Here is a 57,671-nt window from a genome sequence, read left to right on the forward strand (position 1 = left end):
AGAAAGCTTGTTGCAAGATACTTTACCTGTGGGCAAAACTTTAAATGCCACGTTTAAAACGGGACTGCAAGAACAGCAATATTTACGTGACATACTGCAGCAGTTTGCAGATGAGGCAACCGCAACAACGCAACAGCTTTGGAAAATGAATCCGCATTTGCATATCCGTATTCAAGTGCCTGAACAGCCGACAAAGCTTTGGTGTAGCGTGGTGGCAGCGAGTGCCAGACCAAAAAAATATGCCGAAGTATGGTTGGAATATCTGTTCTGGGTGGCTTATCAGAACACAGAACAGCAAGATTTAGAGCGGATTGTGGTGTGTAAAGATGCGGTGATTCATTTTGCCAATATCCATGCACAGCAAGCACACGAGTATTTAGCCCAGTGGTTTGAGTTCTGGAAACACGCACAGCAATATCCTGTGTTATTGCCTGCGGCTTTGGTTTTAAAAATGAAAGATAAAAAAGAATTTGAAATTCAGTGGGATGAAGCTCAGTCCGATCAAGTTTTGAATATGGAAAGCTTCGTAAAACATTGGCATGACGGTGCTAGGAGGAGCTTTATTGATGAAAGTGAGAAAAATCACCCAGACTGGTCATTTATTTTTCAAGACAGTGAAACTGAACCGTTGTTGATTGAGGCATTTCAGCAATATAGCCATCGACTGTATCAGCCCATCATTGAAAATTATGAATCTGCGAAAAATCTTCAAAAACAAGGGGAATCTGCGTGAACTCATCTAGCCCATTCCCAATTTGTTATGACCCAATTCAAGAGATGCAATTTAAAGGCTTGCATTGGATTGAAGCATCGGCAGGTACAGGAAAAACCTATACTTTATCTAGTTTGATGGTGCGGATTTTCCTGAAAGATTATTTGCCTAATCAAGTGATTGCGACCACATTTACCCGTGCCGCCGCAGCCGAGCTAAAAAGTCGTATTCGTGCACGCTTGCTTGAAACCCAACAATATATCGACCAGTGTTTAAATCAGTCTTTAGATCAACGCGCCCTTGTAGAGAAAATTGCACAACTACAAGATCCTTTACTCAAAAATGTTCTGCAGGAATATCGCTTAAAACTGGACTATGCCAGTTCACGTTTGAACTTGGTGATTGCACAACTCGATGAATTATTTGTCGGAACGCTGGATAGCTTTAGCCAAAAATTATTGCGTGAATTTTCCTTTGAAAGCGGCAAAATTGAGCGCGCCAATATTACCGACCAAGCATCGGTCTATACTGAACAATTGGTGCATGATGTGCTGCGTGAATGGATTCAAGCACAGCCTCAGCATGTTGTGGACTATATGCTGTTATGTGGGCGGTTGAAATCTGCAGCAGACTATGAGGGGTTGGTCAATACCAGTTTGAATTTTGCATCGGCAGAGATTCAGGGCATAGATCAGGCACAATTGGAGGTACAAGATTTAGCAGAGGCGTTGCAGAATTTAGCCAGTATCACCATGACGCAAATTGAAGAATTAAAAGAATATTATGATGGTGAATATAGTTTTAATTTTTCCCATTATGTCGCGGGGAGTGACAAGAAGGGGTTGCAGCCACTATTTACAGAAGCCTTGCCAAAACTGATTGAAAAAATTAAGCATAATCCTTTAGAACATTATTTTAATTCACATCTTGCCGCATTGTTTAATGCGGTCTTTGCACTATATTTGAATCAAGACGGTAAGCTCAGAAAATCTATTTTTAACAAAGCGAAAGCGCCATGTACGCAAGAGGTGCAAGATGCTTTTTTTGATCATCCTGTAATCCGAAAAATTAAAGCAGTTGTGGATGCCAAACTTAATTTTGAGCGTCAAATTGAATTGGTGGATACCAATTTAAAATTCTATTTGGTACAACACGTCAAGCAGCGTTTACCGCAACTTTTACAGCAAAAAGGGGAAACCACTTTTGCCCAACAAATTCGCAGCTTAGCCGAAGCGTTGCAGGGCGAACGTGGGCAGCGTTTTGCGCAGTTTGTGCATACGCGTTATCCACTGATTTTGGTGGATGAGTTTCAGGATACTAACCAAGATCAAGACGACATGCTGGCGCAAATTTGGCGTAATCCGAAGTGGTATGCGCGCGGTTGCATGATTATGGTGGGCGATCCTAAGCAGGCGATTTATGGTTTTCGCGGTGGCGATATGCTGACCTATAACAATGCCCGTGATGACGTGCTGAAAAAGCAAGGTCGCATTTATTCACTCAGACAAAATCATCGTTCAGTGAAAGAGTTGGTCTGTGTGGTGGACGAGCTATTTCAACGCCAACCCGCTTTTGGTGAGAAAGTGATTTATGAACCTGTCATTGCAGGTTCACGTCCTCATCCTGCTTTAATGGATCGGCAACAGGTCAATCCTGCACCGCTGCGTTGGGTAACGGTGGAACATGATCAGGATGAGTCCATTCAAATTGCACGAAAAATTCGCGAGTTATTAAATCAAGGCATTGCAGGCGATTTATATTTTGATCATTCTGAAGGCAAAGTTGCTTTGCAAGCTGATGATATTGCCATTTTATCGACCAGTCATCAAAAGCTTGATCAAGCCCAATATGAGCTTGAGCGAATTGGAGTTCAGGTCAATAGAAGTAGCCAGCGCAGTGTTTTTACAGGCTTTTTGGCCAAAGATGTGGCAGCAATTTTAACTGCAATTTTACATCCTTATGATGAAGCCAAGGTCAAGCGCGCCTTACTGACACGTTTATTGGGTTATAACCTGCAACAGTTGATTGAACTTGAGCAACAAGGTTTAGGTCAGTTTATTTATGACTTCGACTGCATTCGTGAAATGTGGGTCAATAAAGACTTTTTAACCGCATGGAATTACTGCCTAAACTTATTTAAAGTTTGGGAAAATTTGGTGGCGAAACGCAGTTTTGACAATGAACGGCATGTGGTGAATTTACGTCATTTGACTGAATTGCTGAGTCGTCAAAGTGAACGCCATCAAGGGGCTTACATGCTGTATTACTGGTATTTACAGCAAGTTGAATCACCTGCCAAACGCGATTGGGAAATTGAGAGGAAACTTTCTAATTCGGCAGGGGTGAAACTGATGACCATTCACCAGTCCAAAGGCTTAGAGTTTAAAGTGGTCTTTTTGATGTCGGCAGATCAGCCGCCCAAATCTGACAAGTCTGCTTTGGTGTTTGCAACGCAGGAAGCGCAAGGCATTGAGCAACGTGTCATTGCTATTAAACATAAAGACATAGATGCCACAGCAACGCAGCAGCACAGTGAGCGCCGTTTGGCAGAGTTGAATCGGCTTTGGTATGTGGCACTCACCCGTGCCAGTTATCGGGTCTATGCGATGCTAAAACAGCCTACGCCTGCAAAAGAAGGTAAAAAAGAGGCTGCACCAAAATCTGCTGGTTTAAATGTCTGGCGTTTACAAGCGCCAAGTTCAGCAGAAATTGCAGCAGCATGGAGCTGTGATGAAGCACCTCTGACACAATTGGCGGCAGCATTACAACTTGAACAAGTGCAAGAAATTAAGATTGAAGCTGCAGATTTTCCGCAGCGTCGCTTTTATCCACGAACCAAAACCAGTTTTAGTGGCTTGGCACAACATTTACCTGCCGCCATGCGTAGCGATACTTTGGCATTGGCAAGCGAGGAGCAGGCTGCTGCTGCCGACGAAATCAATCAGGAACCTGTCGAAACGGAACAGGAAATCGTACAGGTGGCTCAACCGATTGCATGGATCAAAGCTAATTTTCAGCGTGGTACTCAAGCGGGGAGTTTTTTACATAAACTCTTTGAATATATCGACTTTCAAGCCAGTCATGATGACATTTTAGAAGAAGTCAAACGCCGTTTTCATAACGACAAAGAGTTTAATTCAGATGTGTTATTGGTAGATTTGATTGCAAAACTCGACACTGCCAAAGGCAGCGCGACTGTGCAGGAAGCAGATATTTTTGCGCACATGACCGAGTGGCTGAAGGATGTGTTGAATACTCCTTTGCACGATACTTTCCAGCTTTCCGCCTTATCTACTGCACATTATTTATCAGAGTTTCCATTCTATTTGGCGTTGGCAGATCAGCGCTTATTTATTCAAGCGATTCAGCAATTGTTTGAAGATGTGGGTCATCCTATTCAAGATTTAAATGAAGCCGCTACTGCACGTTATCTGACAGGCTCAATTGACTTGGTTTATTTTGATGGACAGCGTTATCACATTGCCGATTATAAGAGTAATTATTTGGGCGGCGATCAGCGCGATTATGAGAAAACCAATCTTGAACACAACATGACCCAATCGAGTTATTGGTTACAAGCGGCCTTGTACTTGGTGGCGTTGCACCGTTATTTAGGCAGTCGTTTGCAAGATTATGATATTCGGCAACATTTAGGTGGAGCCAGTTATTTGTATTTGCGTGGTATGCAGGGGCAAGCAGGGCAAGGGGTTTGTTACTGGCAGCCAGATGCGGAATTTATTCTGCAATTAGATCAAATATTGGGTTACTTTGAACTTAAAAAATAACGCTAAGTCAGCTCATCGACTTAATAAAACAATTGCTTATCCTGTGGATAACTTTGAGGATAACTGTGTGGAAAACAAGCATATTCACTTAAATTCAGCTCAAACGCCAATGCAGGCGTGGATGGATTATCTGTGTCAGCCGCCATTTAGCAATGTCACTTTTGATGCTTCAGCGCAAATTTTGATGCAACAGGTACTCGATGCTATTCAGCAAGGGGATAGCTGTATTCCTGCAACCGCAGAACAAGTGGCGGCATTGCAACATTTGCACATGAACTTGCAGCGTAGCGCTTTAAATCCTGATCCACAAATTGCACCGTTTGTATTTGATGGGCAGCGTTTGTATTTGTATCGCTACTGGAAACTGGAACATCAGGTTGCTAGCGATATTTTACGGATTCAGGCGCAGCCGCCTTTGTCCTTTGAATTACAAGCCGAACAGCTTAATTTATTGCAAGATCCACAGCAGCAACAAGCGTTACAGACTGCGGCAACTCAAAGTTTAAGTATTATCACTGGTGGGCCAGGTACAGGAAAAACCTATACTTTGGCGCATATTGTTGCGGTGCTTAATCAAGCTTTACCCAATATTCGGATTGCGATGGCTGCACCAACAGGCAAAGCGGCACAGCGGATGGATGAAGCTTTGCAAAATGCCTTGAATAGTCAAGCTTTACAAATGTTTAATGTCGATGCTTTACGTCAATTACGACCCGTGACTTTGCATCGTTTATTGGGCTTAGGCAATACAGGCAAGCCACGTTTTCACGCTAAACAACCTTTACCTTATGACGTGATTGTGGTCGATGAAGCGTCGATGCTGGATTTAAGCCTGTCACAGATGTTATTGGCTGCCATTCCTGCGCAGGCACGTTTAATTCTGTTGGGCGATGCCAATCAATTGGCTTCAGTCGATGTCGGTACAGTATTGGCCGATTTACAGCAAGTGCCTGAACTCGCAAATAACCGTGTCAATTTAGTGACCACACGTCGTTTTGCTGAAGGTGCAAAAATTGGCGCAATGGCGAAGTTTATTCAGCAAGAACATTCTCCTGCACAGGTTTTGGCTGAGTTTGAACAGCAAGTCGTGGCAGCAGGTGAATTAAAGCCAATTCAATTTAAGCAAGTCGAAATAGATGCCCTACAACTGCAATATTTACCTCAGCAAAATGGGCAAATTTCAGCGGAAAATTTAGCGCATTATTATGATCAGCTGATGTATGGTTATCAGGCTTATGTAGCGGTATTAAAAGCACATACTTTGGGCTTGGAACAATCAAGTACAGCATTTCAAGCGCATGTTGAGAATGTGGTGAATGTATTTGATGATTACCGTATTTTAACCGCAATTCGTCATGGTCATTTGGGTTTACAACAACTGAATTTGCAGATTGAAAAACGCTTGTTGCAACAGTTAAAACAAACCAAACATGGCGATTGGTATGCAGGACGCCCCGTCATGATGACCTATAACGATTATCAACTGGGGTTGTCGAATGGTGATATTGGCATCTGTTTTATGCGAGAGCAGAATGATCAGCGCCAGTTTGAAGTATATTTTCCAAGTTTAAATAAGTGGGTGCCTGCAACACGCTTACCTAAAAATATTGAAACCGCATTTGTACTTACTATTCATAAATCGCAAGGTTCTGAATTTACTCATACAGCTGTGGTGTTGGATGCTGCGGCAAAAAACTTGCTGAGTAAGGAGCTGATCTACACTGCCATTACCCGTGCTAAAAAAGTCGTAAGTTTGTTGGTTGATGCGCAAGCTTTGCAGCAAGCTTTGATGATTCGTACCCGTCGCAGCAGTGGTTTATTAGCCAGAATTAATGACGCTTTGGATTGTTAAGTAAAACTGAATAAGAGATGGTTTTGTACGAAATGGCTTACATTGATTCGAGAAATTTGCGCATAGAGATTTCAAGATCTTTTTGAGAAGATGACTTCACATAAAAAGCTCAATAGGGATAGTTGAGCATAATCGCAGAATAATAACGATAAATGTCGAATGACAGCGAACTGACAGGACGTGAGTGAGAAGAGGAAACTTACAGCCGCTAAGCCTTGTAGTTTTGGGAGAGACTACAGGGCTTTTTTATGCCTGTAAGTTTGGGTGATTTGCAAAATGCTGACAATGCTTACCTGTTGTAAGAAAAAGCTTACAAACAGATACGAGAAATACGACTTCTTTCACTTTAGTATTGTGGCAAAATCTACCACACAAGGACGTGAAAGCAAGAACAGGAATGTTCAGAGAATAAGACGCGAAAACGCGCAAATAACCACAATAAACAAGACAATAAGAATAATAAGACAAGAAACTACAGCGCAAAAAACAGCCCGAGCTATGCTCGGGCTGTTTTATTTTAACGGCAAAATATTCCAGTGGATGAAAAGCAGTTGGCAAAATATTACATATTATCAATCATATACAATTGTATATTTATTTTCCTTAGACACTTTATACCTAACATGATGTGTATACCCTTAGCATAAATCATACTTTTATTGGTACATCTCAAAATTAAAAGTGCTTGTTTGTCGTTCTGTTTTGCAATCGGCACGTTTTTGCCTTAAAATAATGCCCTTGCTGTAGTGATGCACGGCAGTCAATTGAGCAATCAATTGATCGGTATCAAATCTTTTTATTAAGCATCTCGGAGAAATCGAATGGCTTTAACAAACGCAGATCGCGCAGAGATCATTGCTAAATTTGCTCGTGCTGAAAACGACACTGGTTCACCAGAAGTTCAAGTAGCACTTTTAACTGCTCAAATCAATGACTTACAAGGTCACTTCAAAGAGCACAAACACGACCACCATAGCCGTCGCGGTCTAATCCGTATGGTTAACCAACGTCGTAAGTTACTTGACTACCTTAAAGGCAAAGATGTGACTCGTTACAGCGCATTGATTGCTGCTTTAGGTTTACGTCGTTAATTCGATTTAAGCTTTTATTTTCGGACTATTGCATGTTGAATGCTGTATTACTGAAAACTAAAGTATATCTAGCCTTGGCTAGATCAGTGGAAGGGGCGAATGATTCGCTCCTTCTTTGTGTTTAAAAATCGTGTTTCATTCGAGTGAGGTCGGCTTCTAAGCTTTGTCATTTACCTAAACAATTGTATTGTGAATGCCAAACCTTAGGGGTCTCCACGAGAATAATTGTTCACAAGAACTAGGAAAAAATAAAACATGTCGATGTTTAATATTATTCGTAAAGAATTCCAATTTGGTCAGCACCAAGTTGTACTTGAAACTGGTCGTGTAGCGCGTCAAGCCAACACGGTGATGATTACTATGGGCGGCGTGACTGTATTGGTTGCAGTGGTTGCTCAACCAACAGCAAAAGCGGGGCAAGATTTCTTCCCACTGACTGTTAACTATCAAGAAAAACAATATGCTGCAGGTCGTATCCCAGGTGGTTATGGTAAGCGTGAAGGCCGTGCTTCTGAAGCAGAAACTTTAATTTCACGTTTAATTGACCGTCCAATTCGTCCGTTGTTCCCAGAAGGTTACTACAACGAAATTCAAGTCACTGCGACTGTTGTATCTTCTGACAAAACAATGGAAGCTGACATTGCTGCAATGTTAGGTACCTCTGCTGCACTTGCAATTGCAGGTACACCGTTCCGTGGCCCAATTGGTGCGGCGCGTGTGGGTTTAATTAACGGCGAATATGTACTGAACCCGAACTTTGAACAAATGGCGCAATCTGACCTTGACCTTGTGGTTGCAGGTACAGAATCTGCTGTATTGATGGTTGAATCTGAAGCGAAAGAACTTTCAGAAGACCAAATGTTAGGCGCAGTGCTTTACGGTCATGACGAAATGCAAATCGCGATTCAAGCGATCAAAGAATTTGCTGCAGCTGCTGGTGCAACTGAGTCAACTTGGACTGCTCCTGAGAAAAACGAAGACCTTCGTGCAAAATTAAAAGAAGCGTTTGAAGCAAAAATTTCTGAAGCTTATACCATTGCCATCAAACAAGACCGTTATGCGGCATTAGATGCACTTCAAGCAGAAGCCGTTGCGCAATTCGTTCCTGAAAATGACGAAACTGGCATTGCAGATGACTTGAACGAACTCTTTGAAGATCTTAAATACCGTACCGTACGTGACAACATCTTGTCTGGTAAACCACGTATTGATGGTCGTGACACCAAAACCGTTCGTGCGCTTGACGTACAGGTTGGCGTTCTAGACCGTGCGCACGGTTCTGCATTGTTTACCCGTGGTGAAACTCAGGCTTTGGTTACCACCACTTTAGGTAATACACGTGATGCCTTAATGGTTGATACCTTATCGGGTACTAAAACTGACAACTTCATGTTGCACTACAACTTCCCTGCATACTCTGTAGGTGAAACAGGTCGTGAGTCTGGCCCTAAACGTCGTGAAATTGGCCATGGTCGTTTGGCACGTCGTGGTGTGCAAGCTGTTCTTCCTGCAGCAGATCGCTTCCCGTATGTAATTCGTATCGTATCTGACATTACTGAATCAAACGGTTCATCTTCTATGGCGTCTGTTTGTGGTGCATCGTTATCACTTATGGATGCAGGTGTTCCATTGAAAGCACCAGTTGCGGGTATCGCAATGGGCTTAGTGAAAGAAGGCGAGCGTTTCGCGGTACTTTCTGACATTTTGGGTGATGAAGACCACCTTGGCGACATGGACTTTAAAGTTGCAGGTTCTGCCAACGGTATTACTGCACTGCAAATGGACATCAAGATTGAAGGCATCACCGAAGAAATTATGGAAGTTGCATTAAACCAAGCTTATGCGGGTCGTATGCATATCTTAAATGCAATGAACCAAGTGATTTCACGTGCGCGTCCAGAAATTTCAATGCATGCGCCAACTTTCCAAGTGATTAACATCAACCCAGACAAAATTCGTGATGTAATTGGTAAAGGTGGTGCTACCATCCGCCAAATTACTGAAGAAACTAAAGCGGCAATTGATATTGAAGACAACGGTACAGTGCGCGTATTTGGTGAAACCAAAGCTGCTGCACAAGCTGCTGTTGCAAAAATTCAGGCTTTAACTGCTGAAATCGAGCCGGGTACAATTTACACAGGTAAAGTAATCCGTATTGTTGAATTCGGTGCGTTCGTAAATATCCTTCCGGGTACTGACGGTTTACTTCACATTTCTCAAATTTCAAATGAGCGTATTGCCAACGTTGCAGACGTGTTGAAAGAAGGTCAGGAAGTGAAAGTACAGGTTGCTGATGTAGACAACCGTGGTCGTATCAAATTAACTATGAAAGATATCGAACAAGCGTAATGCTGTGTTGATGATCTGAAATGGTCAAAAAACCCGTATTCAATCTGAATGCGGGTTTTTTTATGCTAAAAATTTTGTTGCATCGTACAAACCATCTTTGTTGTATGAAAAGCGGCATAAATTACAGCATGTATTTGAAAAGAAGCCTGATCCATGCTTAAACTGAGTACATCTTAAAATCTCAAAAAACCGTACAAGAAAACTGAAATAGAGTGCCCGTTCTATGCAAAGTTATTATTTTTATCTGCATACCAATCATAAAACCAATATTTATGTGCAAAAACAGCCAATTGAAGGGCTTGAGCCTGAATTTATCTGGATTGATTGCACCCGTGATGATGTGCTTAACCGTGCAGAACAGTGGCAACAAGAGATTTTTCAGTACAGTCAATTATCGCTCAATGAATATCATGTGCGCGATATTTTAAATATAGAGCATCCATGTGCGTTTGATACTTTAGATGATTATGACTTATTGATTTTCCGTAAACTGATCACACCCGAAGACCGTATTGCAACAGGGCAACAAGTCGGGGAGAAACATGAACGGATTTTTGGACTGGCCACTACGCCGATGAGCTTTATTATGACACCGCAGATTTTGATTAGTGTGCGGGAACAGGGCAATAAAGTCATGGAAAGCTATTTGTCACGTGTGGAAGCAGCGGTACAACGCCCGATTGAAGAACAGAATAAAGCACGCAAACTGGCAGCAACACCATTAGATTTAACGTTGCGTTTACTGAATTTGGTAGCGGATGATTACTTGGATATTCGCATGCCGCTAACCCGCCGTGTGGAATATTGGCAACAAGAGTTGTTGCAGGGACATCGTCGTTTTACCCGTTGGCATCAATTGCTGCAAGAAAATATGGCGTTTCAGCAAGTTGAAAATTTATGTGAAGAGCAAATAGAAGCCTTGCAGGAATTGCGTGATGAAATTGTCGATAACTACCCACATTTACGTGGCAAAAAACGTAGTGAACGGCAGGATATTATTTTGGTACGTTTGGATGATTTGACCAGTCACATTGAACGAATTCAAAAGCATACCATTCGCTTACGCTCTGCAGTGCAAACCGCAATTGATCTGCATTTTTCTGCTATTGCCAACCAGACCAATGAAAACATGCGGATTTTAGCCATCATTACCGCAGTTTTTGCACCTTTGACTTTATTTACAGGGGTGTATGGTATGAACTTTGAGTTTATGCCGGGGCTGAAACACGCACAGGCCTTTTGGATCATGCTTGGGGTAATGGTGATGACTACTTTGTTGTTGCTGTATTATTTTTATCGTAGGCACCTTGTCGGTCTGGGTGAAAAAAGTGTGATTGATATGTTGGCACAGCAACATAATGACCAACCCATGAATTTATTTTGGTTTTTAGACTATGAACCCATTAAGCAAACCGTGAAAGGCACCATTAAAGAAGTTGAAAAACTGACTAAACTTAAATGATCTAGAAGATAAACTTACGGATGTGGTGATGGATTGAGTCCTGCATCCAATGCGGATTCACAAGATAATGTATTGATTTAAAAGTTGTCCACAGACCTCAAAAGTTATCCATAGGACTGATAAGCTTATCCACAGATTGAACCAGATAGGCAGACACTTAGCTCAAGATGGCAGTTTTTTGAATGCTGTTTTCAGACTTGAATACGCCATCTTGTTTTGCTTTTTGTCTTTTCTTGCTGTGTCCTGCATTTGATCGTATGAGGATTTGCAGTTCAGACTTGTATGTATTTTTAAGCCAATTGATCATTTTGTGCATTACGCAGCAAGTGATACATTTCATCTTTTAGTCTTAATTTTTTGCGTTTCAGCGCTTCAATGTCATCATTAATTTGATGCACAGGATCAAGCTCTAACTGGCTGATTTCACGGTCTAGCTGTTCGTGATCTTCAAAAATTTTTGAAAAATGTGGATTGCTGTCGCGTAATCCCTGAATTAAATCACGAAACTCAGGAAACATATTTTTAATCTTCTTGTTGCAGTCTTTAGTTTTCATTGTGTAGATCATTCTCATCAAAAAAATTTACGGGCATAGAAAGAAAAACGCTCTAGCAAGGTGATGAATCACACAACTAGAGCGTGAGGATTAACTATGTTGAAAATTCAGATGTTTAACTTCTTTACGTAATTTTTGCACTTCATCAATCAGGTCAAGCATCATGGCGACAGCTGAAAAACTGGCATCAAAATCACGTTGCAGCCGATAGGCTTGGCGTGCACGGTTGATATCTTCACCAAAAAATTGGTGGATACGTTCGGCAGGGCGGGAAGGCAGGATGTCATATTCTAAAAGTTGTAAGACCCATTCAGGGCTTTGCCCACACGCTTCGGCAAATTTTTTTAAATCTAACTGGGTAAATTCTTCAATAATTTCTGTGTGCTGTCCGTCTGAAGTGATTTCACGATATAAAATAGTGGTCATGGCATACTCCTTCTGATCGAATTCAAACGAGTTGGCTCGCCTGAAATGAGGGATTGCTTTACATCAATAATTGGTGGATATCCAATAAGTGATTCTCTTTAATTTAGCCTGTGTACGCTGTAATAGAATCTTTTATTTGTATTCCTTTGGTGAAATTCAGCCAACCCTTTGCTGTGCTCACGCCTGTTATATTGATGTGTCAATTTGGCTTGTGCGTATAGATGTCTTATAGATATTAGTCTATTTTTTATTCAATGCCATCCTTTATTTCAATATTTTGGATTGAACGGTCGTATGGTGTTTAAAAGGATTGTTTCAAAATTTGGTAATAAAAAGGGTTCTTAAAAAGAACCCTGTAAATCAATGTTTTAGTTTTTGGAATTAGTATTTTACCCAAGTCACGCTGCGACCAATCACTGAAACACCTACATAGCCACGTAAGGTGAGGCGCTTACCGTTAGCGCTTAAACGAGCTTTGCCTTTATAAACTTTACCGCCAATTGGGTCTAAAACATGACCTTGGTTAAATTCACGTGGGTTTTTAGCATCTTGTTTAAAGCCCCAAATAAATGGCAAGCCAATAAAAGGTTTATTCTTTAAGTTACCTGGACAATTGCTACAAATCACCATTTTTTCTGCACCCGGAATATTACGGGTTTCCACGATAATGCCTTCATACGTGCCATCTGGCTTTTTGCGAATTTCGACATCGGCACGCGAATAACCAGTGCGGTCATCAATGGTTTTCCATTTACCGACCAGTAGATCGCTTTCTGCAAAGCCAACACTTGAGAGGGTTGTTAAAACTAAACCCACAAAAATCCCTCTGAAATTTATTTTCATGAACAGCATCCCCAAAATTGTTATTTAAAAAAATAGAGTAAAAATTCTATTTCGGGTTTTATAGCAAGAATGTAATAAACAAGCAAATTGAGCAGTGTGAGATGTCAGGCAGGAAAAGATATAAGTGTTATGGAGTTGGTAATTTAAATCTAATCATTCCGATAAAAGTGTGCAGAACACAGCTTTTATCGCATTGGTGAGGAATAATATCAGTATTTCACCCACGTCATTTTGCGGCTGGCATTGGTGGCAAGGTCTACATTATAAAGGGTTAAATGTTTGCCATTGCTGCTTAAACGTGCACGAGTTTTATATTGTTTACCTGTGCGCGGGTCTAAATAGTCACCTTCATAAAATTCAATTTGATTGCTTGGCGTAGCTTTTAAGTGACTTAATGGCACAAAACCTAACAGTGGCTTATCTTTATTTTTACCCGTACAGAGTGTGCAATTTTCCAAACGCGGTGCGCCAGGAACCGCACGTAGTTCTATAATCGTAGCGGCATACGCACCTTGTTTATCTTTACTCATGACTACGTCAGACAATGAAAAACCTGTGCGGTAGTCTAATGTTTTCCATTTGCCCAAAAGTGGGTCTGCATTGGCTGCATAAGCTAAACTTGAACAGCAAATCGCGCTGATGAATGCTAAACGAGAAAAGAACAGGGTGTTCATAAAATCAATATCCCAGAGAAGAAGCAGCCTAAAATATATAAAGGCATAAAAAAAATATGGGATTATTTATACCCAATTTACGCGGTATTTTCTAGTAATTGCATGAAAGTTTTGTGAAATTAATCACATGAAAAGTAATAAAATAATAGGTTTTGACGATGGTCATCACGTAAATAAAAAATGAGCAGAATGTACTGCTCATTTTTGATGAATTTTCAGCATTACATCACATATTAATCATGGTATTCACCATGCCATTTAACTGAGATGTTCTCCAAATAAACCTAAGGCTTCTTCGGCACTAAAGCTATATTGTGTGCTGCAGAATTGACAATCCATAGTAATAGGGTTCTGATGTTCCAAAGTTTCACGTACCGCAGCAACACCAATTTGCATTAAGGCATTGGCACAGCGCTCTTTGGAGCAAGTGCAACCAAAACGTAAGGCTTCCACTTCAGGCAAACGCACTTGTTCTTCATTGTATAAACGGTACAAAATTTCATTGACGTCTAAATCAGTCAATTCTTCCGCTTTTAAGGTTTCAGTCAGCATGGTCACACGCGGCCATAAATCTTCATCGACCCGTTGTTGTTCTTCTTCACTGTTACGCGGCAACAATTGAATCAGCAAACCGCCCGCACGTTCGGCATTGCTTGCCAACACAATACGAGTTGGAATTTGTGCCGATAAGTCGTAATACTGCATTAAACATTCAGCTAAATTGGCTTTGTCCAAAGGCACAATACCTTGATAACGCTCACCAAATTCAGGCTCGATATTAATAAACAGTACAGGACTGACCAAACTTTTCAGGACGGTACTGCTGTCTTCAGCGCTTAAAAAGCGCGGGTCTTGTTCGTAGTCTGCCAACGCACGCACTTCACCCAAGTGGTTACATTCCGCCATGGCCCATTTAAATGTGCCAGATGCCTGAATTTGTAAGCTAATACGCCCTTTAATTTTTAGGGTACTGGCCAGTAGGGCAGTGGCGCAAAGCATTTCTCCCAACAACACTTGTACCGCAGGCACATAATCACGTTGTTTCAAAATGGTTTGCAAAGCTTCTTCGAGATGAACTACTTCACCACGAACAGGGCTATCTTCAATAAAAAAGCGTTGGCGTAAATCAGACATAAAATTCTCCATAACCCTGTTTTAATGGTGGCAATATTGTAAAACACAAGTCAGTTTGCTGCATCACGTGTTACATCAATATGACTGCTATGCAAGCCGCGTTTTAAATCGACACCCAAGGGCATTTCACGGTTTTGTGCATCACTTTCAAACAGGTGTTCCAGTTCTGCCAAAGCGTTACGATGGGTTTCATATACTTTTTGTTCATCGGTATAAATGTGCTGCTGTTGTGCCAAGAGTTGTTCATCATAATCACGGAACAACTCAATGCTTTTATAGGCATCTTTTTCATTAATGCCCAAATCGCGCAAAGCCTGATAGGCCATGCCTAAAGAGGATAAATACGTTTCACGCCAAATATAGGTAACGCCTAAATCGCGCAATAAGTGCACATGATGACGATCACGAGCGCGTACCAGTAATTTTAGCGCTGGATAATTCAGGCGAATATGCCGTGCCACGTTCATTGAGTCTTCAATATCATCAATGGCTAGAATAAAGATTTTGGCATGCTCGATGCCTGCGGCACGTAAAATTTCAGGTTGAGTGGCATCGCCATAATAGACTTTACCGCCGTAATTCCGCACAAAATCAATTTTATCCATATTGCTGTCGATGGCAGTAAAGTGCAGATGCTGCAAGTACGCCACACGGGCAATAATTTGTCCAAAACGACCAAAACCCGCAATAATCATGGGGTGATGTGTATCGGGAATTTCGTCATATTCAGGCGATTTTTCACGTTCTAAGCGAGGAATAATTTGACTGCTCATCAACCAATATAAAATTGGGGTCAACACCATCGACAAAGTCACAATTAAGGTCAGTGGTTGCAGCATGGCCTGGCTGAGCACACTTTCACTTTGTGCGACACTGAGCACCACAAAGGCAAACTCACCGCCTTGTGCCAAGCAAGTCGCCAACAACAAACTATTGCGCCAAGAATATTGGAAATAACGGGCAATGGCCGTGAGGCTAATCAGTTTGATGAGCAGGAGCAGCAATGCACCGCCTACAATCAGCCAAGGGGTATTCATTAAGATTGCCAGTTCGGTGCTCATTCCGACGGTCATAAAAAATAAGCCTAGCAATAAGCCTTTGAATGGGGCAATACTGGCTTCTAACTCATGTCTAAATTCGGAATCTGCCAACAATACGCCTGTTAAAAATGCACCTAAGGTGGTGCTAATGCCCAGCACATCCATAATGCTGACCACGCCAAGTACAATGAATAAACCGACAGCAGTGATCAGTTCATGTGCGCCACTTTTAGCCACAAAACGAAAAAATGGACGCATGAGATAACGGCTAAATAAGAACAAACCGCTAAAGGTCGCCATGATTGCAGCAAAATAAGCAATGCCATGATGAGTCGATTCTGCACCTGCTAACATGGGAATGATGGCAATTAAAGGAATGGCGGCAATATCTTGAAACAGCAGAATGGAAAAGGATTGTTGTCCATAACTGCTGTTGAGTTGCTGCTTTTCTTGCAACATTTGTAGCACAAAGGCTGTAGAGGAAAGTGCCAGTGCAAAACCTATCACCACACTTGAGGCAATGCCTTGCTGTAAGGCAAAAAAAGCCAAGATTGCAAGTAGAATACCCGTGATGCCGACCTGTAAACTACCCAAAACAAAAATGGGCTTGCGCATTTCCCACAGCCGTTGTGGACGCAGTTCTAAGCCAATAATAAACATCAGGAACACCACACCATATTCTGCCAGTTCCTGAATATCATCGGGGTCGCTGGCAATATTGAATACGCTAGGCCCTAGCAAAATGCCTGTAAACAAATAGCCCAATACGGTCGCAATACCAAAGCGTTTTAGTAAGGGAACCAAAACCAATGAAGCGCCTAGAAAAATGGTTATTTGTAACAATAAGGACATGTGGTCATCCAAAGTTTAAAGCGGTGGATTATTGAAATAAGTGCTGATACAGCTAAGTTTCAATTTACAGTATTAGCTAAATTCTTGCGGATCTATATCTAAACTTAGTTTCATGCTGGATGGCTTTTCATGCAACATATTTTGCCACCAGTTCCTGATATAAAAATGTAAGCGTGCCCGATCTTTAGACAACAACACCATGTGTGCATGGAAACGTCCTGCTTTACGTTCCATTGGCGCAGGAATCGGCCCCCAAATTTCAATTAATTGTTCTGAATGTTCTCTAAGCCATTGTGCATGTTGTTGTAAAAATTGCTGGTTTAATTCCTGACTTTTAGATTCACAGCGAATCAAAGCACTGTAACGATAAGGCGGTAATTGTGCAGCTTTGCGTTCTTTTAAACTTTGTTTGGCGAACTTGCGGTAATCTCCCTCGACCAATGTGGTGAGAAGTGGATGATCAGGACGCACACTTTGCAAATAAACATCACCTTTATGCTCACCACGCCCTGCACGTCCCGCCACTTGCACAATCAGTTGAGCCGTGCGTTCAGGTGCGCGAATATCCACACTAAGTAAGCCTGAATCAATATCTAAAATTGCCACCAATGTCACATACGGAAAATGATGCCCTTTGGCCAGCATTTGCGTGCCCAATAAAATCAGTGGTTCGCTGCGTTGAATACGGTCATAAATTTTTTGCCAACTGCCAACACGACTGGTTGAGTCACGATCTACCCGAATCACATCTACATTGGGAAACAGCTCGTTTAAACTGTCTTCGACTTTGGCAGTGCCCATGCCAATTGGTTTGAGTTCTGCATGGTTGCAGGCAGGGCATTGCTCAGGTTTACGATGAATCGTACCGCAGTGGTGGCAATGCAAATGTGTATAAGGTTGATGATGCAAGGTAAAGTTGGCATCACAATTCGGGCATTTGGCTTGCCATGCACAGCTCTCACAAATCAATACGGGTGCATAGCCGCGTCGGTTTAAAAACACCAAAACTTGTTCTTTTTTAGCCAAGCGTTTTTTGATTTCATCAATCAATTGTTGGCTAATACCGTGCTGTTTTTTGGCAATTTTTAAATCAATCAGGTGGATTTTGGGCATGAGTGCCGTGCCCGCGCGTTGATTTAATTCCAGACATTGCATTTTGCCTTGATCGACTAGTGCATAGCTGTCAATGCTTGGAGTTGCCGAACCTAAAATAACAGGGCAATTTTCCAGATGGGCACGATAGAGCGCAACATCACGGGCATGGTAGCGAAAACCTTCCTGCTGTTTAAAAGACAGGTCGTGTTCTTCATCTAAAATAATCAAGCCTAAATTTGGCAATGGGGTATAAATCGCAGAACGTGTACCTAAAATAATCGAGGCTTTGCCCGTTTGTGCGGCTTGCCACGCCTGCAAACGCTTGGAATCATTTAAACCTGAATGTAAGAGGGCGATGTGGCAGTGAAAACGCGATTGGAAACGGCTAATGGTTTGTGGCGTTAGACCAATTTCAGGTACTAACACCAACACTTGTTTGCCCTGTTTTAGTACCTCATGCATGATGTGTAAGTACACTTCAGTTTTACCGCTACCCGTTAAACCATCCAGTAAAAATGCCTTATATTGCTGCCGTACTTTAAGTACGCTGTCGATGGCTTTTTTCTGATCTGGATTAGGGGTTAAAGGCATTTGCGCCAAAGTCACTGGCATTGGGCTAAAATCTTGGGCTTCCAAAACACATGCGCAAATTTCTTTATTCGCCAAGGCTTTTAGGGTTGCTGTTTCAATGCCTGCCAAATTTAAAATATTTTCAGAAGTTCCCGAAGGATGCAGCTTTAAAATTTTATAGGCTTCTTGTTGTTTTTCTGAGCGTGTAATTTTAGCTTCGGCATGTGCATCCAACAATTTCCAAGTACGTGCCAATAAATTATAGGGTTTGGCTTGGCGCAATAAGCTAGGTAAGGCACTTTGCATCACTTCACCAATCGGGAATTGATAATATTGTGCCGACCATGTCAACAAAGTTAAAACTTTAGGGTCTAAAATCGCTTGCTCATCTAACAGTTCGCTAATGGCTTTGAGTTTAAAACGTGGATCAATTGGGGTGTCGAGTGCCAGTTTTTCGACAATAATTCCGACCAAGTTTTGCCGACCAAAAGAAACCAAGACCCGCGCGCCCACTTCTGCTTGCTGATATTGTGCTGCACTGAGCATATAATCGAAGCAGTCGTAAAGATATACGGGTACAGCCACTCGAATACGATAAACAGGCTGTGGGTCTAAAGTGGAATCTGGCATAGAAAAAGTCGTATCGTCCTGTGAAAAATGGCTTCGTGCTCGACTTTGGCATGTGTTAGAGTGAGCACAGAATTTATATCTAAGAATATGAATGATTTTAGTGGTCAGACGCAACTGCGTTGCAAGAAATTTTGGAAAATTAGAGCATTACAATGCCAGCATATCAATTTACTGCCATTGACGCTTCAGGGAAGCAGCAAAAAGGTGTTTTAGAGGGTGATTCTGCACGACAAATCCGTCAGCAATTACGTGACAAAGAATGGATTCCTGTCAGTGTCGATACCGTTGAACAAAAAGATAAACACAGTGGCAAACAATGGTTTCAGAAAAAAATCACCGCCTATGATTTGGCTTTGCTGACCCGTCAGTTATCGGTTTTGGTGGCTGCTGCGATTCCTTTGGAAGAAGCCGTTCGCGCTGTGGGTAAACAAAGTGAAAAAGCCCATGTGCAAAATTTGCTGATGTCGGTGCGTTCCAAAGTTTTGGAAGGTTATTCACTGGCCAATGCTTTACAACAATCGGGGCGTTTTCCAGACTTATATATTGCCACCATTGCCGCAGGCGAGCGTTCGGGGCATTTGGATTTAATTCTGGAACAATTGGCAGATTACACCGAAAACCGCTTTGCCATGCAGAAAAAAATTCAAGGGGCGATGATTTATCCCATCATTTTAATGCTGATGTCTTTTGCGATTGTGATGGGTTTAATGACTTATGTCGTACCCGATATTGTTAAAACCTTTGATCAGAGCAAAGATGCCTTGCCGTGGATCACCGTGGCATTAATGAAAGCCAGTGATTTTATTCGTGTTGCATGGCCGTTTTTACTGGTGGCTTCTGTGGTGGGGGTATTGTTGTTGGTGCGTTTTTTACGCACCACCGCAGGGCATTATGCCTTTGACCGTTTAACCTTAAAGTTGCCGTTATTTGCAAAATTATCACGTGGGATTAATGCCGCGCGTTTTGCCAGTACCTTGTCTATTTTGACTCAGTCGGGTGTGCCTTTGGTGGATGCGCTAAATATTGGTGCTGCGGTCAGTAACAACTGGGTCATTCGTGATGCGGTCAATTTGGCGGCAGAAAAAGTCACTGAAGGTGGTAACTTGGCGACGCAATTAGAGCGCAGTGGTTATTTCCCACCGATGATGGTACAAATGATCAAAAGTGGTGAAGCCTCGGGCGAGTTAGACCGTATGCTGTCACGTGCTTCAGACATGCAAGACCGTGAAGTGACCACACTGATTTCTACCCTGTTGGCATTATTAGAACCGTTGATGTTGGTACTGATGGCGAGTATTGTACTGGTGATTGTGATTGCGGTAATGCTGCCAATTGTGAATATGAACAATATGATTTAAATCGTTTTGAAGCATCGTTCTTCAAACAGAATCTAAAATAAATGTCGAATTGATATAAATAAATGAGAGAGATTGAATGAAACAGAAGCAACCGAGTAAACAGTCTGGTTTTACCCTGATTGAAGTCATGGTGGTGATTGTAATTTTAGGTGTGTTGGCGGCTTTAATCGTACCGAACGTAATGGGACGTGGTGAAAAAGCCAAAGTAGATACTACGGTTATTACTTTAAAAGGTGTGGCTGGCGCACTCGATCAATACAAACTCGATAATCAAAAATATCCTTCAATGCAAGACGGTGGTTTAGACGCCTTGGTGAATCAGCCTGCTTCGGCTAAAAACTGGTTGCCAGGCGGTTATGTGAAAGGGGGCTATCCGAAAGACAGTTGGGATAATGACATCCAATATGTGATTCCGGGTTCAGAAGGTCGCCCATTTGATTTATATTCTTTTGGTGCAGATGGTCAGCAGGGTGGTGAAGGTACCGATGCCGACATTTATTATCAGCCTTAATAGAAGATGAGTTGAGTCTATATATTGATTCAGTGAACTCCAAAAAAACCGAGCGCTTAATGCTCGGTTTTTTTATGAATGGTTATTTCTAGCCGCTATTGAACAGTACTATTAACGACGTGATTTAAACGACACATCCACCTGACGTGGTCGATAAATCCACCCCATAATTAACAACAGCAATGAGAAAATCAGCACAGGCCAATCGCTGAGTTGGGTATACAGTGTTTGACCTTGCATGGCAGGCAGATCACCACGCAGCACAAATTCCTGATCCATTGGCGCTTGTTTGACAATATGCCCATGATGGTCAATAAATGCGGTCACACCTGTATTGGTGGCACGAACAAACCAGCGTCCATTTTCTTTGGCGCGCATTTGTACCATTTGTAAATGTTGCAATGGCCCTGCAGTACCCGTAAACCAAGCATCATTGGATACTGTTACCAAAAAGTCACTTTGGCTAGCATTGCGGCGGGTCAGGTTCGGATAAGCCACCTCATAACAAATGGCTGCCCCCAAATGATGCTGTTTAATTGCAAGCGGTTTTTGCTCAGACGCTCCACGTGAAAAACCACTCATGGATGGGTCATTTTGCATCGCAGGTAGTACCCAACTCAGTAAGCCTGAAAGCGGAATATATTCACCAAAAGGCACCAGACGCTGCTTTTTATACAAGCCTTCAGCCGCATCTCCCGTTGCCATAATGCTGTTGTAATACATTGGATGTTGCTGCACTTGTGATTCAGGCAAGTCCCAATACGGAATACCTGTCACCCACGAACTGCCCGTTTTTTCAGCCTGTGTTTTCATGGCATCCAAAAACGGTTCAATATCGGTCTGGAACATTGGAATGGATGATTCAGGCCAAACAATAATGTCGCGTCCCCATTCAGTTCGGGTCAAGCGGGTATAAATTTCCAAGGTCTTAATTTGGTATTCGGTTAGCCACTTTAAGTCTTGAGGAATGTTGCCTTGAATCAGAGAAACCGAGAGTGGCTTTTCAGATTTTGCAGTTACAAAACTGAGTTGTGCTGCACCCCATGCACCCAAAAGTAAAATTGCCGATGGAATCAGCCAGAAGATACGCTTTTTAAGGACTTCAACCAACGCACAGGCCAGCAAGATGACCACAAAAGACACCCCGAAAATACCAAACAACGGTGCATAGCTATCCAAAAAGCGTTCGGTGAAGGCATAACCTGCAAACAGCCATGGAAAACCTGTAAAGACCCAAGTTTTCGCCCATTCAAAAAATACCCATAGCGGTGCAAAAGTCAGTGGTGTTTCAGGGAAAAACCGACGATATAACCACGTTTGTGCGGCAGTAAACAAACCCATCAACAGCGCCATAATGACAATCATCAGCACGCTTAAAAAGGCATTGGTGTCGCCATAGACGTGAATGGATGTATAGAGCCAAAATGCTCCGACAAACCACAACCCAATCCCGTAAGACCAACCAATCAAAAAGGCCTGTTTCGGGGTGCGTTTGCTTAAAGTCGCATACAGCAAAGCAGGTGAAAGTAAGGCAATCCACCAGTAATGATAGGGAGCAAGTGCCAAACTAAACACTGCACCTGCCAATAGGGCAATGATTAATGGATAAATTAAGGGCAGTTGTTGATGTTCTGCAGGATTAGACAGCTTGGAAAAAAAAGTCCTCATTGACGTACGGCTCGAATCAGATGAATAGTGCGGGCATCTGCTTCAAGAATGGTAAATTCCCAGTTGCCAATCACAATCACTTGTCCTTGCAAATCACTCACCAAACCAATTTCCTGAAGCAATAAACCGCCCACAGTTTCTACTTCATCGTCAGAAAAATCTGCATCTAAAACATTATTAAAATGTTCGATTGGTGTAAGTGCTTGTACTAACCAAGTATTTGCCGTTTTTGGGTCGTGATCGGGGATGATGTATTCTGCTTCTTCGTCAATATTGTCGTGTTCATCTTCAATTTCACCGACAATTTCTTCTAAAATATCTTCTAAAGTAACCAAGCCCGAAGTGGTGCCATACTCATCAATCACCACTGCAATATGGGTTTGGGTGTTTTTGAGCATACGCAATACTTGGTCTGAACGAGCACTTTCAGGCACAAATAACGGCTGACGCATTAAGGCGCGAATATCGACTTTGGTTCTTTGTTCGGTCAGTAAAGGCAATAAATCTTTTGCCAATAAAATCCCCACCACGTTGTCGGGTTGGTCAGATGAGAACACAGGAAAACGTGAATGTGCCGATTCGACCAGTACATGCAAAATGTCGAGTAGCTCATCATCTTCTTGTAAGCTAATCATGGCGGTACGTGGGGTCATGACTTCACGGATTTTGGTGGCAGGTAAATCCAGAACACCTTCGAGCATTGCCACCGTATCGGGTTCTAAAAAACGACGTGAATCTTGTACTAATTTTAGCAATTCATCGCGGGTTTCTGGTGCAGTGCCTAACCATTTTCTTAGGCCACGCATACCCCACGATGGGCCTGATTCCTCGTGCATGATCTTTCCTAAAGACTCTTTATATCTAAAAAACTTAGCTTAATCATACCTTAGAAAATACAGTTGTCTATTGCTAATCTTGGGAGAAAATGACGGCAATTACGTCACGAGATGTGTTGCTGTGCGTAGCGGGAACACATAAAACAAGGCTGCGCTTTATGCTAAACTAGCCCGATGTTTTAATATCGAGTCTGTGCATGTCTGAACTTCCTGTCACACCTAGTATTCAACTGAATACCCGCGGTTTGCGTTGCCCTGAACCTGTGATGATGCTGCATCAAGCCATTCGCAAATCTAAGTCTGGCGATGTGGTTGAAGTGTTTGCAACTGACAATTCGACGTCTTGGGATATTCCAAAATTTTGCATGCATTTGGGGCATGAGTTGTTATTGCAAGAAGAACGCTTAGATGAGCAAGGCAATAAAGAATTTCATTATTTGGTGAAAAAAGGCTAATAGGCAAAAATTAGCCTCAGCACTTTTAGAACACTATAATTTAAACACGATAAAATAGTCATGTGATCCATATAGGCATATTTCATTTGCAATTCATGCAAGTTGAAATATGCCTTTTGTGTTTTTAGCCATGACGTTCAACTTTATTTTTAATTTTTCATCAATTTTGCATCAATCCAACCTGCTTCACAGTTTGAGTTAAAAAATGGCGAAACGATCCACGAGTTGCGTTATCTGCTACACATTTTTTAAGGGACTTTTCAACTTTTCTGCATTTATAGGGCAAGTTGTGTGCTTGTGCAAAATCTAACAAAGCTCTGTGTGTTGTATAAGAAATAATTTTTAGAGTGTGAGTTTAGTCTATTGTTTAATTATTGATTTTTAACAAAATTATTTTAAATATTTTTTAATATATGGAAAAATTAGCCTATAATGCGATCAGTTTATTGAGTTCGATTGCAGAACATTTGGGGATAAAATTAAGCAGATTTGGGGTTTTGCTTGGTTTGAATGTTATATGGCAGTGTTTATGTTTTATAAGGCTGAAAAAGCTGATTAAGCTGTCGCATTAAAGTAGTCAAGTTAAGAAAAATAATTTTGGGGGGCTTAACTGATTGTCTTTATCTTAAAAAAATATGCCATTTAGACTGAGCAAAATCTGCTTAATTTTTTACGTGATCAATCATCAATAAATCTTGCGTTATCATCATTTTGATTGAGTACGGTATGATTTTAGATAAAAAGCAAAACTTTTCTTTAAAGCCACTGAGTGTGGCGTGTTTATTGGCCATGAGTATCTCAGGCTGTTCATCGGGTTCAGGCTCTCAGTCAAGCACGGTTCAAGTCACTGATGTGTTGGGGGCAGAAAATGTCAGCCAAGAAGATCAACCGACTACAAATGAAGGCATTGGCAGCGGAGTAGAGCAACCTGTCGCACCATCTGCCCCCATTACCGATCAACCTCCTGTGAATTTAGAGCTAGATCATGGCGATGTATCATCCAATGGTGGTGGTTTGAGTGGTGGCAGTACAGATCATGGCAATACATCACCAACTGAAGATTCACTTTTAGACAGCAATGATGCTGTACCTAGCGATGATGCTACCGTTTTAGAAAATAATGATGTCAATCAGCCTGATACGATACCTACACTTGAATCACCTCCGTCAGAAGCAGAGCAACCTGTCGATGTGGTAGCTCCACCTGCAGTAGAGCCTGCTTTAACCGACACCGTTTTGGTCGATAGTGCAATTCAAGATATTGAAGTACCACAAGATACATCTGAAGTTGAGATGGGTAGTACGATTCAAGAACTTGAACCCTCACAAAACACTTTAGAAGTCGAAACAGGCAGTGCATTTCTTGAAAGGAAGGCAATTTAACCATCACAGGCAACTATTCGATGCAGATTGCTGCAGATCAGCAGCAACATGCGGGTTTTAAAGCACGTTTTGGCAATTTGCTGACGGTAACGGGAACCGCCAATTTGGCAGGGACTTTGAACCTGTTTGATGAAGTGCCACTTGATCAGCCACTTATTACTGCACAAGGTTCACAAACTACCGTATTACGTGCGCAACAAGGCGTACAGCGTGAGTTCGATGCTTATCGCTCAAGCAATCCATTATTTGAGTTGACACAAGTTAGTTATCGTCCTGAACTGAATGCAACGGGCGAGCCTGTACGTGCGGCAGATACAATCAATACCGATGTGGTGATTACGGCAAAGCGTAAATCGACTGAAACGGTGGCGGCTCTTGCTGCTGAACTTGAAGGACGTACTCAGGTTGCCCGTAATTTAGATGTAGTTTTAGCAAGTCTTGATCAGAAACAACAGTTAGAAACGCTGGAAGATGCTGAAAAAGTTTTTGCCAATCGCTTATTTAACAATTTTGCTCAAACTATACGTTATAGCAATGCTGCTGAAAGTACAGTTTCTACGCAGGCATTGAATCAACTGTTTCATCAACTTGATCCAAGTTTTTATGCCAATACCGTTTTGAATGTCGCAGAAGAAAGCAGCAAGCAAGAACGTCAGTTTGCACAGCGTTTGGCAACCGCACAACCCAAACAGCTTTGGTTTTCGGGTGATTACCAAAGTTATGATATGGATTATGTCGGCTTAAATAGTGAGCGCCGTAGTCATCATCAAGGTGTTGGTGTGGCAACAAAACTGGCAGGGATGACCTTGGCAGCGCAGGCCGATTTCAGTCAACTGAACTTAGATGATGCCGTACAAACAGGCTCAAAAAATAGCAGTCAGAGCAAAGCCTATGCACTAACTATGGGGACAGCACAGCAGCTTAATCGTGATTTAAGTGTCGCGGCATGGTTAAAAGGCATGCAGGTGGATGTTGACGCGCAGCGTGGTCATGCTCAAGCACAAAAAATACAGTTTGATGGACAAATGTATGCCGCAGGTTTGCGTCTAGATTATAGCTATCCACTCAGTCAAAAAATGCAGATTCAACCGTATTTAGACGCTTCGTTCCAACATTATGTTCATGCCGAACAAACTCAGCAGGATGGTGTCAACAGCTTAGATGATTTGGTGATGCAGCGCTGGAATTTTGGTGCAGGTTTGCAAGCCAATTACCAGTTGAATCCAGCATGGCAATTGCAAGGCAGCTTGTATTACAGCCAACCGATTCAGGAAAAAGCATATTTAGATACCCATTATGTAGGCACAGCGGAGAAACTGAAGTTTGATGCATGGCATGCCGATCAAGGTCAATATCATGCTGCCTTAGGTTCACAACTTCACTTTGGACAACATAGTTTTCTCAATTTGAATTATGAATATAGCGGGCGATCACATAGCGACAGTCATCGGGTACAGTTGGCGGTAACGACTCGATTCTAATTGATCGTTTTATTCATGAGAAAGTCATGAAAAAGCGTAGATTTGCGTATGAATGAGAAGTTTGAATCTTGATTGAAACAGCCATGTAGATAAATCTGCATGGCTGTTTTTTAGATCACAGTCAAATGGACTGAGTTTTAGACCGCATAGCGACTCATTAAAGTCAGTGGTGCTTTGGACTGTAAATAATCGGCAGGAATAAATACGATATTGGCAGCGTGTTGCTGTGCTGCATCAATAATATGGTTGATCACATCGTCTGTGGCTTGTGCGCTGTCAGGTGCGTGCGCTTGATCTAGATAAATTCGTTGCTGGTCGGTATCGACCCAACCTGTCTGCATGTAGCCTTGTTGAACATATAAAGTATCGACATTATTTTGCAACACTGCCTGATAAATTTGCTGCAGATCGGTCACAACACGGTCACTGGCATAGAGTTCATCCAGTTGCTGCGCATGTTGCTGATGCAATTGTTGTTGATGGCTTTTTAGCTCGGTCTGAATACTGTCAATAATGTGTTGTGCGCTGCCTTGTTCTAGCTGAGTGACGTTATCTACACTGAAAATAATGGCATTGGGTTGGTCGCAAATAGATTCATAAAAACTGATATTGCGTCGATCACCCACAATGACCAAGCCCAATGGCTCACTGGCACGTACAGTTTGCACATTTTTATCGACACGGTTTAAAAACTCTTTGAGTAAACGGTCTTCATTGGCGGCTGTGGCACGTTCTGCACCGCTGGTGCTATATAAGTTATCATTTTGAACAGGAAATGCACCATGTGGCAGTCGTTCATTCAAGTCGCTGTCATCTACAGAAAACTCATGGATTACACGATCATTGGAGGCCTTAATCAGACGTCCAACTTCACGACTGATCACTACCACATAGTATTGCACTGCATAAGATAGCTCACGAATAAAATCACGCACTGAAAATTGTTGATCAATCACAATACGTTCTTGGGTAGGGAATGGCAGACGCAGTACTTGTGCACTGTCGGCTGTGGCAAAAATAGCCAGACTGTCTAAATGGTAGTTGGGATTCAAATCTTTGGTTTGATGATGAATCTGTTCTAAAATTTGTGCCACCAGACGTTTGTCATAGTCTGCCAACAGGCGTTCTTCGAGTTGTTTAAGTTGGTTTTTAAGAGCAATCACATCTTGCTGATTGTCTGGAAAGGTACGATGTGTGGGTAGAAATAAGCTGACTGCAGGTTGTGCCTGCACATTTTTAAGTTGGTTGAGGGTGTCTGTTAAATTAAGCATGTTGGAATTCCTCTTCTAATGAAAATAAGAAGAACAACCAAATGCTTGAGCAAGATAAAACTCAAAGTACTGCTTTATACTCCACTCAAGTCAGTTTTAGTCAGCATCTACAACATTTTGCTACCGTGCTAAGTGCTGCATAAAATGCCGAATAGCATTGTATAAAAGCTGACAAAACAACATTTTCGGTTGTTCAAGTCTGAAAAAAACGAAATAAAAAACTAAAAATAGAAAAGATAAAAAATAAGCAAAAACAGCATAACAAGGAAAGTTATTCAATCGCCTGCTTTTGAATAGAGAAATACCTGAAAAATGTAAGGGATTATGAGACCTTGGTAATTTTGTAAACTGTGTATAAAAAAGCAGTGCCGAGGCACTGCTTTTGGGTTTCTCAATTGCGATTCGCAATTACATATTCGGGTAATTCGGACCACCGCCACCTTCAGGTGTTACCCAAGTGATGTTCTGTGATGGGTCTTTAATGTCACAAGTCTTACAGTGAACACAGTTGGCTGCGTTAATCTGGAAGCGTTTTGAACCATCATCATTTTCCATGATTTCATAAACACCCGCAGGGCAGTAGCGCTGTGCAGGCTCATCCCATTTAGGTAAGTTTACGTTCACTGGAATAGAGGTATCTGTCAACTTTAAGTGTGCTGGCTGATTTTCTTCATGTACGGTATTCGATACGAACACTGAAGATAAACGGTCAAAAGTCAGCTTGCCATCTGGTTTTGGATAGTTCGGTTTAAAGCTGGTTGCATCTACAGTTTTGAGTGCGCTGAAATCAGGCACTAAATCATGCAAAGTAAATGGTACTTTAAACACGTTCTGGTCGATAAAGTTAAACGCACCACCCATCCATTGACCAAACTTATGCATTGCAGGGCCAAAGTTACGTGCGCTATAAAGTTCTTCTTTCAGCCAGCTGTTGTTGAATTTTTCAGTGTAAGCCGTTAGCTCTTTCACAAAGAAATCTTCGCCTTCAGTTACGCGAGCAATCGCCAAGTCACCGCCTTTTGCGACACCTGCAGCAATCGCTTCAAATACTGCTTCACCGCAAAGCATGCCAGACTTCATGGCGGTATGAGAGCCTTTGATTTTGGCAAAGTTTAAGAAGCCTGCATCATCACCAATTAAAGAACCACCTGGGAAGGTGAATTTTGGCAATGAGTTAAAGCCACCTTTGGTCACAGCACGTGCACCATAAGAAATACGCTTGCCGCCTTCTAGATACTGTTTAATTAGAGGGTGAGTTTTCCAGCGCTGCATTTCCATAAATGGATACATGTGTGGGTTGGTATACGACAAGTCCACAATCATACCCAAAGTCACTTGGTTGTTTTCTGCGTGGTATAACCACCAACCGCCTGAAGAACCTGTTTCACTTAATGGCCAGCCTGCACCGTGCATGACTAAACCTGGTTTGTGTTTTGCAGGGTCAATTTCCCAAAGTTCTTTAATACCAATCCCGTAGTGTTGCGGATCGGCATCTTTATCCAAATTGAATTGCTGGATTAAACGCTTACCTAAATGACCACGACAGCCTTCTGCGAAAATGGTGTATTTGGCATGTAGTTCATAACCCGGTGTGAAGTTATGCGTTGGCTCGCCATCTTTACCAATGCCCATGTCACCAGTTTGGATGCCTTTAACCGTACCATCGGCATGGTAAAGAATTTCAGATGCCGCAAAGCCAGGGAAAATAGAAACTTCTAATTCTTCGGCTTTTTGACCTAACCAACGCACCACGTTGCCTAACGAGATCACGTAGTTACCATCGTTATGCATGGTTTTAGGCACCATCCAATGCGGTGCTTGCTGAGCTTTTTCAGGTGACATCAAGAAGAAAGTTTTATCTTCAGTCACAGGCACATTTAAAGGCGCACCTTCTTCTTTCCAGTTAGGAAATAACTCGTTGATGGCGCGAGGCTCAAGAATTGCACCCGAAAGGATATGCGCACCAACTTCAGAGCCTTTTTCGACCACACAAACGGACAGATCATTTAAATTGTTTTCAATTGCAAGTTGACGAATTTTGATCGCAGCAGAAAGACCCGCAGGGCCTGCGCCTACGATGACTACGTCAAACTCCATCGATTCACGTTCGATGTGTTCCATGTAGGACTCCTCATATAATTGAAGGTGGCAACCGCATCAAGCAACGGTGCTGCCATGAGTATTTTTAGTTGCCAGACACAAATTTAATCGTGTCTTTTACAGTATGGGTAAGTATTGTGAGCTAGTATAGTTTTAAACCGAGTCTTAGCCAATTGGCTGAATCGTATTATTTTTCCGTCAGTAAGGTACTGCAGCATGAAGCATGACGATAATTCAATCAAACCGACAGAAAATGTAGCTACGGCTGATAATAAAAATTTAATGCACATTGCACAATATATAAAAACTGGACAGTCAGGTCACAAAAGATCAATCCCTCCTTTGGAGCAATGGCATCCAAAGCATTGTGGAGCAATGGATTTGCTGGTCAAAGCCAATGGAGAATGGTGGCACGAAGGTCAATTGATCAAACGTCAGGCATTGGTTGATCTGTTTTCTAGTGTGTTATGGAAAGAGCAGGGCAAGTTTTATTTAAAAACCCCAGTGGAACAAATTGAAATCCAGGTAGAAGATGAGCCTTTGTTCATCAATCAGGTTGATGTGGTCGAAATCGGACAGCAAAATTATATTCAACTTATCACTACACATCAGGATATTGTGATTGTTGATGCCGAGCATCCTATTTTTATGCGTGAATATGCAGGTGAGCTGCGTCCTTATGTGCATGTGCGTTTTGGTATTAATGCCCTGATTCAGCGTGCGGCTTTTTTACATTTGGTGGAATTGGGCGAGCTGAGTGAAAATGCGCAGGGCGAAACGATTTTATCGTTGAAAAGTGGTGATTTGCACTTGCATTTAAGCAGCTGAGGTTTAAGCTTTATTCATCCCATTTTGTATTGCTGAATCTCTTGCTATGACAGCCATTCATCCTGTTTCTCCCTTAAATCAAGCCATGCCAAAAGCACAAGCCAGTGCGCCAATTGGTATTTTTGATTCGGGCATAGGAGGCTTGTCAGTTGCCATTGAAATTGCAGAATATTTGCCCAATGAGCGCATCCTTTATTATGCCGATACTGCACATGTGCCGTATGGCCCACGTGATGATCAAAATATTCGAGAACTCACTGCAGCTGCAATCGAATGGTTATATCGACAAGGTTGTAAAGTTGCGGTCGTGGCGTGTAATACTGCTTCTGCTTTTAGTCTAGATTATCTGCGCGATCATTACGGCGAAGATTTTCCCATTATTGGTTTAGTGCCTGCTTTAAAGCCTGCCGTATTAAATAGCCAAAGCAAAACTGTGGCTGTACTTGCGACGCCTGCGACTTTTCGCGGACAACTTATTAAAGATGTGATGCAGCGTTTTGCGATTCCTGCTCAAGTGCAAGTCTTGAATGTCACCAATCTAGATTTAGTGCCTTTTGTTGAGCAAGGGGCGCAAATGAGTGAGGCATGTTTAAGTTCCTTACAGCAGAGTTTGCAACCTGTGGTCGATCAGGGCGCGGACTATTTGGTGCTCGGTTGTACCCATTATCCTTTCCTAAAACCTGCGATTGAGTCCATTTTTGGTCAGAAACTGACATTAATTGACTCAGGAATTGCCGTTGCGCGTCAAACTTCCCGCATTTTAATTAAAAATGAGTTATTATTTGAACAAAGTTTGGCAGATACTTTACAAATTGCGTGTTATGTCAGCGGGAACAATGCAGAACAATTAAAGCCCGTGTTGCAGCATCTTATTCCAGGCAATATTTCTTGGAGTATCGCAAATGTGAGTACTGTGGACTGACTTTAAGATAATTTTTTTATGATTGGGGAAAGGCATTACAAGTAGACGGTGACCGACTTGTAATGGCAATAGGAGAGGGGAAACCAATGCTCGATAAGCGCTATCAGGTCTTTATCTCGACGTCTGGGGCAGATATGCAGCCAGAACGAGTGATCTTGGCACAAACATTGGTGGGAATGGGTTTTTTTTCGTGGGGTTTAGAACAACGTACCCCACTCAGCACTGCATTTGCACGCCGTCAAATTGATGATTGTGATTATGTGGTGATTCTATTGGGCAGCCAGTACGGTGAGCAATCGGTGTCGGGCGTGGGGTATATGCATTTAGAGTATATTTATGCAGTCACCAAGCAAAAGCCGATCATTGTATTTATGCACGAAGACCCAGATTCACGTGATTCATCTTTACATGATGAAAAACCTGAATTGCGTGAAAAATTCAAAGAGTTCCGTAAATTATTACAACAAGAAGTCGATCAGGTGTTTAGCTACCGCACTCTGCGTGATTTAGAGCTTGCTGTCCGCTTTAATATGTCGCAAATGCTAGAGCGTTATCCGACTTCTGGTTGGGTGCGCCCGCAAAATACACAAGCTTTGCATGATGAAATTGAACGTTTAAAAAGTAAGTTACGTCAGCTGGAAACCGATGTGGGACAGCGCGAAGCAGACCCGTTTCTAAGCGTATCTAAAGTGTCGATGAATGAATCATATCGTTTTGAATATCGCATGCATGCCTATCAGGATGGTAACTTTAGAGAGCTGAAAGTTGAGCGAAGTTTAAGTTGGGCGCAGTTGTTGGCAATTTTAGGCAATACTTTTATTCATCCAACCCCTGAAGAATATTTTTCGAAACGCATGAATGAATATTTGAATGAAACTGGTTTGGAGGATGCACGTCGGATCATGCCACGTGCGCATGCAGTTGCACGTGCCCAAATCAATATTCGGGCCTTGCATCAGATTAAAATGCAAATGCGTCAAAATGACTGGATTGTGCAGGCGGGGCGTGATGATCGTCAGCGGATGTTGTGGCAAACCACGGCAAAAGCGCAAAAACTTTTAGAGAGCAATTTGCTAGATACCGATCGGGTTTATTCATTTAAAACACCGTATTAATCTCTCAATACAGAGTGAAAAAACTGTTAAAGTAGTCGGGCTCAATCATCAGACACGAGGGCTGGATGTTGTCTACAGCAAAACCCAAAGTAACCGTTCTTTTAGCCAATTTAGGTACGCCTGATGAACCGACTGCAGCAGCGGTTCGCCGTTTTTTAAAGCAGTTTTTGTCTGATCAGCGCGTGATTGAAATTCCAAAACCGATTTGGCAAATCATTTTGAACTTATTCATTTTGCCATTTCGTCCTAAGCGTGTTGCACATGCTTATGCCATGGTCTGGCAGCAAGATTCACCGATGCGGGAAATTTTGTTGCAACAGGTTGATGCTTTAAAACAGCAGTTATTGCCGCTATATCCTGAGTTTGAATTGAATATTCTACCGGTAATGACCTATGGCAATCCGGGTATTCAACAGGCTTTGGCAGCTTTGAGTCAAAATCCTCAAGATCACGTGATTTTGTTCCCTTTATTTCCACAATATTCGGCAACTTCGACTGCACCTTTATATGATGCCGTTGCCAAATGGGTGCCACAGCAGCGTAATTTGCCGGGCTTATCCATCATTCGTGATTATTATCAGCATCCTTTATACATTCAGGCGTTGGCGCAAAGTGTGCGTGAATTTCAAGCCGAGCATGGTGTGGCAGAAAAATTATTGATGTCGTTTCATGGCATTCCACAGCCGTATGCCGATAAGGGTGATCCGTATGCAGAGCGTTGTCGGATCACGGCCAAATTGCTTGCCGATGCTTTAAATTTAAATGATGATCAGTGGGCAATTAGCTTCCAGTCACGTTTTGGCAAACAAGAATGGGTCAAACCCTATACCGATGTCTTACTTGAAGAATGGGGACAGCAGGGCGTGAAGTCGGTGCAAATTATGAGTCCTGCTTTTTCTGCAGATTGTTTGGAAACGCTAGAAGAATTGGCAATTCAAAACGCAGAATTGTTTTTACAAGCAGGTGGCAAAGAATATGCCTATATTCCTGCACTGAATACCCGTGCCGATCATTTGGATTTGCTCAAACATTTACTTCAAGCTAATCTTGATGCTGTAAAGCTTAACCTAAGCCATTAATTTTTGAGGTTCGCCACCATGTTGCAAGTCAAAATTGTTCCCGTCACCGCTTTTCAGCAAAACTGCTCGATTGTGTGGGATGCAGAAAGCAAAGAAGCAATTTTGATTGATGCAGGCGGTGAGCCTGAAAAGCTGAAAGCCGAAGTTGAAGCGTTGGGTTTAACGGTGAAAGCTTTGTGGCTCACTCATGGACATTTAGACCATGCGGGGGCTGTTGGTGCGTTGCAACATTACTGGAATGTTCCTGTGATTGGTCCACAGAAAGAAGATGCTTTTTGGTTAGATCAACTGCAAGAAGTGTCTGCACGTTATGGTTTTCCTATCCCTGAACAAGTCACGGTTACACAGTGGTTAGAGGGTGGTGAAGTGCTGCAATTGGGTCAAGAAAGCTTTGAAGTGCGTTATGCACCAGGGCATACCCCAGGCCATGTGATGTTTTATAATGCAAAATATGGCGTCTTGTGGACAGGCGATGTGCTATTTAAAGGCTCGATTGGACGCACCGATTTTCCACGTGGGAATCATCAACAATTATTAGATTCAATTCAGCGCGAGTGTTTTAGTTTGCCCGATGACACTCAGTTTATTTCGGGGCATGGTCCCATCAGTACCATTGGATTTGAAAAACAGAACAACCCTTTTGTGGCGGGGCAAGCAGGTTAAAAGCAGTGTGTATTTATGCTTTAAGAAAAAGTCAGCAGTCGCTGACTTTTTTATTTGCGAAAGGGATTATTCAGCATTTGTTTGCTTTCAATTGCAAACAGCATTGTGAAAATTGTCAGTAAGATGCCTATGCACAGCATGAGTAAATCATGCGCGTACAGTCCAAAGCCTAAACTGCTGGTGGCGAGTAAAATACACAGCATTACAATTCCTTTTAACATGATTTCCATGGTGAAATGTTCCTAGGTTATTTTTTGCTTTCTTTATTGTTATGTGCAGTGACGGAGTCACGAATAGTGCAAAGTATAACCTGTGCTAATTCTGCTGAAAGCAATTATAGAACAACTAAATTTTGAATAATTTTTCTAAAAATGTGAAAAATTCCATGAAACTGTGTGTAGTTTTAGGCAATATTTGGCGTGGAAATTTATTGCTTATTCCTCAGAGTTTTCTGCTTGCGGAGCATCTTGGGTGGGTAAGCGATACTCGTCATTTGCCCATGCGCCTAAATCAATGAGCTTGCAACGCTCAGAACAAAAAGGACGAAATGGATTGTTTTCCCATTGCGAAGGTTCACCACAACGAGGGCAAGGAAAAGTGCGTGGCATGATCAACTCCAAATGAAAAATGCAGGATTGGATTAGGCAAATAGCACCTGACTTGATAGACTTGTGCCGAATTTTGTAAGTTTGATCTGATTATGCCAATTCGTCAATTTCAAGCACAGCGTATGCATGCCCCTCGTGATTTTCAAGCCATTGCCAATGAATCGGTTTGTGTGGAAATTGGGGCCGGAAAAGGTAAACACGCCCTATTGTTTAGCGGGCAGCATCCTGAGCACAAGTTGATTGCAATTGAGCGCACCCGTGAAAAATTTTTGGCGATGCAAAAACAGCATCAGCTTGAAGGTCAGCAGAACTTACAGATTGTGCATGCCGATGCCATTCCATGGATTGTGCATGCTTTATTTCCTGCTCAAGTTGAGCAATTCTTTATTTTATATCCGAACCCAGAACCGCATAACGCGACGCAGCGTTGGTTGAATATGCCATTTTTTGAGTTTTTACTGTCACGTCTACAAACAGGCGGCAGCATCACTTTGGTCAGTAATATTCCTGAATATATTGCAGAAGCACAGCAGCAGTTGATTGAGGTGTGGAAACTGCCGTTTATTCAGCAAGATGTACCTGTAGATTCGGCACGTACCCATTTTGAAATTAAATATTTAGCCCGTGGTGAGCGTTGTCAGGAATTGCGTATCACTAAGCCAGCAGGCTATCAAACTCGTTTTGATGATTTTCAGCCTTTACAGGGACAGCAGCCAGTTTTAATGCCTGCTGAAACAGTTGAAACAAAATCTTCCGCAGACTCAAGCTCAGTTGCCGAGTAAACAGGCATGAAACAGCGCATTGCAATTATTGGTGCAGGCCCTGCAGGCTTAATGGCTGCCGAAGTGCTGAGTCAGTATGCCTATGAGGTGCATGTCTATGAGCAAAAACCTTCAGCAGCACGTAAATTTTTGATGGCAGGCAAAACGGGTCTAAATATTTCACATGCCGAACCAGTTGCACAATTTATTCAGCGTTATGATCAGGCGGAATGGTTGGCGCCATGGATTCAGCAATGGGATGCCACGTGGATTCAAAACTGGATGCAGGGTTTAGGGATTGAATCTTATGTAGGTTCATCGGGGCGGATTTTTCCACAAGAAATGAAAGCAGCCCCTTTACTGCGTGCTTGGTTAAAGCGTTTAGCCGATGCAAGTGTGCAATTTCATTATCGACATCAGGTGTGTGATTTAAAACACAATCAACTCAGTATTTTAAATTTAACTACGGCACAGACTGAGCAGCAGCAGTTTGCTGCAATTGTAATGGCATGCGGTGCGGTATCTTGGTCAAAACTGGGTAGCGATGGTGCATGGCAGCGTTGGTTGTCTGCCAATGAAATTCAGCCTTTTCAGGCCAGCAATGCTGGGGTGGAATGTCACTGGTCGAGCTATATGCAGCCTGTATTGGGGCAGCCTTTAAAACGTGTGCAGGCATGGGTGGAAGGTACTGAGCCGAGCATGGGCGATATTGTGATTAGCCATTATGGTCTGGAAAGTGGCTTGATTTATAAGCAGGGGCGTGCGTTGCGACAGTTACAGCAAGCACAGCGACCAATGCAGTTATATTTAGATTTATTGCCCGATTTAAGCATTGAGCAACTCAGTCAAAAGTTACAACCTTCTAAAAAACAGTCGTTAAGCAATGTATGGCGCAAGGCGCGGCTAGATGCCGCAAAGGCTGCGATTGTACGTGAACTAGTGGATAAAACACTTTGGCAACAACCTATGCAATTGGCGCAGCAGATTAAAAATTTAACGGTGCCTTTAAAGGGTTTTCGTCCTATTGAAGAAGCAATTAGCTGTGCGGGCGGAGTCAAACGTGAGGTTTTATCTGCACAATTGCAGTTAAATTCCAATCCACACGTTTTTCTCTGTGGTGAAATGCTGGATTGGGATGCGCCAACGGGCGGCTATTTGCTGACAGCCTGTTTTGCTACAGGACGCGCTGCCGCTGAAGGAGTGCATCAGTATTTACAGCAGCGTCCGTAAAACACGTTATTCATCAAGTTGTGGATATTGCCCACGCCAATGTTCTAGTTGTTGCTGCGCCTGTAGCAAGTCTGCTAAGCCTTGCTGACGTTGTTCTTTACTGACAGGATAAGGTGCAGAAGTTGTATTTTGAGTTGCTAGATATTGCGCTTGCTGTTCCCAATAATGACTCATTAGGCCTTGAATATAACGCCCTTGCGGTGTCTTTAAATCCAGTTCTTTGAGCATACTCAAGGCAGATTGAATGTTGTCCTGCAGGCGATTTTGTGCAAATGCAGCATCGAGTTGTTGGCTTTCATGCAAGCGTTCTAACTCATCTTCCAAATCATTGCTCATTTGGTCATGGCGTTGTTCATAATCCATCAGCAATTGAATATCATGCGGGTCATCCGCAGTCATTTCAAAGGGCTGAATCGCGGCTTGCTCGACCTGAGTTTGCATGATTTGATCTTCAGGGCTGAGTTTGTCTGCATGTTCTACTTTGCTGCGCTCGCAAGCGCTGAGGGAGAACGCCAAAAAAATTGTTAAGGGAGCAATCGCGTGTTTAAAGGTTATTTGCATTTATTTGCTCCCTCTCATTCAACTTTTTGATAGACATACAAATGTGTGCAATAGGGAAATTCAATTTCATCTTGCACATGCTTATTCGTATATTCTAATACTAATTGTTCAAATTGTGTTTTGAGTTGTTGTTGCTGTTCAGTTGGCATTGCAGCAATGAAACTGGTCGAAAGCAAACGCTTAGACACGACTTGTTCAACTGTACCAACATGCGTGTGATGAAATTTCTGCTCGTGAGTAAGTTGGAATAAATCTGTATCGGCAAATACCTGACGCCAGTCCTGATTGTGAAAACGCGGTGTATCGCCCTCAAAAGGCAAAATCATCTTTGCCAGTGCATTGACCCAATTGACTGAAATATCACGTTGATTCCAAATTAACAGCAAATGACCTTGCGGTTTTAAGATTCGGTGAATTTCCTTTAAACTTTGCAGATTGGCAAACCAATGAAAAGATTGCGCACAGCTCACCAAATCTGCACATTGATCGTGCAGTGGTAATTGCTCACTTCGTGCTTGAATTGTCTTAACTTGTGGGTAAAGTTGTTCTAATTCGGCTAACATGCTGGCAATCGGATCTACCGCTATAAGCTGAGTTGTCAGTTTGAGCAAATGTGGCAGGAACTTTCCTGTGCCAGAACCCAAGTCTACAATATTGCTATTAAGTGGAACTTGGAGCTGATCTTGCAGGAAAACATCGACTTCTTGCGGGTAACTGGGACGAACTTGTTGATATAGGTTTGCCCCTAAAGCAAAACCTTGTTGTGCGGCAGGATGTAGAGATTGTGTCATATTTTGCGATTTTTAATCTGCTGTGCATCTATAAAATAACATATTCACTTTTGGACTTGCGTACAGGGTATTCAAGTTTAAAGTAACGGTTTAATTCAGCGCCTTGGCGCCGGTGTGGGAATGGATAAACACATAATTTTTGAAGACGGACATATCCGCGCTATTTTCATGAAAGGCTCATCTCAGGAGCTGATTTTTTCTTTTGGCGATTTAATTACACGGGCCAAAGGAACGTCTATTAATGCCGAAAAATCACTGGAAAAGTTTCATTTTAATGTGATTGGGGTCATGCCTAAGGAAAAATCATGGTTTCCTGAAGCTTCTATGCGTGCCATGTTGGCAGCCATTCAAGACCTGATTGCTCCGTTTAAAATTCGCGTGGGCTATGGCGGCTCAATGGGTGGCTATGCGGCAATTAAATATTCCAATTTGCTGGATTTAAACCGCATTGTGGCTTTGGTGCCGCAATATTCAATTGCCCCTGAAGATATTCATGACCCACGCTATAACATGTTTTATCATGCAGACTTAAATGCCAATATGCGCATTCAAGCGCAAGATGTATCGGCACAGCGTGAATATATTGTGGTCTATGACCAATATTATGCTGAAGATCGTGGGCATTATTTAAAAATTCAGCCTTTAATTCCGCATTTACATACCTTACATTTGCCATTTACAGGGCATGATGCAATTGCGATTTTAGCCAACTCTGAATTACTGAATGACTTTTTAACCCATCCTTTTGATGCGCCGTTCTTTTACCAAAAAATTCGCAAGGTGAAAAAGAACAGCAAGTTTTACTATCGTAAAGTGATTGAAAATGTCTTGCCGAACCATCGCTGGTCTTTAGGTCGTATTTTAAAATACAATAACTTACAGCTAGACAGTAACTTTTTTGATGCCAAGTTGAAACAAAACCTGATTCGCTCCTTGCTTAGCAATAAACAGGTCGATCAGCACGATTTAAACAAACTTGGCTTACAAATTCAGTTACCGTATGAAAATCGTAATGTCTTGCTCGACCATTTTGGTCATGGTTTGGTGTTTAACATCATCAGCCAAAAAATTGAGAGCTATGCCGCACATGCAATTGCCTTAAACCATAAATTCCTGATTCCGATTTATGCAAAGGGCAGTGGTTTGGTGCAAATTTATCTGAATGATGAACGCTACTTAATCAGTATGAATGATCGTCATGTCATGAAACTATGCAAGGAACAAGATGCACTTGCTGCAGGCATGCACCCATTAATATTGAAAAAATATAGCGACTATTTTGTGTTGAGCTATAAAGATTTGAACCTGAGCAGTGATGAGTTTGGCGGCAACGACTTTGTGGAAGATTTGCCAGATACTGCCAAATTTACCCTAGAACTGGAACAGTAAGCTGCAAAGTTTTATCCATGATTTAGATGGTCTAAATTTTAGACACTTGTATTGTTTTGCCATTGGGCTAAGATGATCTTAAAACATGGTTTTGTTGATCATTCCAAGGGTAGTATGTATGACCAAGTTGTTGATGCCTGCTGTGCTTGTTTTGCTGTCCAGTTTCATTTTATCTGCGACTTTATTTGTAGATGCGCCTGAGCCGAAGGCTTATCTATTTTTCGCTTTAAGTTTGTTGGTATTGTTGGGATTAGGCGCTTATGTATTCCGACAAATTCAAAAATCGATACGCTATCACATGAATAAGCCTGCAGATTAAATGCAGGCTTATTTATTTGCGCTGAGTTATTTTTGTGCTTTTCAAGCAACCAATAAATCAAAAAAATTATAGTTTAATCACTTTAATTTCTTCTTCAGATTCGTCACTTGGGGCAGCCTGAGTCTGTGCTTCCTGTGTCTGTGGTGTTGTAGTGGTTGGCGCAGGCGTTACATTTTGTGATGGTGTACTTAATGGCGCTTGATAGATTGGTACGGCTTGATCACTTTGCCCTGTAATCACTTCTTTGGTTTCCTGAATTTTATTATTGACCTGACCCGCCAGTTGCTGCCCTGTTTGCTTGGCTTGCGCTGCACCCTGACTGCCCAAAGTTTTGGCATTGTCTAAAGCCTGATGTGCCGATGGACGAATTTTCTCAATGCCTTTTTCTGTGACTTCACCCACTTTTTGTGCAGCCTGAATCACACCTTCCTGAGTTTTATAAGCCCAGACGTGTAATAAATTTGGATTGTCTGCATAAGGGCGAATCGGTTTGTGGCTTTGATTGTCTTGTGTAGGTTCAGAACTGTTTTGCGCACATACAGCAGCACTGCTGAGCAATAATCCAATGGCAATACCGAAACTGATTTTATTCATGTGTTGGCCTCTTTAAATACGCAGTGTGGTGGCTACTGAAAGCTTGAATGTAGATGAGGATTCTTGGCAGTACCCATCTTAAAATTACAACCTTCACGCGCTATGTAGTGATGTTGTTGAGGATTGTATAAGGAATACATGACAAATACTGTTTGCTTCTCGCAAGTTTAATTGTCTTTAGAGTGATGATTGAACATGCGTTTGAATCATGTGGTGTTTCTAAGCACAATTTATGCAGATCATAAGCAGAGCATAAATAGAAAGACCCACAATAATTTGTGGGTCTTGTTACTCTGGAGAGTTTTAAAGCAGGGCAGTATTGGACTGCACTGCATGATTATCTTAATTTGAAATATCTGAAGATGGCGGGTTTGTGTTAAAAGTCACACAATCTTGCTACATCAGGATACATTCAGGTTCGTTTTAAATTAGTTGCATTGTGCAAGTGCATCTTTATGAAAGTGACTGCGTAAGGTAATGAAGTTTTTTTGTACCGTAGCATCGTGCAAGTCAAAGTGCTGTGCAGTGCTGGTACCGTCTTGGGCAAAAGTTGCAGAACCTGCTGAAATTAAGGTGTTGCCTTTAAATGCCCATTGTTCGATTGAGCGCCCTGCCTTGAGTGTACCTGTAAATTCAATAACGCATTTATCAATAAATTTAGTGAGTTTTGCGCTGTTGTTTACGGTGTCTGGGTAAACTTCGATATTTTGAACTTCTTGTAATACACCTGCAGTGAGCTGCGGAATAACAGGTGCAGAGGTACACGCACTAAGAGAAAGGCAAGTTAAACCCGATAAGATGAGTGTTTTAAGTTTCATAAGCTTGTTTTCTTGTTGAGTGTTGTTAGGTTGAGTATAGGGAATCTAGAGTAAAATGCCTACCGATTAATGATTCCAATCTTGTGAACGGATACGTCCAGTCTGATAGTAAATCGAGACTAATTCTATAAAATTCTTAAAATCTGAGTTTTCATTTAGAATTCTATTGATTGATTGCCAGTCAACTTCTTGTCTACGTCGTGCAGGCAATAAAATTTCACTTTCGGTTGGATTCTCAGGAATTAAAATTATTACACCAATACCATGAAGTGCAGAAAGCATCCGAAGTTCTTCCTCCACTTCACTTGTTGATATTGAGGTTGCGACTAAATAACCTTCATTGGCCCAACTTGAATTACTCACAGCTTGGAAAAAGCTACTACGCACATTTGAACTATTTAATTCTTTTTTGACTTCAAAAGACCAAAGACGAACATTTTGCCCAGAGCTATGTTTGACGCAAGTTTTAACTAGATCATTCCAACGATTATCTACTGCTTGCATGGCCACAATATCAGGATGTAACCACTGATTTCCATTTTGACCACGAGTGTTTTTTGAACGTTTCTCATCAATTCTAAGACAATATAGATTAAGTTCCGAATTTAAGAACTCAGTCAGAATGGGATAAAGATCGTGCTCTGATAAGTGATCTAATTTAATTATTGGCAAGTGAACTTCAGTGTTAGTATTTTCAGAAATAATTAAATTATCAATGCCATGTTCTACTTCATAGGTTGAATTAGGATCAAACCATAATTGTCTTGGTCGTGGTTGATCACGTATATGAATATGTGGTGAAACTTTTAGAATATTGGTTTTTGCACTACTACTAATTTCACGAACAATTTGTTGTATAAAATCTGCATCAGATTCAAATCGATCATTTAATCTTTTGGCTTCATAATCTTCTGGAAATAATTGGATAATAGCTTCCGCTATATCTCTTGAAGTAAATTTTTGATTTGGATGTGCTTTTAAAAATTCTGCGACTTTTTGTGGTTGTGATAGTTTCATCTTCATAATTATATAAAAAACCCCACTATCAAAATAGCGGGGTTTCTTTTATTTTACAAGCAATTAAGACTTTAGTGCTGCAACACACTTACATCTGCAACACGTGTAAATAAGCCACGTAACTGTGCCAGTAAACGTAAACGGTTGGCTTTCAATTCAGCATCATCAGCCATGACCATCACGTTATCAAAGAACGCATCTACTGGCGCACGTAATGCTGCTAATTGAGAAAGTGCAGTGGTGTAATCTTTTGCCGCCAATAATGGCTCAACCACAGGTGTGATTTTTGCAAGTTCAGCAAATAGCGCTTTTTCTGCATCTTCCACCAAGTTTGCTTCAATCACAGCACCTTCAGGAGCAGTTTCTTTGGCTAAAATGTTGGCAACACGCTTGTTTGCAGCCGCCAATGCAGCCGCTTCAGGCAAGGCACGGAAGTGATTGACTGCATTTACACGCTTATCAAAATCTAATGGAGATTTTGGTGATAAAGCTTGAACAGCTTGAATCACATCTACCGCAACGCCTTGGTCTTCATATTTAGCACGGTAACGACCTTCAAGGAATGCAACAGCATCTGCCAAAGTCTTGTCGTGATCTTTCAAGACATCGCCATAAGCAGCCAAAGCCAGCTTAATTAAGTCTTCAATTGAAACATCTAAACCGTTTTCAGTCACAAGGCGTAAAATACCAATGGCAGAACGACGCAATGCAAATGGGTCTTTAGAACCTGTAGGTGCTTGGCCAATACCAAAAATACCTGTGAGCGTGTCTAAACGGTCTGCAAGGGCAATGGTTGTGCCTGTTTTAGTTTTTGGAAGAACATCGCCAGCGAATTTAGGTAAGTATTGTTCACCCAGTGCTTCTGCAACTTCGTCATTTTCACCTTCAAGACGTGCGTAATAAGTTCCCGCAATCCCTTGAAGCTCGGGGAATTCACCCACAAGTTCAGACGTTAAGTCACATTTTGCAAGCAAGGCAGCTTTTTCAGCATCTTGCGGATTTGCACCTGTAATTGGCGCTAAAGCAACAGCCAGTTTGGCAATACGCTCAGACTTGTTCCAAAGTGTGCCCAATTGCGCTTGGAAAACCATGTTGGCCAATTTTTCTTTGCGTGATGCAAGCGGTTGCTTTTGGTCTTGCAAGAAAAAGAATTCAGCATCGGACAAACGTGGGCGCACCACTTTTTCATTACCTTCAATAATTTGAGTCGGGTCTTTCGACTCAATATTGGAAACTGTAATAAAGTAAGGCTGTAATTTGTTATCGCTATTGACCAAACAGAAATACTTCTGGTTGTCCTGCATGGTGGTAATTAAAGCTTCTTGTGGTACAGCGAGGAAACGCTCTTCAAAGCTAGCGCGTAGTGCAACAGGCCATTCTACCAATGCAGTCACTTCATCACGTAGGTCGCTAGGCACAATCGCAATTGCATTGACTTCATCTGCCAACGCTTTTACTTGCTGGTCGATAATAGCCTGACGTTCTTCAAAAGAAGCAATGACTTTAGCCGCACGTAACGCATCTAAATAGTCATTGGCATGTTGTAGCGTGATTGCTTCAGGGGCATGGAAGCGGTGACCGTAAGTCACATTAGCTGCCTGATGATCTTGAATCGTGGCTTCAACCACGGTATTGTCTTTAAGCAACACTACCCATTTAACAGGACGCACAAATTCAGTACGGCTTGCGGCAGAACGCATACGTTTTGCAATTGGCAGGTTGTCCAATGCTGTTTGTAAAATGTGTGGCAATAACGCATCAAGGCTTTGACCTTTCACGTCTTTTAAGTAGCACACTTTTTCAACTTTACCTGCTTGGAATGTAGATACTTGATCTACAGTAATGCCTTGACCGCGCATAAAGCCTTCAAGGGCTTTGGTTGGTTTGCCTTCGGCATCGTAAGCAGCTTGAACAGCAGGGCCGTCAAAGCGTTTTTGTGTGTCTGCTTGTGCGGCATCAACATTAGCAATTTTAAGTGCCAAGCGACGTGGTGCTGCATAGGCTTCAATTGCATCAAAAGCCAAGCCTGCATCTTTTAAACCTTTTTCAGTTTCTGCAAGTAGTGCATCACGTAAGGTTTTTAAGCTTTTCGGTGGGAGTTCTTCGCAACCGAGTTCAAATAAAACTGTATGTTTAGACATTATTTGCTTTCCTCAGTATTTTGCGCTTTGGCTTCCGCTTCAACCTGTGCTTTTAATTGTGCCAAGACTTCATCACGTAAATGTGGTTCAGCCATTGGGAAGCCTAATTTTGCACGTGCAGCCACATAACTTTGTGCAATAGAACGTGCCAAAGTACGGACACGTAAAATATAACGCTGACGCTCAGTCACAGAAATTGCACCGCGCGCATCCAAGAGGTTAAAGCAGTGAGATGCTTTAATCACTTGCTCATAAGCAGGTAGCGGTAATTCTGCTGCAATTAAACGGCTCGCTTCTACTTCATAGAAGTCAAACAGTTCAAACATTTTTTCTACAGGTGCGTATTCAAAGTTATAGGTCGATTGTTCAACTTCGTTTTGATGGAACACATCGCCATACGTTACAGTACCAAACTGTCCTTTAGTCCAAACCAAGTCGTAAACTGAGTCTACACCTTGCAAGTACATTGCCAGACGTTCAAGACCGTAGGTGATTTCGCCTGTTACAGGGTAGCATTCAACTCCACCCACTTGCTGGAAGTAAGTGAATTGCGTCACTTCCATACCGTTTAACCATACTTCCCAACCTAGGCCCCACGCGCCAAGTGTTGGAGATTCCCAGTTATCTTCCACAAAGCGAATGTCATGCACCAATGGGTCAATTCCAATCGCTTTTAAAGAATCTAAATACAATTGTTGGATGTTGTCTGGGTTTGGTTTCAGCACCACCTGAAATTGATAGTAGTGTTGTAAGCGGTTCGGGTTTTCGCCATAACGACCATCTTTAGGGCGGCGAGATGGTTGTACATACGCCGCGTTCCATGTTTCTGGACCTAAAGCACGTAGGAAAGTTGCAGTGTGGAATGTCCCTGCCCCCATTTCCATATCGTAAGGTTGTAAAACGACGCAGCCTTGCTCCGCCCAGTAGTTTTGTAAGGCAAGAATTAAGCCTTGAAAGGTATCAATATGCGATATGGCGCGACTCATGGTCATCCACTTAAAATTAGAGAAAAATTGTGCTCAATTATAAGGATTTTGCGGGGTGCTGGCAAAGGTTAAAGCACAACTAGCGGTTGGTTGTTTGGGGTTTTACAAATTCACTGATAAATGAAAGATATAAAACAAATACATCATTACTAAATGATTGCCTTATAATCTTGTCCAATTGTCACCACTGGATTGCCTGCCCGTGTTTCATTCACAACTTGATTGGCTGAATACGCTGAAACCCAATTTTAAAGTATTGCCGTTAAAAGAACGCCTACTTTGTGGTTTGGGCGCATTATTGGGTTTGGCATTATCTTCCCTGATTAGTTGGTGGGTATTGGGCGATATTAACGCATGGTATATCGCGCCAATGGGTGCATCTTCGGTATTGTTGTTTGCTGTGCCTGCCAGTCCTTTGGCGCAGCCGTGGAATATTGTAGTTGGGAACAGTATTGCAGCAATTATGGGCGTGAGCTGTGCTTTATATATTCCAAATTTAACCGAAGCCTTTAGTGTGGCTGTGGCTTTATCTATTTTCTTGATGATGACCACCGATTCGCTGCATCCACCGAGTGGAGCAGTGGCCATTACCGCAGTGCTTGGCGGAGATGCCGTGCGTGAGCTGGGTTATCACTTCATCTTTTATCCTGTGCTGCTTAATTCAGTTTTGCTGATGGTGATTGCAATTGTATTTAACCGCATGATTGGCAAGCCTTATCCTCAAACGCCACAGTTGAATCAACGTACCCAAGACCCAACGCCTACTCAAAAAGCCACTATTCAGCCGCAAGATATTCAAGATGTTTTAGATGCCCAAACCCAGTTGCTAGATATTAGTGAATATGACTTACAAAAAATCATTTTAGAAGCGCAACACAAAGCCAGTGAACGACAAACTCAAGCACTGACTTGTGCCGATATTATGAGTAAAGATGTGGTTAGTTTGCAGCAAGATGAGGATATTCACAGTGCTTTAGAAAAATTCAAACACATGAATTTAATGAGTTTGCCAGTCATTGATACTGAACAACATTTGGTGGGAACTTTGGCATTGTATGAAGTGGTGGAATGGTTTAAACACGCAACAGATTTACCTTATAGCTGGAAACATCAAGTAAAACATATCATGTTGCGCCAAGTGGTCACGGTGCAACCGCAACAAAGTATTCAAGACCTTGTACCGTACTTTGTCGAGCGTTCTTTTAACTACATTCCTGTGGTAGAGCAGCAGCGTTTGGTGGGGATTATTAGCCGTGCCGATATGATTGCCGTCTTAAATCAACAGCTTGCTGTAAAGACCAATTGATTGACTTGTATTGTCGATGCGTATTCAACACGACTCAATCCTGAAATGCTGTGACTTTTAAAATATATTGCAGGTAGAAAGGCAAAAAAAAGCTACGATGCTTGGGGGAGCAATCGTAGCGAAAAAGAAAAAAACTGTGTAAATAAGGGATATCTAAGAGTGAATCAGCGAACGATTAAAACCTATAAATCTTACATGTGGTCAGTCTTTAAAATTTCAATACCGTTTATCGGTCTTGATCAGAATTGACCGTGCGTACAGGTCTTGTGTAGCCCTGAGTATAGTTTGCTGTATTCAACTGGTTTTGTTTAGGGATCACCAACCACAACACCAAATACACCAAAATGCCTGGAAAGGCAGCACTCATCACGGAAACAATCACAAAAATTAAGCGCAGTAAATTTGCGTTCCAACCAAAACGTTCAGCAATACCACCCATAACCCCAGCAATCATATTTGAGCGGTTTGAGCGATATAAACCAACATTGGCCATCTAATTCTCCTTGAGAGATCTAAAATTCAAAATAAATACAGGCTGAGGTTTAGGTTTACAGCACATCATCTGTCTATAGAATAAAAATGGTGATGCACTTGGGTTTTTTAAAGGGCGGTGGCAAAGCAATTAGTAAAGTTATGTAACTTTTGGTGTTGCTTAAACCAGCATCCACCTAAAATATCCTAAAGAAGCAATGGGCAGAGTAAGCGCTTGACCACAAAGGATTGAGGAAAAGCATGGCTTACATTGAGCTGCCTATTCGGTGGTTTGAATAGGACTGAATATTCAGTCTAGTCATTCTATATGAGGGATAGTGTGTCGGCTAAATCAAATATTTGCGCAGTTTCTATATGGAGTGCAGTGGCATTGCTTGGATGCGATGATTCACAACTTGAGCATGCTGCAGTGCAAAAATATACAGAACAGGCAGAAACCAAAAGACTGACTGAAGTGGCAGGGCAGGCGATCGCACCCATGCAAATGGCTGCAACGGAACATCATATTCCAGAGAATCTTCTGACTTATGTGGGGCGCTATACCGTTCAGATTAGCTGTGAAGATAAGTTTGTTATGTGCGAAAGTGGAAAAGTCGATTATATTCTGACCTTATTGCCTGATGGGACAGCGCATCGTATTTTTGTCAATGCGGGGCAAATCAGTTACGACAATAAAAAAAAATACCGCAAAGATTTATGGTTCTATGATGAAGACGCGCATCAAATTGTGGTGGCACGCGCCTCTGGGGTGAACTTTTACTATAATGTTGATCAAGACCATAATTTAATTATGGATAAAAACAAAATTGCGATTGCAACAGAAAATAATCGTGAATACTTTAAAAGCAATCCCTTACCTTCGCAAAACTATCATTTAATCAGAGCAAGTTAATTATTCGCTCATTCAATTCTTAGCCCATTCGTGAAAAACTTTTGGGCTTTTGTTTTTTTACATCAAGTTTTTATTTGGGATGTGTAAAGTATGATTTATCAATGATGGCACATCGTCTACAACTGAATTGAGCAAGGTGTAGTGGATAAAAGTGTTAGTCAAACAGGGCAGAATACGGGAATTCTATAGTAAATTACGAAACTGCACGATCCACAGAACAGTGCTGTGATGACTGGTAATTTAAAGATTTTTTAGAAGGAATGGTGGGTCGTCCGCGATTCGAACGCGGGACCAACGGATTAAAAGTCCGCTGCTCTACCGACTGAGCTAACGACCCAGAGGAGTAAAAATGACGATGATCATTTTTAAAGTATCAACCTTGAAGAAGATGGTGGGTCGTCCGCGATTCGAACGCGGGACCAACGGATTAAAAGTCCGCTGCTCTACCGACTGAGCTAACGACCCATCTAAGGTTGATCAAGGAAATGGTGGGTCGTCCGCGATTCGAACGCGGGACCAACGGATTAAAAGTCCGCTGCTCTACCGACTGAGCTAACGACCCTGAACCAGCAATCAAGCAGGCTTGATTGTGAAGTGCAAGAAAAACCAGAGGGTTTTAAGCACCACTTCGTTTGATGGAGCGTATTGTAGCAAGATATGAAGCGAGCGCAAGTAAAAAATAAAAAAGTTGCCTATGTTTGATTATAAATGCAACAAATTTGTCGTATCTAATCAAAAAATAGGCAACATAGTGGCTTAGAAGCGATATTGATACTGTTGAATATTGTCGTAAATTTCTTGGGTCAGCTCGCAATAAGCAGATTGGTTTGGCAATAACACCAGAATTTTTTCATCACACTGTTTTAAATCAAAACCTTGAGTTTTCAGGGTGTTCTTCTGATATTTAAATGTACCTGTGGTTTGCATTTGCTTTTGAATGCGTAAAAAAACGGGTACTGCATAAGCGGGCATTGCTTTTTTAAACTCCACCAGCATTTGACGCAAGTCTTGTTCATCTAACTGGCAGCCTTCGTTTAAGGTAATCGCAGCCATACCTGCACGACCATTGGTATGTGGGATTTCAACGCCATACACGACAGCTTCAGCAATTTTTTCATAGTCACTGACAATGTTTTCTACTTCTGTGGTGGATACGTTCTCACCTTTCCAGCGGAAGGTATCACCTAAACGATCAACAAACTGGGCGTGACGGAAGCCAATGTCGCGGACTAAATCGCCCGTGTTAAAATAGGCATCGCCTTGTTTAAACACGTTTTGCATCATCACCGCCTTGTTTTTTTCAGGGTCGGTGTAGCCATCAAACGGTGAGCGACGGGTGATTTTTCCAATCAATAAGCCGACTTCGCCTTTTTTGACTTTCATGCATTTGCCTTTGGCATCGCGTACGGGTTCATTTTTTTCTTTATCAAACTGAATGACCGCATAAGGTGTCGGTGAAAAACCAACCGTGTTGTCAAAGTTAAACACATTGCTAAAGCCGACGTTGCCTTCGCTAGACGCATACAGTTCCAGAATTTCCTGAACACCAAAGCGTGTTTTGAATTTGCTCCAAATATTAGGACGCATGCCATTGCCAATCATTTTGGTCACACGATGCCCACGCTCTAAATCAGAAGCAGGCGCATCCATTAAATAACGGCACAATTCGCCCACATAGCCAATCGCAGAGGCATTGAATTTGTGTACATCTTGCCAGAAGCATGAAGTGGAGTATTTTCTACGGATGGCAAAGGTGGCACTGCCTGCAATTACGCCACACCAGCACACCACAATGCCTGTGGCGTGGTACAGCGGCAGAGTGCAGTACATCACATCATCCTGATTTAAACCCAAGACATGACCATAGGTACCATAAGCCAACGTCCAACGGCTATTGGTGAAAATCACCGCTTTAGGTAAGCCTGTTGTACCTGAGGTATAGATATAAAACAGCCCATCTTTGCCCTGTACTGACTGTGTGGTGGCAGGGTTAAAGCTTGGGAATGATGCAATGCATTGCGCTAAATTTTGAAAACCTTCAGGAGCAGTACCTGCATCCAAGCGTGTATTTTGGTCTGCAAACCAATACAGACGATTTTCTGCAAGCTCAAGTTCTTGGCGAATATCGGCAATGGCTTGGCGACATTCTTCCCCCACAATCACGGCAATTGGTTTGACTAAATTGATGCTGTGCGCCAAAACTTTGGCGACTTGTGCGGTATTGACCAAAGCCGCGATAACGCCAATTTTTGCCAAGCCAATGACACTGGCAATTAATTCAGGGCGATTTTCCAACATCACCGCAATGACATCACCTTTGCGTGCGCCAATGCTTAAATAGTAATGTGCAATTTGGTTAGCCCATGCGTTGAGCTGCAAATAGCTGTACTGCTGATCTTCAAACATCAAGGCACAACCATGCGGGTTACGATGCACGGCTTTTTCAAACGCAAGACCTAAGCCTGCAGGCGTATTGGGTGTGCGTAAATAGGCTTGCTTTAACCCTGTGATCAGGTGGGGCACTTTAGTCATAAACTGCGGAATTTTTGCCGCAACATCCGTTAAGCCAATTAAATCGCTTTTTGTCATCTGGTACATAAGAATCCTGTTTTTGTCATCATCCGTTGCATCTGCAAAGCATCGCGTCTTATTGTTTTGTAATCCCTTAGTCCTAGTGCAATCAACCTAATTTTTAGCTTTGACTGATGTTTTTATAAAAGCTGTTAAAAATCAAAAACACCTAACACCAAATTAACTTGCTTAAATTTAAGTCACCACTGCATTTGCTCTAAAGTAGCAAAAAAAATCCAGTCATTAAAATGACTGGATTTTTTTATTCCGCTGCAAAAGTGCGAATTAAGACTCAGTTGGCGGAGTTACTTTTTTAGGTGGACGACCACGTGGGCGACGCGGACGTGCAGTTTTCTCTTTTTCTGCTTTGTCCTGTTCAGATTCAGCAGTTTCGACTGGGTCATCTACTGCTAATTCCACTTGTACAGGTGCGACCACTTCAACGGCAGTTTCTTCTTGCGCTGCTGCAGTTTCAGTGACAGTTTGTGCAAGGTCGTCTTGCGCGTTCAACTCTGGCTGAGTAGCTTCAGTTGTAGCCTCTACTTCAGGGTTTACTTCTGTAGTTGCTTCGACTTCTGTGCTTAGCGCTACAGACGTTTCTGCAGTAGAGTTTGCTTCTACAGATGCGTCGGTAGTTGCCACAACGTCAGTCGTTGGCTCTGCTGCAGGTGTGCTTTCTGCTTCAGCTTTTTCTACTGCCTGTGCTTGCTTGGCTTGTTCCAAGGCTTGCTCAGCAGCTTGTTTGGCTAAACGACGACGCTCACGCGGATCGTTGGCAACACGCTTATCTGACACAGGTTTTGGTGGAGTCAGATCTAACACAGGTGCAGGTTCTGCTTCTGGTGCGGCTTTCGCAACTTCCACATCACGTGTGACAGGTTTTTTCTCTGCCACAGGCGCAGCTGTTGCAAGCGTTGCCGCATATTCATCGGTGAACTTTTGCAAAGCACGATTGAACGTTGGAATTAAACCAAACTGTTCAATCAGGACTGAGCAATCTTCACCATAGACGTGGCGAATCAGACTACCAATGCTGTATTGCGCTAAAGTTGGCACCTGTGAAGGCGTTAACTTTGGTGCAGTTACTTGCTGCGCTTGACCTTCACGTTGCTGACGACGACGCTGACGCGGGTCATTGCTGGCACGTTTTGCAGGCGCAGTCGGTTGTGCTTGAGCTTCCGCAGGTGCAGCTGTTTCTTCTGCAACAACGGCTGCAGCCTCTACCACAGCAACAGCTTGAGTCGGTTCAGCAACCGTTTCAAGCAGAGTTGCTTCTACTGCTGTCACTGGTTCAGCCGCTACTGGCGCAGCATTCAATGCCACAATTTCAGTTTGAGCTTGATCGACATTCACCACCAAAGCCGTTGTATTGAACTCTTGACGCGGTGCGTCAATTAACTCCACTTTCGGATGATTAGAAGCCACTGCCGTAGTCGTTGCTTGCTCATTCAATACGCTTGGGTCGCGGTGACGATTTGGGCGTTCTGGACGAGGTTGGTTGCGACGGTCACGACGTGGCACGGCATTTTGCTGCTGCTCATTGTTATTTTGAGCTTCTTGCTGCTGTGGTGCTTGGTCATTGTTGTGCTGACGACGAGAGTTGCGTTTGTTTTCACGCGCTTCCTGACGTTGCTCCTGACGCGACATCTGAACCACTTCTTCATGCACTTGATGTTGTTGATTGTCGTGCTGAGTTTGCGGCTCACGTTGCTCTTTGTTTTTGTTGTTATTGCTGTGACGTGGCTTTTTGTTATTGTGACGCGGAGCTGGTTTGTCTTCACGTTCAGCAGATTTGTCTGCAGAGTCCCGTTCAGTTTTTTGTGCCACTGTCGATGGTGCAAGGTACACATTTTGACTGCTTGCAGCAGGGGCCACAGAAGCAGTTGTAATTTGACCAAACTGACCACGGCTCACGGCACCGCTATTCACCATTTGCTCAATGGCTGCTGCAGCGTTGTTGGCAGTACGTGCTTGATCAATGGTAGATGCTTGTTTTTGCACAAACAGATTTTCTAACCATGCACATGGGCTGGCTGCTGTAGTTGCTGCCGCAGGTGCAGACTGTTGTGCAGATGCTTTATTTTGCTGTGCTGCTTGTGGTTTTCTTGCAGAAGTTTTTTCTGCCGCAGGTGCAGCAGCGTGGCTGTGCGATTGATCGGCTTCTTCTAAATGCCATTCAGAAGATTCATAACCCAACTCTTTTTCGCTTGAACGAGTTGCTTCAGTACGTTCATAGCTGGTTCGTGCAAAGCCTTCAGGATTATACGAAATTTCGTAATGCGGGGTTTCTAAGTGTGGGTGAGGTAATACAGTCACACGCACATTTGAAGTTTGCTCAAGGTAAACCAGACTGTGACGTTTTTCATTCAGTAAGAATGCTGCAATTTCAACAGGTACTTCGACTTGAACTTCACCATGACGTTCACGCAGGGCAATTTCTTCCACTTTACGCATAATTGAAAGTGAAAGAGAGCGTAGGTCACGTACCATGCCTGTACCGTGACAGCGTGGGCAAACGTAACCAGTCGCTTCTTCAAGTGATGGACGTAAGCGCTGACGGCTCATTTCCATTAAACCAAAACGTGATAATTGACCAAATTGAATACGTGCGCGGTCACTTTGTGTTGCTTCACGAAGTTTGGCTTCAACCATACGTTGGTTGCGGTCTTTGGTCATGTCGATAAAGTCGATGACCACCAAACCACCGATGTCGCGTAAACGCAATTGACGCGCAATTTCTTCGGCAGCTTCAAGGTTGGTATTAAGCGCAGTATCTTCAACATCTTGACCACGGGTAGACTTAGCCGAGTTGATGTCAATTGAAACTAATGCTTCAGTTTGGTCAATGACAATTGAGCCGCCTGAAGGCAATTTAACTTCACGCTCATAAGCTGTTTGAATTTGGCTTTCGATACCAAAATGCGCGAATAGCGGCTCATTTAAAGTATAGGTTTTTAGCTTGTCTAACTGACGTGGCATCACGGCTTTTACGAAGTTATAGGCTTCGTTATAAGCTTGTTCTGAGTCAATTAAAATTTCGGCAACATCATCACGTAAGTAGTCACGAATCGCACGTGTCACCACACCTGCTTCTTGGTGTACCAACATTGGCGATGGGCCAGAGCTTGCGGTGTTTTGAATTTGCGCCCAAAGGTCAAGCAAGTGTTGTAAATCAAGCTGTAATTCTTCTTGTGAACGACCAATGCCCGCAGTACGTACAATCACGCTCATGCCGCGTGGCACGTTTAAAGATGCCAACATTTCTTTGAGTTCTTCACGCACAGAACCTGAAATTTGACGACTGATACCGCCACCTTTCGGGTTATTTGGCATAAGCACTAAATAACGACCAGCCAAAGAAATGAAGGTAGAGAGCGCAGCACCTTTGTTGCCACGTTCTTCTTTTTCTACCTGTACCAAAAGCTCAGTGCCTTCAGTGATCAGTTCACGAATATTAGAAGTTTGGCGAGGGTCGGCTTTGTAATAAGAGTTTGCGATTTCACGCATCGACAGGAAGCCTTGGCGACCTGCACCGTATTCAACAAATACGGCTTCTAAAGAAGGTTCTACACGGGTCACATGACCTTTGTAGATATTCGATTTTTTTTGTTCACGGGTACGATTTTCTAAATCGAAATCGTAAAGACGCTGACCAGTGACAAGTGCAACGCGAATTTCTTCGGCATGTGTTGCATTAATCAACATACGTTTCATGGGTGTAACACCTAATAGTGATACACAGCAAAAAATCGCTAGACACGTAGCGAACATCAAGCATCACGGATCAACTGCTCAGATCTCAAAAAAACCAATTGTGGTCTGAGCTTTTTTTACCGGCCTTTTTGTGTGGGGCTGCGGTGTATGATTCACGTATTGATGATGGCAATACGGCTTTAACCTTTAAACGGATAAAGTCACCTGATCGCTTCACTGGCGGACGAGCGGTGTATTGGATGTGTGTAACTTTCACTGTCACATTGCTCGAAGATCATCTCTTCTTTCATAGATAGAGTGTCTTGATACGGAATTATCGTCGTATCTTTACAAATTGTGCAGATCCAATACATCAAACGCTTTAGCCTGAAGTGGTTTTCAGGGTGCGACTAATCTGATGTGTATCAGTTTACGTTTAAAAACCAACTAGAGTTGGCGACATATTTTTTCAGGCAAACTGATTTATGTACCTGAGGTACAATTAAACGCAACAGTTTGCTTTTTTGCCGATATAATAAGCCTTCGGCGTCGGCATAATTCTTTTGGGACCTGCTCGTATGTAGTGGGATGTTGGTTGATTGCTCTATTTCAGAAAAACCTGAAAAGATTCAACGTGAACCCACTGACGATGGTTTCCGTGCGCTGACTATATCAAACCTTGCATCATCTGCCTATGGGCTAAGCTTATGTTTCTTGTGTAAAGCATAGCCTAAATGATCAGTTTTTAATCAATTTTAGTATTTTATTAGGTCTCTTAACTGTATGAATTCTACCCAACAATGGCAAAGTGTCACTTGGTTTGAAGTGGATGAGCATCAAGCGGGTCAACGCATCGATAATTTTTTGTTTAGTCGTTTAAAAGGGGTGCCTAAAAGTCGCATCTATCGTTTGATTCGTGAAGGGCAGGTGCGGGTCAATAAAAAGCGCATTAAAGCAGAAACCAAACTGAATATTGGCGATCAAATTCGTGTGGCGCCGATTCGCTATGAACAAAAAGACGACAGTGCTGCTCCAATTTCAGACAAGGTGGCACAGGGTTTATTGAGCCGTGTGGTTTATGAAGATGAAGGCTTGATGGTGGTGAATAAACCTTCGGGCATTGCAGTCCATGGCGGCAGTGGCGTTGCCTACGGGTTGATTGAAGGCTTACGTGCTGCGACAGGTAAAAAATATTTGGAATTGATTCACCGTATTGACCGTGGTACTTCAGGCTTGGTGATGATTTCCAAAAAACGCAGTACCTTAAAAACCCTGCAAGATTTATTGCGCGAACATAAAATCCAAAAAACTTATGCTGCGATTGTCAAAGGGCAGGTGAGTTTGGATCAACAATTGATTGATGCGCCGTTGCATCGTTATGAATTGGCGAATGGCGAACGTCGTGTACGTGTGTCTAAAGAAGGTAAAGAGTCTAAAACCCAGTGGAATGTGGCTGAGCGTTTTATGCATGCAAGCTTGGTATATGCTTCGCCGTTGTCAGGACGTACCCATCAAATTCGTGTGCATGGTTTAAGCATTGGGCATCCGTTGGTGGGTGATGATAAATATGGTCATCAAACTGAATATCGGGGTCCTGCGCCACGTCGTTTGTGCTTACATGCCATGCGTTTGGAAATTCCAGGCTATCCTGTGATTGAAGCGCCTTTACCTGAAGATATGCAGAGTTTGGTGGCGCAGTTGAGAGCGCAAAAGACGGATAAGCCGACGGCGCCACCTGAGTTTTAATTTTTGTAACTCTCTGTTGTGCGATAGCAGCTTGCTTCTTTTTAAAGATGAGGAACATTGTTTCGCAAAAAGGAGATGAGGTTTTCAGGGGTAATTCACTGCCACATTTTAAAGTTTTTAATTTAAATTTTTGGTGTATAGGCTATGCCTTACTTTTCAAAGATGAAAAGTAACAAAAAACTTTTGTTTCGCTGATGGAACATCTCTGTGCCACAGCGAAACGGCGACATCCATGTCGCCCTTCGCGTATCGAATATTTGTTGTGATATATGTGCTGATTCTTGGTCGTTTATCCTTTTGAGTTAAGGTAAAGCGAGGGAATTTAAAAGCCGAATCAAATTTAGGAACCTAATATGAATAAACCTGTAGAACTCATCATTTTTGATTGGGATGGCACCTTATTTAATTCCGTCGGTCAAATTGTGGCGAGTTTGCAGTTCGCAGCACAACAATTTCAGCAACCCCTGACCGATGCTGCGGCTAAAAGTATTATTGGTTTGGGTTTGCCTGAAGTGGCACAGCGTTTATTTCCTGAAGTGCCAGAGCTGCATCAAGCGATTTTGCAGTGCTATTCAGAACACTATGTCGAACACTCAAAAACCGATGCTTGGTTTGAGGGTGTGGCAGATATGCTCGATGAGTTGTCAGGTTTGGGATTGAAATTGGCAGTGGCAACAGGCAAAAGCCGTAAAGGTTTAGACCGAGTGTTGGCGCAAACCCAAAGTCAGGATTTGTTTGTGGCGACACGTGCTGCAAGTGAAACCAAATCTAAACCTGATCCTTTAATGTTGCAGGAAATTTTGAGCAGTACCGATGTGCAGGTCGAGCAAGCGATTATGGTGGGTGACACTTCTTACGATTTGGAAATGGCACAAAACATTGCCATGCCGCGTGTAGGCGTGAGTTATGGCGTGCATAGTGTAGAGGTGTTGCAGCGTTATCAGCCTTTAACCATTGCAGATGATGTGCCGAGTTTGCATGATTTTTTAGTGCAGCAATATCGTTTACGTCAGGCGA

At 42.4% G+C, this 57,671-nt stretch carries 47 protein-coding genes and 3 tRNA genes (2 of these 50 only partly in view); 24 read left to right on the forward strand and 26 right to left on the reverse strand.

Features of this window, described 5'->3' with window-relative positions:
- The 6 genes from FTV28_RS05920 to FTV28_RS05945 all read left to right on the forward strand — a co-directional run.
- Positions 1–733: the 3' end of an exodeoxyribonuclease V subunit gamma gene (locus tag FTV28_RS05920; protein ID WP_179989707.1), read on the forward strand. Its footprint begins 3,008 nt before the window's first position; the window shows 733 of its 3,741 coding nt (coding positions 3,009–3,741); its start codon lies off the left edge, out of view; it ends in the stop codon at positions 731–733.
- Entirely contained in the window at positions 730–4,497 is a 3,768-nt protein-coding gene (locus tag FTV28_RS05925) for a UvrD-helicase domain-containing protein (RefSeq protein ID WP_368856236.1), read from the forward strand. Before FTV28_RS05920 ends, FTV28_RS05925 begins: the two co-directional genes overlap by 4 nt.
- 67 nt (positions 4,498–4,564) lie before the next feature.
- Complete coding sequence (recD, locus tag FTV28_RS05930; protein WP_179989708.1) at positions 4,565–6,349, forward strand: exodeoxyribonuclease V subunit alpha; 1,785 nt, start codon at positions 4,565–4,567, stop codon at positions 6,347–6,349.
- 821 nt (positions 6,350–7,170) lie between these two features.
- A complete protein-coding gene (gene rpsO, locus FTV28_RS05935; RefSeq protein ID WP_004975922.1) occupies positions 7,171–7,440 on the forward strand; it encodes a 30S ribosomal protein S15 in 270 nt (89 codons plus the stop codon).
- Between the two features lie 261 nt (positions 7,441–7,701).
- Positions 7,702–9,789 (forward strand): polyribonucleotide nucleotidyltransferase, encoded by a 2,088-nt coding sequence (gene pnp, locus FTV28_RS05940; protein ID WP_171257431.1) that lies wholly within the window; start codon positions 7,702–7,704, stop codon positions 9,787–9,789.
- 223 nt (positions 9,790–10,012) lie between these two features.
- On the forward strand, positions 10,013–11,251 hold the full coding sequence (locus FTV28_RS05945; protein WP_179989710.1) for a magnesium transporter CorA family protein: 1,239 nt from the start codon (positions 10,013–10,015) through the stop codon (positions 11,249–11,251).
- A gap of 290 nt (positions 11,252–11,541) precedes the next feature.
- On the opposite strand, the gene FTV28_RS05950 is transcribed toward FTV28_RS05945, so the two are convergent.
- From FTV28_RS05950 to FTV28_RS05980, 7 genes are all read right to left on the reverse strand, one after another.
- The gene (locus FTV28_RS05950; RefSeq protein ID WP_026438326.1) at positions 11,542–11,805 is read right to left on the reverse strand and encodes a YdcH family protein; all 264 of its coding nucleotides are present in this window, start codon (positions 11,803–11,805) and stop codon (positions 11,542–11,544) included.
- Positions 11,806–11,895: 90 nt separating this feature from the next.
- Positions 11,896–12,231, reverse strand: coding sequence for a chaperone modulator CbpM (locus tag FTV28_RS05955; protein ID WP_096901332.1), 336 nt, complete (start codon positions 12,229–12,231; stop codon positions 11,896–11,898).
- A 381-nt stretch (positions 12,232–12,612) separates the two neighbouring features.
- Positions 12,613–13,074, reverse strand: coding sequence for a DUF2147 domain-containing protein (locus FTV28_RS05960; protein WP_154321103.1), 462 nt, complete (start codon positions 13,072–13,074; stop codon positions 12,613–12,615).
- Positions 13,075–13,283: 209 nt separating this feature from the next.
- Positions 13,284–13,748: a DUF2147 domain-containing protein gene (locus FTV28_RS05965; RefSeq protein WP_004975938.1), complete on the reverse strand. Its 465-nt coding sequence runs from the start codon at positions 13,746–13,748 to the stop codon at positions 13,284–13,286.
- A gap of 258 nt (positions 13,749–14,006) precedes the next feature.
- Positions 14,007–14,882, reverse strand: a complete 876-nt coding sequence (gene hslO / locus FTV28_RS05970; RefSeq protein ID WP_004975941.1) for an Hsp33 family molecular chaperone HslO — start codon at positions 14,880–14,882, stop codon at positions 14,007–14,009.
- Positions 14,883–14,932: 50 nt separating this feature from the next.
- Positions 14,933–16,774 carry a monovalent cation:proton antiporter-2 (CPA2) family protein gene (locus FTV28_RS05975; RefSeq protein ID WP_154321101.1) on the reverse strand — a complete coding sequence of 614 codons (1,842 nt, stop codon included), beginning with the start codon at positions 16,772–16,774 and terminating at the stop codon, positions 14,933–14,935.
- A gap of 72 nt (positions 16,775–16,846) precedes the next feature.
- Positions 16,847–19,069 (reverse strand): primosomal protein N', encoded by a 2,223-nt coding sequence (locus FTV28_RS05980; RefSeq protein WP_004975947.1) that lies wholly within the window; start codon positions 19,067–19,069, stop codon positions 16,847–16,849.
- A gap of 152 nt (positions 19,070–19,221) precedes the next feature.
- Here FTV28_RS05980 and gspF point away from each other — a divergent pair, with 152 nt between their 5' ends.
- Together gspF and gspG are read left to right on the forward strand one after the other, a co-directional pair.
- Positions 19,222–20,427, forward strand: a complete 1,206-nt coding sequence (gene gspF / locus FTV28_RS05985) for a type II secretion system inner membrane protein GspF (protein ID WP_004975948.1) — start codon at positions 19,222–19,224, stop codon at positions 20,425–20,427.
- Positions 20,428–20,503: 76 nt separating this feature from the next.
- Positions 20,504–20,938, forward strand: a complete 435-nt coding sequence (gene gspG / locus FTV28_RS05990) for a type II secretion system major pseudopilin GspG (protein ID WP_004975950.1) — start codon at positions 20,504–20,506, stop codon at positions 20,936–20,938.
- 111 nt (positions 20,939–21,049) lie between these two features.
- Here the strand turns inward: gspG and lnt are convergent, their stop codons facing one another.
- Positions 21,050–22,606 carry an apolipoprotein N-acyltransferase gene (gene lnt, locus FTV28_RS05995; protein WP_179989712.1) on the reverse strand — a complete coding sequence of 519 codons (1,557 nt, stop codon included), beginning with the start codon at positions 22,604–22,606 and terminating at the stop codon, positions 21,050–21,052.
- Positions 22,603–23,442: a CBS domain-containing protein gene (locus FTV28_RS06000; protein ID WP_004975954.1), complete on the reverse strand. Its 840-nt coding sequence runs from the start codon at positions 23,440–23,442 to the stop codon at positions 22,603–22,605. The genes lnt and FTV28_RS06000 overlap by 4 nt, the downstream gene beginning before the upstream one ends.
- A 197-nt stretch (positions 23,443–23,639) precedes the next feature.
- On the opposite strand from FTV28_RS06000, the gene tusA reads away from it, so the two are divergent.
- From tusA to FTV28_RS06015, 3 genes are all read left to right on the forward strand, one after another.
- Positions 23,640–23,897, forward strand: a complete 258-nt coding sequence (gene tusA / locus FTV28_RS06005; protein WP_004975955.1) for a sulfurtransferase TusA — start codon at positions 23,640–23,642, stop codon at positions 23,895–23,897.
- Positions 23,898–24,623: 726 nt separating this feature from the next.
- Positions 24,624–25,280 (forward strand): hypothetical protein, encoded by a 657-nt coding sequence (locus FTV28_RS06010; protein WP_154321099.1) that lies wholly within the window; start codon positions 24,624–24,626, stop codon positions 25,278–25,280.
- Positions 25,281–25,300: 20 nt separating this feature from the next.
- Complete coding sequence (locus tag FTV28_RS06015) at positions 25,301–26,761, forward strand: autotransporter outer membrane beta-barrel domain-containing protein (RefSeq protein WP_131261087.1); 1,461 nt, start codon at positions 25,301–25,303, stop codon at positions 26,759–26,761.
- Positions 26,762–26,898: 137 nt separating this feature from the next.
- Here FTV28_RS06015 and FTV28_RS06020 read toward each other — a convergent pair whose 3' ends face one another.
- Both FTV28_RS06020 and FTV28_RS06025 read right to left on the reverse strand, forming a co-directional pair.
- Positions 26,899–28,032 (reverse strand): hypothetical protein, encoded by a 1,134-nt coding sequence (locus FTV28_RS06020; protein ID WP_104852982.1) that lies wholly within the window; start codon positions 28,030–28,032, stop codon positions 26,899–26,901.
- A 408-nt stretch (positions 28,033–28,440) separates the two neighbouring features.
- Positions 28,441–30,153, reverse strand: a complete 1,713-nt coding sequence (locus tag FTV28_RS06025) for an electron transfer flavoprotein-ubiquinone oxidoreductase (RefSeq protein ID WP_004975965.1) — start codon at positions 30,151–30,153, stop codon at positions 28,441–28,443.
- Positions 30,154–30,348: 195 nt separating this feature from the next.
- Here FTV28_RS06025 and FTV28_RS06030 point away from each other — a divergent pair, with 195 nt between their 5' ends.
- From FTV28_RS06030 to FTV28_RS06050, 5 genes are all read left to right on the forward strand, one after another.
- A complete protein-coding gene (locus tag FTV28_RS06030; protein ID WP_004975967.1) occupies positions 30,349–30,960 on the forward strand; it encodes a DUF1285 domain-containing protein in 612 nt (203 codons plus the stop codon).
- Positions 30,961–31,006: 46 nt separating this feature from the next.
- Complete coding sequence (gene murI, locus FTV28_RS06035) at positions 31,007–31,882, forward strand: glutamate racemase (protein ID WP_004975969.1); 876 nt, start codon at positions 31,007–31,009, stop codon at positions 31,880–31,882.
- Positions 31,883–31,968: 86 nt separating this feature from the next.
- Positions 31,969–32,997 carry a DUF4062 domain-containing protein gene (locus FTV28_RS06040; RefSeq protein ID WP_096901324.1) on the forward strand — a complete coding sequence of 343 codons (1,029 nt, stop codon included), beginning with the start codon at positions 31,969–31,971 and terminating at the stop codon, positions 32,995–32,997.
- Positions 32,998–33,062: 65 nt separating this feature from the next.
- Positions 33,063–34,076 (forward strand): ferrochelatase, encoded by a 1,014-nt coding sequence (hemH, locus tag FTV28_RS06045; RefSeq protein WP_104852985.1) that lies wholly within the window; start codon positions 33,063–33,065, stop codon positions 34,074–34,076.
- Positions 34,077–34,094: 18 nt separating this feature from the next.
- Positions 34,095–34,739, forward strand: a complete 645-nt coding sequence (locus FTV28_RS06050) for an MBL fold metallo-hydrolase (RefSeq protein ID WP_131261085.1) — start codon at positions 34,095–34,097, stop codon at positions 34,737–34,739.
- Between the two features lie 50 nt (positions 34,740–34,789).
- Here FTV28_RS06050 and FTV28_RS06055 read toward each other — a convergent pair whose 3' ends face one another.
- Both FTV28_RS06055 and FTV28_RS06060 read right to left on the reverse strand, forming a co-directional pair.
- Positions 34,790–34,969: a hypothetical protein gene (locus tag FTV28_RS06055; RefSeq protein WP_179989714.1), complete on the reverse strand. Its 180-nt coding sequence runs from the start codon at positions 34,967–34,969 to the stop codon at positions 34,790–34,792.
- Positions 34,970–35,173: 204 nt separating this feature from the next.
- The gene (locus tag FTV28_RS06060) at positions 35,174–35,347 is read right to left on the reverse strand and encodes a DNA gyrase inhibitor YacG (RefSeq protein WP_004975985.1); all 174 of its coding nucleotides are present in this window, start codon (positions 35,345–35,347) and stop codon (positions 35,174–35,176) included.
- 86 nt (positions 35,348–35,433) lie between these two features.
- On the opposite strand from FTV28_RS06060, the gene FTV28_RS06065 reads away from it, so the two are divergent.
- Together FTV28_RS06065 and FTV28_RS06070 are read left to right on the forward strand one after the other, a co-directional pair.
- Positions 35,434–36,129 carry a tRNA (guanine-N(7)-)-methyltransferase gene (locus FTV28_RS06065; RefSeq protein ID WP_257222811.1) on the forward strand — a complete coding sequence of 232 codons (696 nt, stop codon included), beginning with the start codon at positions 35,434–35,436 and terminating at the stop codon, positions 36,127–36,129.
- A 6-nt stretch (positions 36,130–36,135) separates the two neighbouring features.
- The gene (locus tag FTV28_RS06070; RefSeq protein WP_179989718.1) at positions 36,136–37,338 is read left to right on the forward strand and encodes a TIGR03862 family flavoprotein; all 1,203 of its coding nucleotides are present in this window, start codon (positions 36,136–36,138) and stop codon (positions 37,336–37,338) included.
- Positions 37,339–37,344: 6 nt separating this feature from the next.
- Here the strand turns inward: FTV28_RS06070 and FTV28_RS06075 are convergent, their stop codons facing one another.
- Both FTV28_RS06075 and FTV28_RS06080 read right to left on the reverse strand, forming a co-directional pair.
- Positions 37,345–37,899: a hypothetical protein gene (locus FTV28_RS06075; protein WP_096901318.1), complete on the reverse strand. Its 555-nt coding sequence runs from the start codon at positions 37,897–37,899 to the stop codon at positions 37,345–37,347.
- 14 nt (positions 37,900–37,913) lie between these two features.
- Complete coding sequence (locus FTV28_RS06080) at positions 37,914–38,690, reverse strand: class I SAM-dependent methyltransferase (protein WP_167845740.1); 777 nt, start codon at positions 38,688–38,690, stop codon at positions 37,914–37,916.
- A 120-nt stretch (positions 38,691–38,810) separates the two neighbouring features.
- On the opposite strand from FTV28_RS06080, the gene FTV28_RS06085 reads away from it, so the two are divergent.
- Positions 38,811–40,079 (forward strand): hypothetical protein, encoded by a 1,269-nt coding sequence (locus FTV28_RS06085; RefSeq protein ID WP_179989720.1) that lies wholly within the window; start codon positions 38,811–38,813, stop codon positions 40,077–40,079.
- A 118-nt stretch (positions 40,080–40,197) separates the two neighbouring features.
- Complete coding sequence (locus FTV28_RS06090) at positions 40,198–40,398, forward strand: hypothetical protein (RefSeq protein ID WP_179989722.1); 201 nt, start codon at positions 40,198–40,200, stop codon at positions 40,396–40,398.
- Between the two features lie 66 nt (positions 40,399–40,464).
- Here the strand turns inward: FTV28_RS06090 and FTV28_RS06095 are convergent, their stop codons facing one another.
- The 5 genes from FTV28_RS06095 to glyQ all read right to left on the reverse strand — a co-directional run bounded on the left by FTV28_RS06095 (position 40,465) and on the right by glyQ (position 45,954).
- The gene (locus FTV28_RS06095) at positions 40,465–40,992 is read right to left on the reverse strand and encodes a hypothetical protein (RefSeq protein ID WP_168525235.1); all 528 of its coding nucleotides are present in this window, start codon (positions 40,990–40,992) and stop codon (positions 40,465–40,467) included.
- A gap of 428 nt (positions 40,993–41,420) precedes the next feature.
- Positions 41,421–41,810 (reverse strand): hypothetical protein, encoded by a 390-nt coding sequence (locus tag FTV28_RS06100; RefSeq protein WP_104852995.1) that lies wholly within the window; start codon positions 41,808–41,810, stop codon positions 41,421–41,423.
- A gap of 66 nt (positions 41,811–41,876) precedes the next feature.
- Positions 41,877–42,833, reverse strand: coding sequence for a COG2958 family protein (locus FTV28_RS06105; RefSeq protein WP_257222804.1), 957 nt, complete (start codon positions 42,831–42,833; stop codon positions 41,877–41,879).
- A 65-nt stretch (positions 42,834–42,898) separates the two neighbouring features.
- On the reverse strand, positions 42,899–44,968 hold the full coding sequence (gene glyS, locus FTV28_RS06110) for a glycine--tRNA ligase subunit beta (protein ID WP_179989724.1): 2,070 nt from the start codon (positions 44,966–44,968) through the stop codon (positions 42,899–42,901).
- Positions 44,968–45,954 carry a glycine--tRNA ligase subunit alpha gene (gene glyQ, locus FTV28_RS06115; RefSeq protein ID WP_004976017.1) on the reverse strand — a complete coding sequence of 329 codons (987 nt, stop codon included), beginning with the start codon at positions 45,952–45,954 and terminating at the stop codon, positions 44,968–44,970. Before glyQ ends, glyS begins: the two co-directional genes overlap by 1 nt.
- Before the next feature lie 202 nt (positions 45,955–46,156).
- On the opposite strand from glyQ, the gene FTV28_RS06120 reads away from it, so the two are divergent.
- Entirely contained in the window at positions 46,157–47,260 is a 1,104-nt protein-coding gene (locus FTV28_RS06120) for an HPP family protein (protein WP_131261074.1), read from the forward strand.
- A gap of 226 nt (positions 47,261–47,486) precedes the next feature.
- On the opposite strand, the gene FTV28_RS06125 is transcribed toward FTV28_RS06120, so the two are convergent.
- The gene (locus FTV28_RS06125; RefSeq protein WP_096901311.1) at positions 47,487–47,753 is read right to left on the reverse strand and encodes a PspC domain-containing protein; all 267 of its coding nucleotides are present in this window, start codon (positions 47,751–47,753) and stop codon (positions 47,487–47,489) included.
- Between the two features lie 363 nt (positions 47,754–48,116).
- On the opposite strand from FTV28_RS06125, the gene FTV28_RS06130 reads away from it, so the two are divergent.
- Positions 48,117–48,644: a hypothetical protein gene (locus tag FTV28_RS06130; RefSeq protein WP_368856237.1), complete on the forward strand. Its 528-nt coding sequence runs from the start codon at positions 48,117–48,119 to the stop codon at positions 48,642–48,644.
- 261 nt (positions 48,645–48,905) lie between these two features.
- On the opposite strand, the gene FTV28_RS06135 is transcribed toward FTV28_RS06130, so the two are convergent.
- The 5 genes from FTV28_RS06135 to FTV28_RS06155 form a co-directional block, all read right to left on the reverse strand.
- A tRNA-Lys gene (locus FTV28_RS06135) sits at positions 48,906–48,981 on the reverse strand.
- A gap of 52 nt (positions 48,982–49,033) precedes the next feature.
- A tRNA-Lys gene (locus FTV28_RS06140) sits at positions 49,034–49,109 on the reverse strand.
- 21 nt (positions 49,110–49,130) lie between these two features.
- Positions 49,131–49,206 (reverse strand) — tRNA-Lys (locus tag FTV28_RS06145).
- 194 nt (positions 49,207–49,400) lie between these two features.
- Positions 49,401–51,242: a long-chain-acyl-CoA synthetase gene (locus FTV28_RS06150; RefSeq protein ID WP_179989728.1), complete on the reverse strand. Its 1,842-nt coding sequence runs from the start codon at positions 51,240–51,242 to the stop codon at positions 49,401–49,403.
- Between the two features lie 258 nt (positions 51,243–51,500).
- Positions 51,501–54,929 (reverse strand): Rne/Rng family ribonuclease, encoded by a 3,429-nt coding sequence (locus FTV28_RS06155; RefSeq protein WP_179989730.1) that lies wholly within the window; start codon positions 54,927–54,929, stop codon positions 51,501–51,503.
- 762 nt (positions 54,930–55,691) lie between these two features.
- Between FTV28_RS06155 and FTV28_RS06160 the strand changes: the two genes are divergently transcribed.
- Both FTV28_RS06160 and FTV28_RS06165 read left to right on the forward strand, forming a co-directional pair.
- Positions 55,692–56,654: an RluA family pseudouridine synthase gene (locus FTV28_RS06160; protein ID WP_179989732.1), complete on the forward strand. Its 963-nt coding sequence runs from the start codon at positions 55,692–55,694 to the stop codon at positions 56,652–56,654.
- A 353-nt stretch (positions 56,655–57,007) separates the two neighbouring features.
- Positions 57,008–57,671 carry the 5' portion of an HAD-IA family hydrolase gene (locus FTV28_RS06165; RefSeq protein ID WP_004976034.1) on the forward strand. 5 nt of this gene lie beyond the right edge of the window, so 664 of the gene's 669 nt are visible here — the first part of the coding sequence; its start codon is at positions 57,008–57,010; its stop codon lies off the right edge, out of view.

The organism is Acinetobacter sp. YH12252 (assembly GCF_013417365.1).
Taxonomy (GTDB): domain Bacteria; phylum Pseudomonadota; class Gammaproteobacteria; order Pseudomonadales; family Moraxellaceae; genus Acinetobacter; species Acinetobacter towneri.

What these genes read in the sequence shown, in the direction of transcription:
- rpsO (WP_004975922.1), top strand. Translation starts at nt 7,171, where the DNA reads ATGGCTTTAACAAACGCAGATCGCGCAGAGATCATTGCTAAATTTGCT.
- pnp (WP_171257431.1), top strand. Translation starts at nt 7,702, where the DNA reads ATGTTTAATATTATTCGTAAAGAATTCCAATTTGGTCAGCACCAAGTT.
- FTV28_RS05945 (WP_179989710.1), top strand. Translation starts at nt 10,013, where the DNA reads ATGCAAAGTTATTATTTTTATCTGCATACCAATCATAAAACCAATATT.
- FTV28_RS05950 (WP_026438326.1), bottom strand. Translation starts at nt 11,805, where the DNA reads ATGAAAACTAAAGACTGCAACAAGAAGATTAAAAATATGTTTCCTGAG.
- FTV28_RS05955 (WP_096901332.1), bottom strand. Translation starts at nt 12,231, where the DNA reads ATGACCACTATTTTATATCGTGAAATCACTTCAGACGGACAGCACACA.
- FTV28_RS05960 (WP_154321103.1), bottom strand. Translation starts at nt 13,074, where the DNA reads ATGAAAATAAATTTCAGAGGGATTTTTGTGGGTTTAGTTTTAACAACC.
- FTV28_RS05965 (WP_004975938.1), bottom strand. Translation starts at nt 13,748, where the DNA reads ATGAACACCCTGTTCTTTTCTCGTTTAGCATTCATCAGCGCGATTTGC.
- hslO (WP_004975941.1), bottom strand. Translation starts at nt 14,882, where the DNA reads ATGTCTGATTTACGCCAACGCTTTTTTATTGAAGATAGCCCTGTTCGT.
- FTV28_RS05975 (WP_154321101.1), bottom strand. Translation starts at nt 16,774, where the DNA reads ATGTCCTTATTGTTACAAATAACCATTTTTCTAGGCGCTTCATTGGTT.
- FTV28_RS05980 (WP_004975947.1), bottom strand. Translation starts at nt 19,069, where the DNA reads ATGCCAGATTCCACTTTAGACCCACAGCCTGTTTATCGTATTCGAGTG.
- gspF (WP_004975948.1), top strand. Translation starts at nt 19,222, where the DNA reads ATGCCAGCATATCAATTTACTGCCATTGACGCTTCAGGGAAGCAGCAA.
- gspG (WP_004975950.1), top strand. Translation starts at nt 20,504, where the DNA reads ATGAAACAGAAGCAACCGAGTAAACAGTCTGGTTTTACCCTGATTGAA.
- lnt (WP_179989712.1), bottom strand. Translation starts at nt 22,606, where the DNA reads ATGAGGACTTTTTTTTCCAAGCTGTCTAATCCTGCAGAACATCAACAA.
- FTV28_RS06000 (WP_004975954.1), bottom strand. Translation starts at nt 23,442, where the DNA reads ATGCACGAGGAATCAGGCCCATCGTGGGGTATGCGTGGCCTAAGAAAA.
- tusA (WP_004975955.1), top strand. Translation starts at nt 23,640, where the DNA reads ATGTCTGAACTTCCTGTCACACCTAGTATTCAACTGAATACCCGCGGT.
- FTV28_RS06010 (WP_154321099.1), top strand. Translation starts at nt 24,624, where the DNA reads ATGATTTTAGATAAAAAGCAAAACTTTTCTTTAAAGCCACTGAGTGTG.
- FTV28_RS06015 (WP_131261087.1), top strand. Translation starts at nt 25,301, where the DNA reads ATGCAGATTGCTGCAGATCAGCAGCAACATGCGGGTTTTAAAGCACGT.
- FTV28_RS06020 (WP_104852982.1), bottom strand. Translation starts at nt 28,032, where the DNA reads ATGCTTAATTTAACAGACACCCTCAACCAACTTAAAAATGTGCAGGCA.
- FTV28_RS06025 (WP_004975965.1), bottom strand. Translation starts at nt 30,153, where the DNA reads ATGGAACACATCGAACGTGAATCGATGGAGTTTGACGTAGTCATCGTA.
- FTV28_RS06030 (WP_004975967.1), top strand. Translation starts at nt 30,349, where the DNA reads ATGAAGCATGACGATAATTCAATCAAACCGACAGAAAATGTAGCTACG.
- murI (WP_004975969.1), top strand. Translation starts at nt 31,007, where the DNA reads ATGACAGCCATTCATCCTGTTTCTCCCTTAAATCAAGCCATGCCAAAA.
- FTV28_RS06040 (WP_096901324.1), top strand. Translation starts at nt 31,969, where the DNA reads ATGCTCGATAAGCGCTATCAGGTCTTTATCTCGACGTCTGGGGCAGAT.
- hemH (WP_104852985.1), top strand. Translation starts at nt 33,063, where the DNA reads ATGTTGTCTACAGCAAAACCCAAAGTAACCGTTCTTTTAGCCAATTTA.
- FTV28_RS06050 (WP_131261085.1), top strand. Translation starts at nt 34,095, where the DNA reads ATGTTGCAAGTCAAAATTGTTCCCGTCACCGCTTTTCAGCAAAACTGC.
- FTV28_RS06055 (WP_179989714.1), bottom strand. Translation starts at nt 34,969, where the DNA reads ATGGAAATCATGTTAAAAGGAATTGTAATGCTGTGTATTTTACTCGCC.
- FTV28_RS06060 (WP_004975985.1), bottom strand. Translation starts at nt 35,347, where the DNA reads ATGCCACGCACTTTTCCTTGCCCTCGTTGTGGTGAACCTTCGCAATGG.
- FTV28_RS06070 (WP_179989718.1), top strand. Translation starts at nt 36,136, where the DNA reads ATGAAACAGCGCATTGCAATTATTGGTGCAGGCCCTGCAGGCTTAATG.
- FTV28_RS06075 (WP_096901318.1), bottom strand. Translation starts at nt 37,899, where the DNA reads ATGCAAATAACCTTTAAACACGCGATTGCTCCCTTAACAATTTTTTTG.
- FTV28_RS06080 (WP_167845740.1), bottom strand. Translation starts at nt 38,690, where the DNA reads ATGACACAATCTCTACATCCTGCCGCACAACAAGGTTTTGCTTTAGGG.
- FTV28_RS06085 (WP_179989720.1), top strand. Translation starts at nt 38,811, where the DNA reads ATGGATAAACACATAATTTTTGAAGACGGACATATCCGCGCTATTTTC.
- FTV28_RS06090 (WP_179989722.1), top strand. Translation starts at nt 40,198, where the DNA reads ATGACCAAGTTGTTGATGCCTGCTGTGCTTGTTTTGCTGTCCAGTTTC.
- FTV28_RS06095 (WP_168525235.1), bottom strand. Translation starts at nt 40,992, where the DNA reads ATGAATAAAATCAGTTTCGGTATTGCCATTGGATTATTGCTCAGCAGT.
- FTV28_RS06100 (WP_104852995.1), bottom strand. Translation starts at nt 41,810, where the DNA reads ATGAAACTTAAAACACTCATCTTATCGGGTTTAACTTGCCTTTCTCTT.
- FTV28_RS06105 (WP_257222804.1), bottom strand. Translation starts at nt 42,833, where the DNA reads ATGAAGATGAAACTATCACAACCACAAAAAGTCGCAGAATTTTTAAAA.
- glyS (WP_179989724.1), bottom strand. Translation starts at nt 44,968, where the DNA reads ATGTCTAAACATACAGTTTTATTTGAACTCGGTTGCGAAGAACTCCCA.
- glyQ (WP_004976017.1), bottom strand. Translation starts at nt 45,954, where the DNA reads ATGAGTCGCGCCATATCGCATATTGATACCTTTCAAGGCTTAATTCTT.
- FTV28_RS06125 (WP_096901311.1), bottom strand. Translation starts at nt 47,753, where the DNA reads ATGGCCAATGTTGGTTTATATCGCTCAAACCGCTCAAATATGATTGCT.
- FTV28_RS06150 (WP_179989728.1), bottom strand. Translation starts at nt 51,242, where the DNA reads ATGTACCAGATGACAAAAAGCGATTTAATTGGCTTAACGGATGTTGCG.
- FTV28_RS06155 (WP_179989730.1), bottom strand. Translation starts at nt 54,929, where the DNA reads ATGAAACGTATGTTGATTAATGCAACACATGCCGAAGAAATTCGCGTT.
- FTV28_RS06160 (WP_179989732.1), top strand. Translation starts at nt 55,692, where the DNA reads ATGAATTCTACCCAACAATGGCAAAGTGTCACTTGGTTTGAAGTGGAT.